The following is a 57671-nucleotide window of genomic DNA, read 5'->3' on the forward strand; positions in this document are numbered from 1 at the left end:
CACACACCGCGCTTTGAACGATGTTACTCAGCTGGTAGAAACCGGTAAGTTCAACGTGGTTGTCGCTAAGACCATGGAACTTGTCAACGCAACCCGCAAGACCATTGATTCTGGCGCAGGTGCTACTGACCCAGCAGTACGTGAAGCTGCAGAAGCAATCGCAATTTTGCTCTCCCTGTATGCGCCTTATGTAGCCGAGGACATGTGGCACAACCTTGGCCACGATGAGCCTGTACTCACCGCAGGATGGCCAGAGATTGATGCGTCTTTGTTGGTTGATGACACCGTAGTTGCAGTTGTACAGGTCAAGGGCAAAGTTAAGGATCGCCTTGATGTTGCCAAGGACATCTCAGAAGCTGACCTTGAGAGGCTTGCGCTTGAGTCCGAAGCTATACAGCGTGCACTCAACGGAGCTGAAATCCGTAAGGTGATTGTTCGAGCACCCAAATTGGTTAACATCGTCATCTAGTTTCGGCTAGAACATGAAAAATGCGGGGATACGTATTTCACGTATCCCCACATTTTTTATGGCTTGATTCGCGCACGCTAGTATAAGGGTGTGAAGAAGATTGCTATCGTTACTGATTCTGCCTGTGCTTTGGATGCAGGTGAGATTAAAAAGTTTGAAGAATCTGGGCGTTTTGCTGTCGTCACTCTCGGCGTTCGCATCAACGACACAGATATTACCTCTACCCCAGATGTTGAAGAACGAATAGCGTTAGCTCATATTCAAGGCGAAGTTGTTCAGACGTCCTCTCCTTCGCCCGGTGATTTTCAGCGGGTTTATCAACAATTTGAAGCTGAAGGATTCGATGCGATTTTCTCAGTCCATCTCTCCGGGCAGCTTTCAGGTACAGTCAACGCGGCTCACGCCGCATCCCACCAGCTTGATCTGCCAATCCATGTCATTGATACCAAAACTGTAGCGATGGCTCAGGGAACAGTGGTACGCGAACTCATGCGTCTGACTGAAACTTACGACAATCTGGCCGTTTTGGTTGATGCAGCATACGAAATTAGTGAACGCACACGTCTCATTTTTTATGTGCCTACTTTAGATGCGCTACGAAAAGGCGGCCGCATACATCCGGCATTAGCTCGAGTAGGTCAGATGTTCCAAATCATGCCGGTAGCAACGGTTGAAGATGGTCGTTTGGTGTACCTTGAACGCCCACGCACCGCGTCGAGGGCTAAAGAGCGTCTTAAAGAAATTATTACCACTGAATGCCGAGAGCGATATCAGGTAGCAGGCAGCCATGATGAAATGCTTTTGGCAACCCAAGGACGCGTTGTCGCAGTACATTACTGTGGGAATAGAGCCGAAGCAGTAGATTTTGCTCGAGACATCAACGGCGATCAGGCCACCGTTTTGACCGCATTGCCAGCAGTTTTGTCAGCTCATACTGGTCTTGGTATCTTAGCAGTTGCCGTTTACTAATGTGGACACCCGTCTTTTGTGGACACAGCTTGTGTGGATAAGTCACTAAAAACCGGGTTTTATCCACATTTTCATATTTTCCCCAACATCCTGAGTGGGACGCATTTACTCTTGAGGCATGTACGAACCACATTCTCCTGAAACAGACGCTGAACCGGATGCTGTGACTCGGCTACTAGCCAAGCGGAGAGGCCGTGATACAACTGAACCAGATCAGTTTCCACGAAGTGCCATCAACTATGCCTACGAATTTGATCACGAAGATCGGCCTCAGCCTGAGCCACTTAAACATTCCGTAGTTCGTTGGCAACCGCCTTCCTTAAAATCTATCGCTGGCTTATTTATTCTTTTTGCCACGGTCATAGCTCTTAGTTTCCTGCTTTCGCATCAAGGATCCCAGGATGCTACAGTCGTGGCTACAGCAGAAGATGCGAAAACTTCAAACGAAGCGTCGGAGAACCCAGCACAAATCCCCACTACCTCAGCTACAGCATCACAGGTGACTTCCAACGGCACGGTAGTTGTTCACGTTGTTGGGCAGGTACATCAACCCGGTGTCTTTCAGTTGCCCCAAGGTTCTCGCGTCAACGATGCGGTAGAAAAAGCTGGGGGAGTAACGGCAGAAGCAGATACCTCTAAGGTCAACCTTGCTGCATCAGCGACCGATGGCGCCCAAATATATATTCCTGCGGTGGGGGAGCAAGTTGTAGGGCTACCCGTTGCGGCGAGCACTGCCGGTGTAAATCCCTCCGCCAGCTCCGGCACAGTTATCAATCTCAATACCGCAACATCCGAGCAACTTCAAGAGCTACCTAAAGTCGGACCTGCCACCGCTGAAAAAATCATTTCGTGGAGAGAAACTAACGGTGGATTCAGTTCGGTTGCTGATTTAGATAACGTTCCCGGCATCGGACCTGCGATGCTCGAGATGCTGACACCGCTAGTGACGGTGTAAACATGAAGTCAATCAAGGTGCAGAGGATCTGGAAGTCATTAGCTGCTTCATATTCAAAAGATCTCGAGGCAAGCTACCGGAAGAGAGCGCACGCCAGCATCACCGATACGCGGATGCTATTACCGGCTCTTGGTATTTGGGGTGCAACGTCCGGCATTATCATCTCCCCGGATCAGTTTTTGGGTTACATCTATCTAGTGTCGGCAGTGCTGATCTGTGCTATTGCCGCAAGAATGTTTTACACACCCGCTGAACAATACACCGGTCTAATCGTCTTAGCTTCAGGTATAACTCTTGCGCAGAGTTTGTTGTTAACTGCTACCCATCAGGTAGAGGCGTTCAAGGCAGCTAATGAGTGGAACAATTCATTTGTTGAAATCACCGGAACTGTGAGAACTGCTGAAAAAGGCGAAAATTCTCAAAGAATCATTGTTCAAGGGACAAAAATGAAAGCGCGCAATTTTCAAAGTCCTTTTGATCTACCTGTTTCTTTCACCACCTACGATAGCGCTGAAATGAAAGTAGGCGATACCATCTCGGTGCGCGGAACCTTGCAAGCGACAGGTAGCCACTACCGCATTATGCGACCGACCGCGACTCTTCAGCACAGGGGACAAGAACCCGCGACGTTGGCTTTTAAAACGAGAATGCGTGAGTACACCGAATCAAACCTTGACCAAGACGAAGCGGCCCTCGTTCTAGGAATGACCTACGGTGACGATTCCGGAATGAGCGATGAGACAGCGAATGATTTTAGAACCACCGGTCTAACGCATCTCACCGCGGTTTCCGGTGCAAATATAAGCCTGGTCTTTGTGTTAGGTTTCAGGGTGCTTCAGTATTTTAGGTGCCACCGCACTCTCAATATCATGATTTCAACTGGGGCTATAGTACTCTACGTGTCATTAGTAGGTGCTGAACCGTCAGTTCTGCGAGCCCTATGCATGGGTGTTCTAGGAGCCCTTGCACTCATCTCAGGCACAGGACGCTTTAGCGCACCCATGCTCTGGGTCGCCGTTATTGCGCTTTTGATGATAGAACCGCGTTATGCCCTCGATTATGGTTTTGCCCTATCTGTTATCGCTACTGCAGCTCTCATTATCCTGGCGCCAGCACTGGTCATAGTTTTTTCAACTGTTATGCCGCGTCTGATTTCGGAAATACTAGCGATTCCTATCTCTGCCTCGCTGTGGTGCGCTCCTGTGATGATTCTGATGGTGCAGTCCTACCAAACGTACTCCGTTCCAGCTAATATCATGGCAACATTCATTGTTGCACCGGTGACCATAATCGGTTTGCTCGCTACAGTAGCTATTTTTCTGCATCTAAACTCAGTTCCCAGCTTGGATGCACTCGTGCAGTTGCTCATACAATTAGCTGGAATGTGCTGTCGAGCTCTCATGAATATTGCCCACTGGGTATCCGGTTTACCACTGAGTGTCGTGCCCCTTGAACCATCGTGGAGAACAATGTCTCTCGCCCTAATAGTTATCGTATTGGTGACTATCTGCGGACTGAAGCTTAGAGGGCATCTTGAACGAACTGCCTTCTACACTGATAGAGGTCACGATGTCCATTCGTGGTAACCATAGAAGGATGCGTCGTCAACAGACCTGGTTTTTTTGGCTGATAATCACCGTGTTAGCTGGGTTCACAATTGGTCATGAATTGGGGACGCAACGTGTAACCGCGGCTCCTAATCAGTGGCAGATTGTGACCTGCGATGTTGGGCAGGGGAGCGCGTCCTTGATACATATCGACCATGACAGTGCAGTCCTCGTGGACGCTGGGGACGAGCCCGATAAGCTCCTAGGCTGCTTGAATTGGGCAGGAATATCGAAATTGGAAGGAATATTTTTGACCCATGAACACGAGGACCATGTCAAAGCCCTAGAAAGCGTTGAAAAATTTCGTGGTACACCCGTATACGTCTCAACTGTTTTTGAGCAGAAGCAACTGCCGTCAGGGTACACAAATTTGCAAAGGCAGCTACAAGGTCAGTCGTTAGGATTCACCGGTGACCAATGTAGCGTTGAAGCAAAGACGTTGAGTCCAGACGGTTTAACAGCACATCTAGAAGCATCGTACAACAATGACTCGTTGACAGAGCTACTCAATATCTCTTGCATCGAGGATCGAAATCTGACATATCTAGCCACCGGCGATCTAGAAAAACCGGGTGTGCAGAAGTTGCTATCGCAAAATCCAGATGTTCACGCTGATGTATTGGCTGTCCCTCATCACGGTTCGAAAGGCGCAGGCACAGCTTTACTGGAGGCCACGCATCCACAACTTGCGCTGATTTCAGCAGGCAAGAATAACGAATACGGTCACCCACACCAAGAAATTACTCAATATCTTGCCCAACATCATGTACCCACCGCGAGCACCATCGAGTCAGGGCACATCGCTACGTATGTAGAACAAGGAAGACTTATGATGGTTAGCTCTCATGCGCGCGGTAGGAGTTAGCGCTAGCGGGTTCATTTCGTTATGCTCTAATCGGACTATAAGACAAAAATGAGGTGCTGTCGTGGCTCGTGCAACAAACAATTCAGAAACCTATGCGTGGAAAACAGTGGGCCCAGCACCCGTCATCATGCTCTACGGATCAGAAGAGTTCTTTGCAAGTCGAGCACGAGATCGAATTCGCGCTGAATTTCGAAAAGCCAACGATGATGTTGAAGTTATTCAGTTGAACGCTAAAGATTACAAAACTGGTCAACTAATCGCCGAAACAAGCCCTTCGTTGTTCGGTGGCGCAAAGATTGTTGAAGTAGAAAATCTAGCGTCAATGAGCGATGCTTTTCTTCCAGACGCTTTGCAGTACGTGCAAACACCAGATACTGACTCAGTTGTAGTGATGATTCACAGCGGCGGTAACAAAGGTAAAAAGCTGATTGATACCGTCAAAAAATCGTCGCATCCCTTTATTGAAATCAAGCCGCTTAAGAAGGATTCCGAAAAACAGAATTTTGTTCACTACATGGTGAAAGATATGGGACGGCACATTCAACCGGATGCGGTAGAGATGCTGGTCTCGGCTGCTGGCAACGATATTTCGGAGTTAGCCTCCGCCTGCCAGCAATTGGTTAAGGACTCTGAAGGAACAATCGATCTCAAACTGGTCGATAAATACTACGGTCATCGGGTTGAGGTTACTGCCTTCAAAGTTTCTGATGCGGCTGTTTCAGGAAATCCGCGGGTAGCTATGAAACTTCTTCGCAATGCTCTAGATACAGGAGTTGAGCCTATTCCATTGGTAGGTGCTCTTGCCGCCCGCATGCGAAATATTTCGAAAGTGCATGGCGGCCGTTCAGCCAATGGAATACCGGGTATGGCTCCCTGGCAAGCTCAACAGGCACTGCGCGAATCACGCAGGTTCTCATCCGACGATATCGCTCGAATATTCACTGTATTAGCTGAAGCTGATGCAGCTCTGAAGGGGGAGTCCTCAACTCCCGAGTACGTTGTAGAGAAGGCAGTGCTTGCCATTGCAACCGCTGGCAGGTAAAAACTTTAAATAAAAATGACCCCTCGTGATGAGGGGTCATTTTGCTTTTTAGAAGTTTCTAAAAAGCTACATAAGTAAAACTTATGCTGAAAGCTTGTTTACACGAGCTGCAAGACCTGACTTCTTATTAGCAGCGTTCTTCTTGTGCAGAACACCCTTTGAAACAGCCTTGTCAAGCTTGCGGCTTGCAGTGCGGAGCGCTTCGGTTGCTGCTTCAACGTTTGAAGCCTCTACAGCCTGGTTTACCTTACGGATGCTGGTCTTCAGATCAGACTTGATCGTGTTGTTACGCAGACGAGCCTTCTCGTTGGTAAGGATGCGCTTCTTCTGGGACTTGATGTTAGCCACTTGTATAACTTTCTGTTTGTCTAATTGGTCGGTGAGGGCGACGCTGGTCGATCATCGACTGAGCGGCGTGGGGATGCCTATGGCAATCAACCAGCTGTGTCCAATGACCATCGGACACACATCTATAGACTGTACCAGACTTTGCCAGCCAAACCTCTAAGATTTATGCCACAGAAACCGTGTTATTGCTGGTTCAGAGCGTAAATAATCTTATTGAAAAGGTTCTCTGCAATGACAGAGCCTTCACGGCGAACGTCCTGGGGGAGAACCCGTAGAACGCGATCGAGTTTAACTTCAGATGCACGCCCCTTTGAGTCCCATGAGCCGGTACCGATATCAAGGTATCGCGGGTCACGATCTAAAACGTTGGTGTTGTCTTTGCTGGTCAGCATCAGGGCCAGTAGGTACTGGTTGTCGTGTCCAATAATAAGCACGGGACGATCTTTACCTTGCGAGTAATCTTCCTGGTAAGGAACCCATGTCCATACCACTTCACCTGGGCCTGGTTGACCATCAGGTTGAGGGGAGTAGGCTGCGTGAACTGTGCCTGAGTAATCGCCGGGGTAGGGAGCTGACAATCGCGAGGCGGCTGTTCCATGCGTGGGAACGTTTTCGGGAGAGGTATAGCCAGCCGGGCGAGATTCCTGGCCGGAAGTGGGTTTTTGGAGTTTCTGAACTTTTTGATATTCGCGGTAGGCGCGTTGACCGAAACTGATGATCTTTCGGACGGTGGAGAGATTGAAATTCATGTTTTAACTTTACCGCTGTACCCACGCTACGCATTGAGTTTCAAGATGAGCTAGACAAAAACTTTGCCGGATAGCTACATCACCGTGCTATTTGCCACCCGGCAGATATCGGATTGGAATACGTTTTCTACGGTTGCCTTGTTAGAATTAACTTTTGAGTTTTCAACGGGCATTTTGTGTGCCTCATATCTACTGTTCTTCGCGTGAGCGCGCGTGTAGAAAGGACGATACCTACGTGTCACCCTTGGCCACTAACCCTCCGGTTCCTTCGGCAACAGATCCAGCCGTCATTCGCAATTTTTGCATTATTGCGCATATTGACCACGGTAAGTCGACCCTCGCTGACCGCATGCTGCAGGCTACCGGAGTTGTTACACCCCGTGAGATGAAGGCGCAGTATCTTGACCGTATGGATATCGAACGTGAACGCGGCATCACTATTAAGTCGCAGGCCGTTCGTATGCCGTGGGAAAAAGATGGCGTGAATTATGCGTTGAATATGATTGATACCCCCGGTCACGTTGACTTCACTTACGAGGTATCACGCTCGCTGGCTGCGTGTGAAGGTGCGCTTTTGTTGGTGGATGCGGCTCAGGGCATTGAGGCTCAGACCCTGGCGAATCTGTATCTGGCAATGGAAAATGATCTGACCATTATTCCTGTGCTTAATAAGATTGACCTTCCGGCAGCTCAGCCTGATAAGTATGCGGAGGAACTCGCTCATCTGATTGGTGTCGAGCCCGAGGATGTTTTGCGTGTTTCAGGTAAAACCGGTGAAGGCGTGACAGAACTTCTGGACCGTATTGTTGAGCTTCTCCCCGCGCCTGAGGGTAAGGCGGATGCTCCTGCCCGAGCTATGATTTTTGACTCAGTCTACGATTCCTACCGCGGTGTGGTTACTTATGTTCGCGTGGTGGATGGCCGTTTGGAGTCGCGTCAAAAAATTAAGATGATGTCTACTAGCGCCGAGCACGATCTACTTGAAATTGGTGTGATTTCGCCCGAACCCAACCCCACTAAGGGTCTTGGCGTTGGTGAAGTAGGCTACTTGATCACCGGTGTTAAGGACGTCCGCCAATCTCGTGTTGGCGATACCGTCACTAGCTCAGTGAATGGAGCATCAGATTCTTTGGGTGGATACGAAGATCCCAAGCCCATGGTGTTCTCGGGATTGTTCCCTATCGACGGCTCTGACTACCCGGTCCTGCGTGATGCGCTGGACAAACTCAAGCTGAACGACGCAGCTTTGATTTATGAGCCTGAGACCTCGGCAGCACTCGGCTTTGGTTTCCGCGTAGGCTTTTTGGGTCTTTTGCACCTTGAAATCGTACGCGAGCGCTTGGAACGCGAGTTCAACCTCGACTTAATTTCTACAGCACCCAACGTTATCTACGATGTAGTGGACGAATCAGGCGAGACTCGTCGTGTGACTAATCCCAGCGAATTCCCCGAGGGTAAAATCGCGGAGATTCGTGAACCAATGGTTGCGTGTACGATTATTGCGCCCAGTGAATTTATTGGTGCAATTATGGAGCTTTGCCAGTCCCGTCGCGGCATTATGGGGGGCATGGACTACCTGTCACAGGATCGTGTTGAACTTCGTTACCGGTTGCCGCTTGCTGAAATTGTCTTCGACTTCTTTGATCAGCTGAAATCACGTACCAAGGGTTATGCCTCATTGGATTGGAAACTCGATGGTGAAGAAGAAGCTGACCTCGTCAAGGTCGATATCCTCTTGCAGGGTGAGAAGGTTGATGCTTTCAGCGCGATTACTCACCGAGATAAAGCGTATTCGTATGGCGTGATGATGACCGGTAAGCTCCGTGAGCTTATTCCTCGCCAGCAATTTGAGGTGCCAATTCAGGCAGCCATTGGCTCACGCATCATTGCGCGTGAAAATATTCGCGCGATTCGCAAGGACGTTTTGTCGAAGTGCTATGGTGGCGATATTTCACGTAAGCGTAAGCTTCTTGAAAAGCAGAAGGAAGGTAAGAAGCGCATGAAGATGGTGGGCCGTGTGGAGGTTCCCCAAGAAGCCTTCATCGCTGCGCTTTCTTCTGGCGAAGAGTCAAAGGATAAGTCCAAGAAGTGACCCCAGCTCAACCTTTAGGTTTGCCTGCTCCGCTCGATGGTTCGATTCCGCAAGAATCCACCATCGGCGCGGAGCATCGCGCTTTTAGCCTGTATGTGCATGTACCGTTTTGTTCGATTCGGTGTGGTTACTGTGATTTCAATACGTACGCTGTTGATGATTTTGGCAATGGTGTAGGTCTTGATTCTTATGCGCAGGACGCCATCGCTGAGCTGGATTTTTCGGCTCGCGTCCTTCGGGATAATGGGGCACCTGCACGGAAGTTGCATACCGTATTTTTTGGTGGCGGGACGCCCACCAAATTGCCTGCTCGCGATCTGGTGCGCATCCTCCAACATGCTATTGATTTGTTCGGGCTGGAAGATAATGCAGAAGTAACCACCGAGGCAAATCCAGATTCTGTGACCGCGGAAGATTTGCAGGTGTTAGCTGATGGTGGTTTCACTAGAGTTTCTTTTGGAATGCAATCTGCTGTTCCGGAAGTTCTAGAGGTTCTGGATCGTACTCATACTCCAGCTAATGTGCCCAAGGTAGTTCAGTGGGCTAAGGATGCTGGTTTGCAGGTTTCGGTGGACCTTATTTATGGCACACCGGGTGAGACTTTGGAGCAGTGGGTACAGTCGATTAAATCTGCGATCAGCTACCGCCCTGACCATATCTCAGCGTATTCACTCATTGTTGAGGACGGTACCAAACTAGCGGTGCAGATTAAGCGTGGACAGTATGAGTTGCCCGATGATGATCTCATGGCAGATATGTACACCGAGGCGGAAAAACTATTGTCTTCGGCAGGTTACCGGTGGTACGAGGTCTCAAACTTTTCAACTAGTCCACAGACTCAAAGCACCCATAATTACGCGTACTGGAAGAACCAGGACTGGTGGGGCATTGGCCCCGGAGCGCATTCTCATATCAACGGCACTCGTTGGTGGAACGTCAAGCACCCCGTTGCCTACTCTGGGCGCATCCGAAACAACCAGTCTCCAGCAGCTGCACGCGAGATACTTGAGCCCTCCACCCGGGACTTTGAAAGTATCATGTTGATGCTGCGAACCGTAGAGGGCGTCTCAACTTCTTATCTCCAAGAGATCCACGGTGAGGCGTTAGAGCCAAAACTTCAATGGCTTGTTTTACAAGAACTAATTGACTCCACTGAACTAGCCAACGGTAGGGTTGTCCTGACCTTCAAGGGTCGTCTGCTGGGGGACGCAGTGACGCGGGAGCTTCTGCCAGAAACCGAATAAAGAGCGTTTAACTAAGCATCGGGGGTAGCAAAGCTTTGAAGCTTTGCTACCCCCGATGCGCTTAATAGATGTTATTTCTTGCGAGAAATCATATCGAACAAGCGAGTGTTCATGGGGTAGAGATAGGGGTTACCCTTATTGACTTTGATGCCACCGACCAAGGACATCACTGCAAGATAAGCCCAAATCAGAGCGGCAAGCATACCGAAAAATCCGCCAACGTCGGGAACGGTGCACAGAGCGAAAGAAACAACGAGAACAATCGTTGGCAACAAGGTGAAGTTCAGTGCTTCGCGCGATTCCTGCTGGGTGAAAGGGCCACGTCCCTTGTAAAGGTAGTAAATAACTGCTGAAGGTACGCAACCTAGAACACCGCTGAAATGAGCGAGTGTTGCGATATTGCGGTCTTCAGAAACGCTTAAATTACCAGCAGCAGCATGGGTTCCTTCGAATTGTGAGTCAGAAGGAATCTTAGTTGCAGTATTCAAGGGCAGCTCATTCTTATAGGGGTTTACAAGGGGGAAAGCATCGATAAACGCTTTACGTCATGTTTATTTTATGAAGAAACTAGGTGATTGCACAGGGAATCTAACTAATTTCATCAAGAGATTGCTCACAGAATTATTGGTCAACCGTCAAAAAGTCAATCAGTTGTTCGACAGGTCCAAGTATCTGCGGTTCCAAATCGGAATAAGAATCAACTTTGGATAACATTAATTTCCACGACTGAGCGATGCCGGCTTGCGTTGAATGTGGCATACCTAGTCTTTTGAGGATGCCTTCTTTCCATGATTCTGTGCGGGGCACTACCGGCCACTTAGAAAGACCCAGGGTTTTAGGCTTAATAGCTTGCCACACATCCACAAATGGGTGCCCCACCACGAGAACATTCCCTTTTGCCCCGGGCACGCGAAGAGCATCTTCAACAATTCTGCTCTCTTTGGTACCCGTTACGAGGTGGTCAACTAGAACCCCCAATTTTCGTTGTGGTGACGGGCCGAATGCTTGAATAGCGCCGGCCAAATCGTCGAGGCCGTGCAAAGGCTCAACAACGATGCCCTCAACCCTTAGATCATGTCCCCACACTTTTTCAATCAACTCAGCGTCGTGAGTTCCCTCAACCCAAATGCGTGACGCTCGAGCAACTCGTGCAGGAGCATTTTCAACCGCGATTGAACCTGATCGTGAAATTTTAGGTTGAGATGGCGCAGCCTTCTTTTTGGGCGCTACGACGATGACGGGCTCGCCCTCAAACAGAAATCCCGGCCCCAGAGGAAATTTTTTGACGCGTCGAGCAGCGTCCTCAAGTCCAAAAACCTGCATCCCGCCGATTGTCTCAAAAGAAACAACAATTCCTACCCAGCCTGATTGGACGTCCTCCAATAAAAGTCCTTTTTGGAGGTAAATGGATTTCGCCTTCGGTGTGTTGTGTTGCTGGGCGAGGACACTCAAATCCTGAGGCCCCCACGAAGTGGCGCCGCTCATGCTACCCCTTGCTCTCGTCATGAATGAATTCTTTTAATTGTGCAGTATCGGCAGCCGCTCTTGTGCCAACAGCGTACGGGTAGGCGCAAAACTCAGAAAAATATTAGAGTAAGAATTAGCACTCTGCTCTCTAAAGTGCCAGTGGACAACGTGTGGAAGGAGGATGCACTCAGGTGAACCGCGAGCGCCAGCTGAAAGTTTTACAGGCAATCGTTGAAGACTATGTTCATTCTCGAGAACCGGTGGGTTCTAAGGCTCTGATTGAGCGCCACAATATGAAGGTCTCGAGTGCCACTGTCAGAAATGATATGGCTTCATTAGAAAATGAAGGGGTGATTACTGCCCCTCACGCCAGTGCTGGCAGAATTCCAACCAACAAGGGCTATAGGCTATTTGTTGACCAGATTGCAGCGGTCAGACCCCTGTCTACAGCGCAAAAGGACGCAATCGAACGCTTTCTCGACTCTGCTGATGATGTAGATCAGATGATGGATCGAACGGTTCGTTTGTTGTCGCAACTCACTCACCAGGTCGCGGTCGCTCAGTACCCGATAATCTCTGAACCGCTTGTTCGCCATATAGATTTGGTTCCTCTTGGGGCGCATCAGTTACTGTTGATCGTTGTCTTAAGCAATGCCGAGGTGCTTCAGAAACAGCTGAAGCAGGTCAATATCTCTGATGCAGATATACCTGTGCTGTGCAGAACCGTCCGCGCATCCGTTTTGGAGAAGGATTCCGCTGTTACGCCATCCGTTTCCCACCGCCTGCGGGCCGCTTATGACACCGTTATGTCGGCCGTAGAGCAGCTGATGCGGCATCATCAAGTGTCCCGCCTAGCTATTGCCGGTACGTCCTATCTTGTTGAATCAACCGATGATTTCTCACACAGTATCGCTCCGATTCTCGACGCGCTTGAAGAACAAGTTGTGGTCTTGCGACTATTAGATGAGCTTCAGCAAGATCAGCGTGGATTTTTAGTACGCATTGGATCTGAAAATGAGAAAGAGCTACTGAACGATACAGCGGTGGTTGCCTCTGGATATGGCCAGGAAAACGTCTCTAAACTAGGGATTGTCGGGCCTACACGCATGGACTATTCAGCGAACCTAGCCGCTGTACGAGCTGTAGCTAAATATTTGTCGCGTTTAATGTAATCAATCTAATGCGATTCAAAGCTTTTAATTATTAACACAGAGTATGAAGAGGAAAGAGTATTCGTGAGCGATCACTACGAAACCCTGGGTGTCTCTAAAGACGCCAGCCCTGAAGAAATCAAGAAGGCATACCGTAAGAAAGCTCGCACTCTCCATCCCGATTTGAACCCGGGTGAAGAAGCGGCCAACGAATTCAAGCGAGTTTCGCATGCCTACGAAGTTCTCTCAGACCCCGAAAAGCGTAGCAATTATGATCGCACTGGCAACGAGAACGGCAATCCCTCTGGCTTCGGCGGCGGTGGCGGCTTCGGCGGTTTTGGAGGCTTTGAAGATATTTTCAATACTTTCTTCAGCCAGCAGCCGCAGGGGCCCGCTAGCCGTACTCGCCAGGGACAGGACGCGCTCATTCAAGTACGCGTTGACTTGGTAGATGCTGTCTTTGGCGTGAACAAAGAAATTACCGTAGATACTGCGGTGAGCTGTGACGTCTGTGAAGGCGAAGGCACAGAACCCGGTTATAGCCCAGAAACGTGTGATACCTGCGGCGGTCAGGGGTACATGCAGCGTCAGGTTCAGTCTATTCTCGGCACCGTTGTACAGCCCGTTCAGTGCCCCTCCTGTAACGGGTATGGCACTGTTATTAAGCATCCTTGCCACGAATGCTACGGCGAAGGACGCGTACGTGAGCGTAAGCCGCTGACCATCAAGATTCCTGCTGGCGTTGCTGATGGCACTCGCATCCGCCTTTCGGGTCAGGGCGAGGCTGGGGTTGCCGGTGGAGCTAACGGTGATTTGTATGTAGAGCTTCGGGTAAATCCGGATCCCACGTTTACCCGCGACGGCGATGATTTGCACGCAACGATTGTCATTTCAATGGCTGCTGCGGCTTTGGGCACTGCAATTACTCTGGATAGCTTTGACGGACCTCAGGAAATCTCCGTCAAGCCTGGCACCCAAACCGGTGATGTTGTAACGCTCAAGGATTTGGGCGCTACCCGTCTGCGCGGTGGTGGTAGGGGTAGCCTGCACGTTCATTTTGAGGTGCGCATCCCTGACGATCTCACCGATCACCAGCGCGATTTGTTGCGTCAATTCGCAGAATCACGCAACGAGGACTTGGGACGAAGCGAGGTCGTAGAGCAAAAGCATCACACCGGTTTCTTCTCACGATTCAAAGAACGTTTTCAGTAAATAAGGGTTAGGCACAGGCTAAGCTATGACGTCACCAGTTTTTTATGTTGAGCCTTCAGAATTATCAAAGGTTGAGGTTGGAAGTTTCATTGCCCTCAGCGGCGAAGAAGGTCATCATGCACGAAACGTGAAGCGACTTTCATCTGGGGAGTCTGTTGATGTTGCAGATGGCGAAGGAATGCGAGCTGTTGGCGTCGTAGAGTCTGTTCTGCCTGAAGGTTTGAGTATCCGCGTCATCGAAATGGCGCACGAGTCACGGTCTCCTCGGCTTTACCTTGTCCAGGCTTTAGCAAAGGGCGATCGTGACATCATGGCCATTGAGATGGCTACTGAAGTTGGTGTTGCCGGTGTTATTCCTTGGCAAGCTGACCGTTCAATCGTTCGGTGGAAGGGCGAACGTGCAAAGAAGGCTCATGCCAAATGGCAAAATGTTGTCTCTGCCGCAGCTAAACAATCTCGCCGGTCGCTGATTCCTACGGTGTATGACCTTCACACGTCAAAGCAGCTTACCCAAACGATTGCCGAGGTGACGGGCGAAAATGCAGCTGTATTCATACTTCACGAGCAAGGCAATCAGCAGCTCACCTCTGTTCTAGCTGATACTAATCTCTCAAGCACCGAAGAAATTTATGTAGTGGTGGGGCCTGAAGGCGGAATCTCCCCTGAAGAGCTGGATGCGTTTGTGCAAGCAGGTGCGCAGGTTACGCTCTTAGGACAAGAAGTTCTGCGAAGCTCAACAGCCGGTATTGCAGCGCTATCGGCTGTAAACATCGCGGTGAAGCACTGGTAAACATTGCCAGATGCTCGTTTTCTCGAGTCACACTTTCTATCTCGTTGACTCTAAAACTTGTACTGTAGTACTAACACTTACTTTTCAGGCTAGGAGCTCTGAGCAAGTCCCATAGGGGACGAATTCTTTTATGACTATTAATTCCACTTCATCATCACGTCCATTGTCTGTGGCTCGTACTTTTTCATTCAAAAATCGTACAGAGATGGTTTCCGTTCTAGGTCCGCATGATTCATCTCTGGCGCTCATTGAGCAGCAGTTCCCAGGTGTCTCTTTGCGCCCTAAAGATTTGGATATAGTGGTCACTGGCCCGTCAGAGACAGTTGCTACTACGGTGCGTTTGTTGGGCGAGCTACGCATATTAGCAAACAGCGGTTCAATCATTTCGCAAGAAGTTGTGACCCGTATGCTCAAAATGCTAGCTGTCGAGATGGCGGCTCCTGCTGAAGCTTTGAGCCAAAATATTCTAAGTTCGCGCGGCAAAAGCATCCGCCCCAAGACTATTAACCAAAAAACATACGTTGATGCTATTGATGATGCCACGGTTGTTTTCGGTATTGGTCCAGCTGGTACCGGTAAGACTTATCTCGCGATGGCTAAAGCAGTTCAGGCTTTGCAAGCTAAAGAAGTTAACCGCATCATTTTGACGCGTCCGGCTGTTGAGGCCGGGGAACGGCTAGGCTTTCTGCCGGGATCGCTCAACGATAAGATCGATCCTTACCTGCGCCCTTTGTACGATGCGTTGCACGACATGATGGATCCCGAAGCCATTCCACGACTGATGGAATCTGGAACCATCGAGGTTGCTCCGCTTGCTTATATGCGTGGACGCACCCTCAATGATGCTTTCATCATTCTTGATGAGGCTCAAAATACTACGGTGGAACAGATGAAAATGTTCCTCACCCGCTTGGGATTCGGCTCAAAAATGGTGATTACCGGCGACGTGACGCAGATCGATTTGCCCAACGGTCAGGCCTCGGGTCTAAAGCAGGTTCGCGAGATTCTGAAAAACGTTGAGGATATTCATTTTTCGATCTTGGAATCTGTGGACGTCGTTCGTCACTCGTTAGTGTCAGATATCGTGACTGCTTATGACCAATGGGATGAAGACAAAACAGCGATGGAAAGAAAGCGCAACCGCAAAGTAAAACGCGCGACAATCGAGGCTGCAGCAGAAAAACTTTTGGAGCGCTCAGGCGTTGATACTTCGAAGGGCGAGAAATAACCAATGGCCACAGAATTTGAGATTGAGGAAGTCCCAGCCACAGCTAACTCTTTTGTACAGCAGGCATTTTCTGAAGTAAGCACAGAAGAGCTGACTCGTTTGGTGGATTTTGCTTTCAACAAGTTATATCTGTCTCCTGCTACTGAACTTTCAATTAATATCGTGGGGGAGCAAGAGATGGAGCGAATTCACCTTGAATGGATGGATTTGCCTGGCTCAACAGATGTCATGTCATTCCCAATGGATGAGATGACCGAAGGCACAGCAGATGAACTGGCTGAAGGTATGCTTGGCGACATCGTGCTATGTCCACCCGTTGCCGCGCGCCAGGGCGCTGATGCTGGTCACTCCACCAGCGATGAGCTCTGTCTGCTGACAGTTCACGGAATTTTACATTGTTTGGGCTATGACCACGCCACCGCTGAAGAAGAGGCAGAGATGTTCGGGATTCAGCGCTCAATTCTTGAGGAGTTTTTAGGTCGACCAGCTCCCGTTGAAACGAGGCACTAACTGCAATGATGCTTTCACTAGGTTTATTTGCGGCAAGCGTCCTTTTAGCTTTTCTTTGCTATGTCCTAACTGCAACTGAAACAGCTTTTACCTATATCTCAGGTTCTGATTCTGACCGGCTGAGGGAATCTGCTCGTTCCAAGCGTTCCATGCGTCTGGTGGATGAGCCCGAACGCTTCATGTTCGCAACCAGAGTTTGGAAAGTTATCTTTGAGACGGCGTCCATCGTCTTGTTTTACGTGCTTGTGGATCGTTTTACAGATAACCGCCCCTGGGTAACGGCGATTATCACAGTGATTGTGATGAGCTTGGTGGGCTTTGTCTTGTTCGGTGCCCACCCCAAATACCGGGGTCGATCAAATCCGTATCGTGTGTTGCGCACCTTTGGTGGATTGACTTATCTTCTGGGGTCAATTCTTGGACCACTGCCCGATTTGGTATTGGCATGGGGCCGCAAGGTAAACCCGTCTGAGGCTGAAAACAAGGCCGGATTTTTTACTGAAGATGAGCTTCGCGAGTTTGTTGACCGCGCCAACACTACCGATGCAATCGAAGATGACGAGGCACAGATGGTTCACTCCATCTTTGAAATGGATGAGACTCTTATTCGTTCATTGATGGTTCCACGTACCGACATGGTGACGATCGGTATTGATGAGCCTTTGGACGATGGTATGAATCTCATGCTCCGTTCAGGTTATTCACGCGTTCCTGTCCTGGGTGAAAATGTGGATGACGTACGCGGACTGCTCTATCTGAAGGACGCGACCCAGGCTTTTGTTAAAGCGCGAGCTGGGGGAGTTCTGCCTTCCATTGCAGAAATTATGCGCGAACCTCGCTTTGAGCCGGAGTCTAAGCGCGCTCTTGAGCTCCTTCAAGAAATGCAGCGCGAATCCACTCACGTTGCAATTGTCATCGATGAATACGGTGGCACGTCCGGTTTGGTGACACTTGAGGATCTGATTGAGGAGCTGGTTGGTGAAATCGCTGACGAGTACGACAATGAAAAGCCTGAAGTGGTCATGCAAGAAGATGGCACTTTCAAGATTAGTTCTCGTTTGAGTGTCTTTGAACTGGGAGAGACGTTCGGTATCGATCTTGAAGACGATGATGTTGATACTGTTGGCGGTCTGCTTTCGAAGCATCTAGGACGCGTGCCAATAGTTGGAAGCGAAGTCACGGTGGAGGGCCTGCACATTCGTGCTATCGGCACCCAGGGACGTCGCAACCAGATTGCAACCTTGCTGGTGTGGGCTGAACCAGGACTTCACGAACCAGAAGACCACGTAGTAGCGCATCCATAATTTTGTTGTTCACAGGGGAGAAACGTATTGACGTTTCTCCCCATACTGGTTGAGATTCACACTGGCTAAAGCAAGAAAAAGCGTGTCACTTTCAATCGATAAGCTGTAGAGTTAGCCCTTAGTTATTTTGTTTTTATCGTTACGAAGGTGACAGTATGGATTTTGCTTCTTTCCCGGAGGACTTTACAGCAGGCTTTGCTGTGATGGTCGGACGTCCCAACGCAGGTAAGTCAACTCTGACTAACGCGTTAGTGGGACAGAAAGTTGCAATTACGTCCAACCGCCCTCAGACTACACGTCATACCATTCGCGGCATTGTGCACCGTGATAATTTTCAGCTAGTTCTGGTTGATACCCCCGGTCTTCATAGACCTCGAACTCTTCTCGGCGAGCGCCTCAACGACATGGTGGCTGAAACTCTGGCTGAGGTGGATGTTATCGGTTTCTGCATTTCTGCAAACGAGAAGATTGGCCCAGGCGATCGGTATATCGCTCAGCAGTTGGCGGCATCCGGCAACAAGCCAGTCGTTGCGATTGTCACTAAAGCCGACACTGTGAGCCAGGAGGAACTGGCTATTCAGCTACTTGAGGTTTCTCGTTTAGGCGAAGAAATTATGAGCGCAGAACGCGCTACTCGTGCTGAACGCAAGCGTCGTCAGCAGCCACGTAAAAAGGGCGATACCAATCTGGCTTTCCGTAAGGATTCTGGCCCGGCAGCTCAGCGTCGTAAATCTCAAGCAAGCTCTGATGCCCCGGTGAATGACGGAAAAGGCGGATGGGCCGATATTATACCCGTGTCGTCTGTCAAAGGTTTCCAGGTTGAGCAGGTTGCTGAACTTCTTGCCTCTCATATGCCTGTTTCTCCACCGCTTTACCCTGAGGGGGAGCTAACGGACGAGCCCGAGATGACACTTGTGGCGGAGCTCGTTCGCGAAGCAGCGTTGGAGGGGGTGCGTCATGAACTTCCCCACTCCGTTGCGGTGACTGTCGAAGAAATGGAACTTCGCGAGGGACGTCCGGAGGACAGCCCCTTGGTAGATATTCATGTCAATCTATACGTCGAACGTGATTCACAAAAAGCTATCATCATTGGCAAACGTGGGTCACGACTGCGTGAAATCGGTGCAACTGCCCGCCAGAATATCGAGGCATTGCTGGGTACTAAGGTGTATCTAGATATCCACGTTAAGGTAGCTAAGGACTGGCAGCGAGATCCCAAGGCGTTAGGACGTCTAGGGTTCTAAGCATTCTTTAGGCCTTCTTCAGGTAATACCGGGGTTATGCGGTTACCCTTGAATACTGCATCCGTTTGAAGTGAGTTAAGAAAGTTCGTTGATGGCATCTCATAAAACCTCTGACACAGGTCTGCTCAGCGCTGGTCGTCATATGCAAAACCAGGCGGTGCGTTCCCACCGATACCGCTGGTTAGCGCTTGCTGTAGCGTCGATGCTAGTTTTTGTAGTAGCGCTGTCCGGCTTTATTTTTATGCGCCTTCAGAACAACGTGCATACCGCAAGCCTAAATCTGGGAGAAGCTAGTTCTCAGCTTGAAAATGGAGCTCTTGACATTCTTTTGATCGGCTCCGACACTCGAGCTGGTTCTAATTCAAATTATGGGGATGCATCTGACCAAGCCTCCGGTGCTCGTTCAGATGTGATGATGCTGATTCAAATCAGTGCAGACCGTCAGAACATCACTTCTCTATCGTTCCCGCGCGATTTGATGGTAGATATTCCAAAGTGCACGGACCCTGAAACTGGAACTGTGTATCCCGCAACTGAGGCTACTCAAATTAATGAGTCGCTCACTCGAGGTGGCCCGGGCTGCACCGTAGCCACAATTTCACAGATCACCGGAGTGAATATTGATCACTTCATGCTGGTGGATTTCAACGCGGTAAAAGAGCTCAGCAAAGTTGTTGGTGGCGTCGAAGTATGTGTCAATGAGCCTATCGACGATTCATATTCCGGTCTGAAATTGCCGGCGGGTACCTCATCGGTTGAAGGTGAGCAGGCCTTAGCGTTTCTGCGTTCACGACACGGTTTTGGCGATGGTTCCGACACCGGTCGCATCAAGGCTCAGCAGGGGTTTCTAGCAGCTCTTCTGCGTAAGGTACAAGCCGAAGGAACCCTTACCAACCCGGGCGGGGTAGTCAACATTGCAGAGGCGATTACTCAGAATGTAACGGTTGACGAGGGTCTTACCAGCATCAAAACCCTTGCCGGTTTAGGAAGTATCTTTGGGCAGGTCGATCTCAGCAAAGTTGTATTTGCGACAGTTCCTACCGAGCCCTATGATCTCGATGCTAATAAGCTGCAGATTTCAGCCGATGCGGATACCGTTTTCAAACGTTTGCAAGACGACAAGAGCTTAGTTGAAGAACAGCCAGCGGAGCCCGCCGCAAGTTCCTCGTCTGCATCTGTGTCCACTCCTACTGAGGAGCAAATTCAATACTACACAACAGCGCATGTTACCGTTTTGAACGGTTCGGGCAAAGATAACCGCGATCAGGATATTTCAAAGATCGTGAAGGATTTGGGATATACCTCTGTATCTTCCACCCAGGCGGATAGCCAATACTCTGCCTCAGCTCTGTACTTCCAGCCCGGGTACGACAATGAAGCTCAGCAGATTGCTGACAAGCTGGGTATCAAGGAAGTAGCTGAATCGGCAGCAGTTACTGGCATTCAGGTTATTGTTGGTACTGACTTTACTGACGGTGAAAAGGTCGGCAATAATTCAACCGAGATTGCCGGCGGAGCCAGCGGCCAAACAGCAGATCAGCAAACCTGTCAGCAGGCATTTGCTTACTAAAATCCACAGAGGGTGAGGACATAAGTCCTCACCCTCTCTCTGTTCAAATATTGAGAATTCCGGAAGCTCATCTTTTGCCGGCCAGATTTTCTGATACGTTGAGAATGTGAACTCGGTTATACATTTGCTGTTGCTTATGAGCCGCAACGAGGTCTGAATACCAGGTCGTCTCTCGTTGCGGTGTTCGTCGTACACGACCACGTTCACACATTAAAGATTTTTAGGTGGAAGGAACATCATGACCAACGCACAAAAGCCTTCATCCATGCCTTTTCACAAGTATCGCTCGTTTCAAGAGCAAATTAAGGTTTCGCTGCCTGACCGCACCTGGCCAAATAACGTCATCACTAAAGCTCCGCAGTGGTGCGCAGTAGACCTTCGTGACGGCAATCAGGCGCTGATCGACCCCATGGATACTGACCGCAAACTGGCGATGTTCCATCTATTGGTCAAGATGGGTTATAAAGAAATTGAAGTAGGTTTTCCATCGGCATCACAGACTGACTTCAATTTTGTGCGTACGTTAATTGAAGAAAACCATATTCCTTCAGACGTCAAAATTCAGGTGCTGACTCAGGCGCGAGAACATCTGATTCAGCGAACTTTTGAAGCCATTGAAGGCGCTCCTCAGGCGATTGTTCATTTCTATAACTCAACTTCAATTTTGCAGCGGAAGGTTGTCTTCCGTCAGGACGAAGACGGTATCTTGGACATCGCGCTCTCCGGTGCTCGTTTGTGCATGAAGTACGAAGAGCAGATGGTATCTGACACAAAAATTACCTATGAGTACTCACCTGAATCTTTCACCGGCACAGAACTCGAATTTGCTGTTCGCGTGTGCAACGCTGTTACCGATGAGCTGAAGATTGGCGAAAACCGTAAGGTTATCATCAACCTTCCAGCCACCGTTGAGATGGCAACCCCCAACGTATATGCGGATTCAATTGAATGGATGAACCGTCACCTGACCAATCGTGAACATGTTATTCTGTCCCTGCATCCACATAATGACCGCGGCACGGGCGTTGCGGCTGCTGAATTAGGCTACATCGCAGGAGCCGACCGAATTGAAGGTTGCCTGTTTGGCAACGGCGAGCGCACCGGCAATGTTGACCTCGTAACTCTCGGCTTGAACCTCTACACTCAGGGTATCGACCCGGAAATCGATTTTTCTAACATCGATGAGATTCGTCGCACCGTCGAATACGCTAACCAACTGAAGGTTCATGAACGTTCGCCATACGGCGGCGATTTGGTGTTTACAGCTTTCTCAGGTTCGCATCAGGACGCTATTAAAAAGGGTTTTGAGGCGATGGAAGCTGAAGCGGCTCAAACCGGTAAAACCATTGATGAGTTGGCTTGGGCTGTTCCGTATTTGCCGATTGATCCTAAGGACTTGGGTCGTAACTATGAGGCTGTTATTCGTGTGAATTCTCAGTCAGGCAAGGGCGGCGTCGCGTACCTGCTCAAGCGCGATTATGGCCTGGATTTGCCGCGTCGTGCTCAGGTCGAGTTCTCACAGGTGGTTCAGGCACGCACCGATAGCGGCGGTGGAGAGATTAGCAGTGAAAACCTGTGGAAGGTCTTCACTGATGAGTATTTGCCATCCCAGGGTGACGATGGTCGCTGGGGTAAATACCGTCTCGATTCCATCAATATTGATTCAAAGGATAATGGCGATACCTTCTTGAAGGTCGGTCTCATTATCGATGGCAAGAGAGGTGAACGCACCGGACGCGGTAACGGACCTATCGATGCGATGCAGAACATTCTGTCTGCAGAGGGTATTGACGTTCGTTTGCTTGATTACTCAGAACATACGCTGGCAGCCAGCTCCAATGCGCAAGCTGCAAGCTTTATTGAAGCAGCTGTAGGTAGTCGTGTTCTGTGGGGTATCGGTATTGATAACTCGACAACACGAGCATCCCTCAAAGCAATGGTGAGTGCCGTTAATCGCGCGCTACGCGATTCTGAAATTGCATAATTTCATCACTGAGATAAGAGACCGGGAGCAGATGTGAAAATATTAGCTCCCGGTTTTCGCTTGTACCCAGTTGAGCTTTCTCGGTAAGGAATAATAATAAGTGTGAGTTCATCAGCACTTTCCACAAAGTCCCATAAGGATATTGCGATCGTTCTCAGAACCCAACCATTGGGGGAGGCCGATCGCATCATTATTTTGTTCACCCGTGAACGCGGTATTGTTCATGCCGTCGCTAAGGGGATAAGACGAAGCAGCTCGAAATTCGGTGCGCGCCTAGAGCCCTTCATGCTGATAGACGTTTCACTCGTAGCCGGTAAAAATTTAGAGACAGTTTCGCAAGTTCAAACTCGTCGTGCTTATACTTCGTCCATTATGGGTGATTATTCTGCCTACTTGACGGGTCTGGCACTGGTTGAAATCACTGAACAATTATCGGTGTATGACGCGGAAACTTACACAGAGAGCTTCAATTTACTGGCTGGTGCCCTGTCAGCTATCGCAAGAAATGTCCATCAGCCCATTGATGTACTCAATTCATTCATTTCGCGAATGATGCGCTTATCGGGCTGGGACATACAGGTGTATCAGTGCTCTGTGTGCGGACGCCAGGAAGATATCAATTACTTCTCAGCAAGTTCTAGTGGTATCTGCACTTCGTGCGCCTCAATGGTGGGCGAGAAGCTGTTGGCTTTTTCCGATGACGTAAAATCTTATATTGATGATGTTTCATCTGGGCGATGGGAACAGGTTGATTCTCAGATACAGCAGAGCATCAAGCTACGTTCGTTGGAGTTATTAACGCGGTATCTCCAATGGCACGTAGAAAAACCCATCAGATCGATTGAAGTAGCGCTGAAGGATTTTCATGCCAGTTAAACCCTATGCACACCCTAACGGAGCTGTCGCTCCGGCTATTCCCACTCAGTTTGTTCCACGACACGTGGCTGTTGTTATGGACGGTAATGGGCGCTGGGCTAATCAGCGTGGCTTGCCTCGCAACGAAGGCCACCGTGCGGGGGAGGCGGCATTACTCGATGTTGTTGCTGGCGCCATTGAAATGGGAATCGACTGTGTAAGCGCGTACGCATTTTCCACAGAGAACTGGAAGCGTTCCATTGACGAAGTCAGCTTCATTATGAAGTTTTCAGTGGATGTTTTAGACCGCCAGCTGGAGACGTTGAATAACTGGGGCGTGCGCATCCGTTGGGCAGGCCGACGTCCTAAACTATGGAAGTCTGTGATTAAACGCCTCGAAGAGTGCGAAGAAGCAACTAAGAACAACACAGTCTGCACACTGGTGATGTGTGTTAACTATGGTGGACGGGCGGAAATAGCTGACGCTGCAGCAGCGCTTGCTCAGGATGTTGCTGACGGCAAACTGAAGTCCACATCTATCAATGAGAAGGTATTTCAAAAATACCTTGATGAACCTGACCTACCCGATGTTGATTTGTTTCTACGCACCAGTGGAGAGCAACGATTCTCTAATTTCTTGCTCTGGCAAAGCGCATACGCAGAGATGGTATTCATGAATGTTCTATGGCCAGACGTTGATCGTACAACTTTGTGGAAAGCTGTAGAAGAATACGCGTTGCGTGACAGGCGCTACGGTGGCGCGGTCGATAAAATTAGTAAGTAGAAACCGCGTCAAGGTTTTGATATCGCACCCCATACCTTCGTGTTAGGCAACGTTATGCGCATTTACCCTACTCTTTTCAAACTGGTCTTTACGCCGATGGATCCCGAAAAAGCTCACCACGTGGGTTTCTGGGGTGTTAACACACTTCGCAAAACCGGTGTCAGCAATATTGGCCGCAAGGTTCTAGCGCCGCATCCCTCATTGAAGACCACTGTGATGGGTCTGGACTTTCCCTCGCCCTTTGGTCTTGCCGCTGGGTTTGATAAGACCGGAGCGGGCATCGCAGCATTAGCTAATCTTGGCTTTGGCCATATTGAGGTGGGTACCGTGACGGGGCAAGCTCAGCCGGGCAATCCTCAACCGCGTCTTTTCCGTTTGGTCGAAGATAAGGCTGTCATCAACCGTATGGGATTTAATAATGACGGTGCTGCTACGGTAGGCCCGCGAGTGGCAGCTGCTCGCGCTGATTTTGATCATGAATACGCAGGCAAGACGCGTCCTATCATCGGCGTCAACATTGGTAAGACTAAAGTTGTCGAGTTCGATCAGGCTATTGAGGATTATCTCGTTAGTACTCGCACTTTAGCGCCGCAGGCAGACTACCTTGCAGTCAATGTCAGCTCACCTAACACTCCGGGTCTTCGTGATCTACAGGCTGTTGAGACGCTTCGTCCCTTGCTAAAGGCAGTTCGCGAAGAGGCAGATCGTGTAGTGACCGATCGTAGGGTGCCTCTAACTGTAAAGATTGCCCCCGATTTGGCTGATGAGGATATTGTCGAAGTAGCCAAGATGGCTATAGAGCTTGGTCTTGACGGCATCATCGCTACCAATACGACCATCGCGCGTGAAGGCCTGGGCCTGACCTCAGATATGAATAAGGTTCATGAGATAGGTGCTGGCGGATTGTCAGGAGTACCGGTAGCACGCCGTTCCCTCGAAGTTCTCAAACTGCTCAAAAGCACTGTGGGGGACCAGCTCGCTCTTATCTCCGTAGGTGGTGTAACTACCGGACGCGACGTTCAAGAACGTTTGGATGCTGGAGCTGATTTAGTCCAGGGCTACACCGCTTTTCTCTATGAGGGACCGTTATGGGCACATCACATCAACCGGGAGCTTCTTAAAATACGTAAAGGTGCATAGCTAATACAACAAAAGGGTGAGTAAGCATTTGCTTACTCACCCTTAGCTTTTATCAAATCTATGCTGGGTACTGGCCGCGCTTAACCTGAGGCTTAGGAAGGCGCAGACGTCGAATCATGAGAACTCGGTTCATGGTGTACATTCCTGAACCGGGCTCAACCTCACCAAACTTAGCAATAAGGCGTTTTTTAATCTTCCGCCATACATACCAGGTATCGAGTACCCACAGCAGGATGATAATCCACATGATGGCAGTCGCAATCAACTGGTAGCGTGCAACGAAAAGAGTTACGAAGAAAACCGCAACCAATGCGATGAGCACAAAGTCACCGACATTGTAACGGGCATCCACAAAATCACGAATGAAACGACGCTGAGGACCGCGATCACGCAGAGGCAGATATCGCTCATCGCCGGTCTGCAGAGCTCGTTGTTCACGCGCACGATTTTCGCGTGCTATCTTACGTTCTTCTTCTTTAGCAGCCTTACGGTCTTCGGGCACCAAGGGCTGACGACGCGCAGCTTGCTGTTCCTTACGCGAGGGGGTAGGACGTCCCTTAGGTTGCGTAGTCTTTTTCGATTTAGTTTCCTTAGCAACCTTGGGGCTGGTCTTAACATCGTCCCTTGCCGGCGCTTTAACTAACTTTGAAGGTTCTTGCGAGGGAGCTTTCACAGAGCCACGGGTTGATGGCTGTCCCTGAGTCTTATCTTTATTACGTCCAAACACTATTCAAGAATATCGAAGATATGAGATTGATGTGTATCGAGAGTAGTCTAAAGATATGAATATCTCACCAGAATTTGATTTTTCGAACCCTCCGCAGTTGGCTCAGAAAGTAAGCGACAATTTGGATATCGCAATGAAGCGACTGTCTGATTTGGTAGCGATTCCCTCCATTGCGTGGGAAGCTTTTGACCGGACTCAGGTGCATAAAAGCGCAGAAAAAGTTAAAGAGCTGGCTTTGGAAGTCGGGTTTGAGAGCGCAGAAATCCTGACAGCTACTTATGGCCAAGACGCCAAAGAGGGCATGCCTGCGGTAGTAGCTCATAAGCCCGCTAAACCGGGGTATCCCACAGTTCTTCTGTATGCTCATCACGATGTTCAACCGGTCGGTGATGAAAACGAATGGGAAACTAAGCCGTTTGAAGCTACACAGGTAGGGGATAGGCTCTTCGGCCGCGGTGCGGCAGATGACAAGGCAGGTGTGGTTGCACATCTCACTGCATTTGAAACTGTCAAAGAAGCGATGGGAGCTGACTTTAATGCCGGCGTCACTCTTTTCATCGAAGGTGAAGAAGAAGCTGGTTCACCCAGTTTCGCGTCGTTCTTAGAAACCTACAGCGATAAGCTGCAGTCGGATGTCATCGTTGTAGCTGATTCTACAAACTGGCAGAAGGGTGTACCTGCGCTGACCACCAGTCTCCGAGGTGTCGCTAGCGGTGAAATTAGTGTTCGAGTTGCAGATCATGACGTTCATTCAGGGATGTTTGGTGGCCCGTTATTGGATGCGCACACTGTCATGGTTCGCGCTTTAGCGTCACTCCATGACTCTAAAGGTAAAGTTGCAGTTGAAGGTTTAGTGCGTGGATCTGAACCAGAAGTTGAATACACTGAAGAGAATTTCCGTACTGACTCTGGAATCCTCAACTCAATGCGCCTTGCAGGAGAAGGCTCGCTCTCATCACGCCTGTGGACGCAGCCAGCAATCTCAATTATCGGCATGAACATTGCTGATGTTGATAGGGCATCGAATACTATTGCGTCACGTTCGACTGCAAAAATTAGCGTTCGTCTCGCTCCAGGCAGTAATCCGCAAGAGGCTCACCAAGCTCTTGAGAAGCATTTCAAAAACCTCGATTTATGGGGTGCTGAAATCAGTTACAGCGCGGATGATTCCGGTCTTCCCTTTAGCACCGATACCTCTTCAACGGGCGCTCAGTTAGCTCTGCGTTCATTTGAAACAGCATGGGGTGTTACCCCCGTGAGCACCGGCCTAGGCGGCTCAATTCCCTTCATTGCCGACCTGAAGGAAGTCTTCCCCACTGCAGAAATCCTTATCACCGGAATTGAAGACCCCGATACTCGGGCACACAGTGCGAATGAATCCCTGTACGTTCCCGATTTTGAGAAAGCGATAGTTGCTGAAGCGTTGATGTTAAGCGCATTGAGCCGTAACAGCTAAATCACCCGCACGGGGCTATGCGGTAGCGGAATAAATCAAACCCGCATAAAGTTAACTCCGGTAGCAATATTAAATTTTTAGGTAGGCTCGTTGCTTACCTGCTGAGAGAAAGGAGCTACATATGACTGATGTAGCTACTGAACTTCCAACCCACGGCGTCAACCTCACCGATGTTGCAGCAACTAAAGTACGCACTTTACTGGAGCAAGAAGGACGCACTGACTTGCGTCTTCGCGTAGCGGTCCAGCCCGGTGGCTGCTCCGGTCTGATCTACCAGCTGTACTTTGATGAACGTGTACTTGATGGTGACGCAACACGCGATTTCGACGGCGTGGAAGTTATCGTCGATCGTATGAGCGTACCTTACCTCGAAGGCTCAACCATCGACTTTGAAGACACCATTGAAAAACAGGGTTTCTCAATTGATAACCCCAATGCGCAGGGATCATGCGCATGTGGTGATTCATTCCACTAAATCATCGCTTGATTAAAACGAACTTGTGGGGGAGCAACCTAGTTGCGACCCCACAAGTTCGTTAAAAATCAATATTTTTAAGAAATACTTTGAAATGACACGAGGTTTGCATGACAGAGTGTCACCACAATGAATGAAATACGGGTAAGCTCGTATTCGAAAGTATTTAAATCTTGTGCTAATACTGTCCACACGCAGTATTCCAAGAACACGCACACCGCAAAAGGAAGGGCCGTCTGTGAGTTCGCAGCATCGAACCAGCAGCCGCAAGCTGAAGGGTCTGAAGATTTCATCAGTTACCCTGGCTTCCGCATTGTTTCTGACTGGATGTTCAGATCAAGCAAAGGTGGGTTGGCTGCCCACCCATCGAGGTGTGACCGATAATGCTGACCTCATCATGGATCTTTGGATCGGTTCATGGGTCGCAGCATTGATCGTTGGTCTCATTACTTGGGGCCTCATGCTATGGTGCTTCATTGCATACCGTCGCCGTAAAAACGAAATCGGTTACCCTCGCCAGCTGGCATACCATGCACCGCTGGAAATTTTTTACACCATTGCTCCCATCATCTTGATTGTGAGCCTCTTCAGCTTCTCCGATACAGCTGAACGTGCGATTACCGCACCTAAGGCTGATCAGGCAGATGTAACTGTCGAGGTCTACGGCAAGCAGTGGGCATGGGATTTCAACTACCTCGATGAAAATGTTTATTCATCAGGTGTTCAGGCTCGTTTGGATAAGCAGGGCGACGAAGGTGTTGAAGAAACCCTTCCCACTCTGTACCTGCCTGTTAACTCGACTGTTGACCTGCAGCTCAAGACCCGCGACGTCATCCACTCATTCTGGGTTCCCGCGTTCCTTGAAAAGCGCGATACTATCCCCGGTCAGACCAACCACATGTACTTCACCACGCATGAAGAAGGCTTCTACGCTGGCAAATGTGCTGAGCTCTGCGGCGAGTACCACTCCGAGATGCTGTTCAATGTTGCAGTTGTATCTCAGGAAGAATACGACCAGCAGATGAAGGCTCTGGCTGATGAGGGTAACACGGGTCGTTTGGGCGAGGAATTCAACCGCAACCCGAACCTTAACGTTATGGACAAGTAAGGGGGAACACATGTCAACTTTTGAGTATTCAGCTGAGGGCACCAGCCCTGTAGTATCACGTGTGGTACCTAAGTCCAAGGGACGCATCATCGTCAACTGGCTTACCTCCACCGACCACAAGACCATCGGGTACATGTACCTGATTGCCGCTTTCATCTTCTTCTGCTTCGCAGGTGTTATGGCACTTGTGATGCGACTTGAGCTCTTTGAACCCGGTATGCAGGTTCTGCACACCAAAGAACAGTTCAACCAGCTCTTCACCATGCACGGCACCTTGATGTTGCTGATGTTCGGTACACCTTTGTTCACTGCATTTGCAAACATTCTTGTTCCTTTGCAGATCGGTGCACCTGACGTTGCATTCCCTCGCCTTAACGCTCTGGCGTTCTGGTTCTTCCTGTTCGGTTCATTTATTGCAATCGCAGGCTTCATTACCCCTCAGGGTGCTGCATCATTCGGCTGGTTCGCTTATGCGCCCCTGAACAGCACCACTTACTCACCTTCAGTAGGTGGCGATCTCTGGGTATTCGGCCTAGCTCTACAGGGCTTCGGCACCATCATGGGTGGCGTCAACTTCTTGACCACCATCCTTTGTATGCGTGCACCGGGTATGACCATGTGGCGTATGCCGGTCTTCACCTGGACCACTCTCATTACCTCAATCTTGATCATCATGATCTTCCCCCCGTTGGCATCTGCACTCTTCGCATTGGGTATGGATCGTCGTTTGGGTGGACATATCTTTGATCCTGAAAACGGTGGCGCAGTTCTGTGGCAGCACCTATTCTGGTTCTTTGGTCACCCCGAGGTTTATGTCTTGGCTTTGCCCTTCTTCGGCATCGTTTCTGAAATTATTCCTGTCTTCTCACGTAAGCCCATCTTTGGCTACAAGGGTCTTGTTTTTGCGACCATCGCAATTGCAGCTCTTTCAGTAACCGTTTGGGCTCACCACATGTACGTAACCGGCGCAGTTATGTTGCCGTTCTTCTCGTTCATGACCATGATGATTGGCGTTCCGACCGGTGTGAAGTTCTTCAACTGGATCGGTACCATGTGGCAGGGTTCAATCACTTTTGAGACTCCTCTCCTGTGGGTTATCGGCTTCTTGATTACCTTCCTCTTCGGCGGTATCACCGGTATCATCCTCGCGACTCCGCCGCTGGACTTCCACCTATCAGATTCCTACTTTGTGGTTGCTCACTTCCACTACGTAATCTTCGGTACCATCGTGTTCGGTATGTTCGCAGGTCTGTACTTCTGGTGGCCTAAATTCACCGGTAAGATGCTCAACGAGCGCATCGGCAAGATTCACTTCTGGTTGCTCTTCATTGGCTTCCATATGACCTTCTTGGTACAGCACTGGCTCGGTGTCGATGGTATGCCCCGTCGTTACGCGGACTACATGCCCGAAGATGGATTCACCTGGATGAACCAGCTCTCAACCGTAGGCTCAATGATTCTTGCAGTTTCAATGATTCCTTGGTTCTGGAACGTTTACACCACTAGCCGCAATGGCAAGAAGGTAGAAGTTGACGATCCTTGGGGCTTCGGCGGTTCGCTGGAGTGGGCAACCTCTTGCCCGCCTCCTCGCCACAACTTCACCGCTCTGCCTCGCATCCGTTCAGAGCGTCCGGCGTTGGACCTGCACCATCCTGAATTGTCAACCAACCATGACGTAGCTGCTGCAGCTCGTCGTGCAGTAGCAGACGTAAGGGCATAACCTCATGAAACTTCTTGCAAAGATTTTCGGTTTGATTGGTGTCTTCTTGATTCCCGTAGGCATTGTTTACGGTTTCATGACACACTTCAAGGAATGGGCTGGTTTCCCTGCAATTCTCGCAACTGCAGTAATGTGTCTCTTCCTCTGGTGGTTCCTTGGATTCACTGACAAGATGCATCCTGATCAGCCGTACGAAAACCTCGACGGTGAAATCTCAGATGCAGCAGGAGCATACGGTTTCTACTCACCGTGGTCATGGTGGCCGCTAGCACTTGGTACCGTTGCAGCTATCGCAGTTGTAGGTATCGCTATTGCACCATGGGTCACTCTGTTGGCCATTCCTGTTGCACTGGCTGCACTCGTTGGTTGGGTCTACGAATACAACCGTGGTAACCACGCTCACTAATTGAGTAAGCAGGCATAAGTCGTTCAGGCGGATACAGATTATTCTGTATCCGCCTGAATTTGTTTAAGCTGGCAGTTCCTTGCCCAATCTCCGTTAACAACAGCAATAGTAGGTGCCCGGCTGCAGCGTGTCTACAACACTACGAGCATATTTTGGGTCTCTATCAACACCGCGGCTTTTAGCAAAACAATCTTTATTCAGCGCAACAAAGCGTCCAGAATATACAGCGGTTTTGAACACGCTCAATGACTCTAAACTCTACTCAGCGATCCAAGATAGAACACTGAGCATTTGCGGTGCTGAGCAACAGAACAACAATGCCAATATCAATAAAAAGTCATTGGTGACCAGGGATATCACGAGAATTTTTATGGTGCGGCTGTGAGGGCTATGCCAAAGCCTTTTATTCCTGGTGCACGTGGGTTTGAGGGACACAAGCAAAACTAGCCTCGTCTGGCTAGATTGAGCAATAGTTGCAGCCTCTTGCAGGCAGATTGATGGTTGCGAGGTTGTCCTTACTACCGCCAAGTGGCTATAAAGCGATAGAGAGTATAAATTTTATGGCCCGATGCGACTGCTCTGCCTTAACGCATCATGGCGCAGGCCGAGTCTGTCTAAACGCACGAAAGTTACCAGTTTCCTTCTGCTATCTTTCAGAGGATCATATCGGCTTCGTAGGGGAGCACCCAGACGAGTAACAAAGTAATTTGGGTTCGGATCTGTTTTCCGTCAGCTTCAGGAAAACTGGCCGATCGAAATCACGCTGACTATAATCGTGTATTCATCTCAAGAATCTTGGTGCTGTATCTATTCTGATTTCTACTTTTAAGGCGTGCGCTGATATGAAGAGATACTTCACTAGGGCTGTATGAACAATCTCGCAGCCAATAGATCATCCCTATAGGTTCATGCGCTCAATCGATCTAGATTGCTAGGCCCCAAAACATTCTCACTCTTTAGACTAAATCTTCGTTCTAAGGGCCTAAATACCAGATATCAGTGGGGCAATCGAACTGATGATGTATTTACCTTCTGAAATGGCTTTGTACGGCTTTAACAGGCTATTAGTCCATACTGGGTGAGTCTAACCCGCCCGACCTCTGACAGAATAATCTGCTAAGACTGCAAATGTGTAAACGATCAGTTCGAGTTTCGTTGACCTGTTGCACCGATGATGACCATAGGAATAGCTCAAGGCTTGTCGACATCTTCGGACCATTTCACTACATTCAATCCATCTCACCAAACGACACCATCGTTTGTTGCTTAGAAGCAACAAAAAGGAGGACCCCTCGGCGAGGGATCCTCCTTTTAAGAACTATCTCTAACTTTAGATTTAGTTGTGTGAGTGGCCGCCAAGGGAGCCAGTAGGCTTGGGACCAGCTTCAACAGCTTCGGTACCGTGACCGTGATGGTGCGCAGCTTCGAGCTCAGCGGGGCTGACAGGAGCTACACGATCTTCAAAGAACCACTTTGAGATGCGAGCGCGGATCTTCTCAGCACCGGTAATTTTGCCCTTAGCATTAGGCTGTGCAGCCAAAGGCTCAGGTGATTCGAAAGAAACGAGCTTATAACGGTGGTACTCATCCAACGGCTTGTGAACTTCAATAAATTCGCCGTGGGGGAGCTGAACAACGTTACCGGTTTCGATACCGTGCAATACCAGTTCACGATCCTTGCGCTGCAGAGACAGGCAAATACGGCGAACGATAATGAACGCAATAATCGGACCGAAGAACCACAGGAAGCGCAATACGTAAGCCACATCGTTCAGCGAAACGTGGAAGTGAGTCGCAATCAAGTCAGAGCTTGCTGCAATCATCATCACTGAGTAGTAAACGATGCCTGCTGCGCCAGCTGCGGTACGGAACGGAGCGTTACGCGGACGATCAAGAATGTTGTGAACTCGATTGTCCTTGGTAACCCAACGTTCAATCCAGGGCCAAGTGAACATGAACAACACGAGGACGCCTGCGAGCATGAAGGGCAACAGAACTGCTAATACGAAGGTGTGGTTGAAAAGATCAATCTTCCATGACCAGGGGAATGAACCGGGCCACAGGCGCAAGGCGCCATCGCCGAAGCCTACGTACCAGTCAGGCTGAGTACCGGCCTGAACGGGTGAAGGATCGTAAGGACCGTAGTTCCAAATCGCATTGATGGTGAAAGTTGCACCAAGGAACGCAATAATACCGAACACGATGAAGAAGAAACCGCCAGCCTTAGCTGCATAGACGGGACCTACAGGGAAGCCCACAACGTTGTCCTCAGTGCGGCCGGGGCCAGGGTACTGAGTGTGCTTGTGAACAACCACCATGAACAGGTGAATAGCCATAAGCAACAGCAACAGTGCAGGAATCACCATGATGTGAATCGAGTACAAACGGCTGATCAACAGGGTACCGGGGAACTCGCCACCGAAGAAGAACATCGAGAGGTAAGTACCTACAAGAGGAATAGCCTTCATGATGCCGTCCACAATACGCAGACCGTTACCTGAAAGAACGTCATCGGGGAGTGAGTAACCGGTGAAGCCAGCAAAAATGCCGAGCAACCAGAGGCAGCAACCTACTACCCAGTTGAGTTCACGAGGACGACGGAATGCGCCGGTGAAGAATACGCGGAGCATGTGGATCGTCAGTGCAGTCATAAACAGCAACGCTGCCCAGTGGTGAATCTGGCGCAGCAACAAACCGCCACGAACATCAAATGAAATATCCAAAGCTGAGCTATAAGCTGCAGACATATGGACACCCTTGAGAGGCAAATAAGTACCATCGTAGGTTACTGATGCCATCGAGGGGTTGAACCACAGGGTCAAGAAAGTACCCGAGAGGATCAGAATGATGAGGCTGTACATTGCAACCTCACCGAACATAAAGGTCCAGTGATCGGGGAAAATCTTGCGTCCGAATTCACGAACGATACCTGACATACCTACGCGGGTATCAACGAAGTTAGTGATTTTACCGGTAGTAGTGCGTGCCTGGTAGTTATTTTCGGTCTCAATAACGTGGTGTGCCATTAGTTAGCCTCACCTGCCATTTCGTTAACGTGCTTAGCACGTTCCCAGTATGCAGGGCCGACGGGCTCATGGAAGTCGCTCTGAGCAACCAAGTAACCTTCTTCATCCACAGCAATGGGAAGCTGGGGCAAAGGATGCGCAGCAGGTCCGAAAATAACTTCGCACTCATTTGCAGCGTCAAAGGTTGACTGGTGGCAAGGGCACAACAGGTGGTGCGTACGCTGCTCGTAAAGAGCAATGGGGCAACCAACGTGAGTACATACCTTGGAGAACGCCAAGATGCCGTCAACGTTCCAGTCCTTGCGGTCCTCTGAGATGTTGAGTTCTGCAGGGTTAATACGCATCAGAAGAACTACAGCCTTAGCCTTTTCTTCAACGTAGCCGGTTTCGTGAGTCAGTGACTGCAGGTTTTCAGGTAGGACGTGGTATGCCGAACCGATGGTAACGTCTGCAGCCTTAATCGGGGTACCTGAGGGATCACGAACCAGTCGTACACCCTGATCCCACAAAGTGTGCTTCAGAAGTGAAGGATTAGCAGGACCCAAGTCGCGGAACAAGGTAACAAAAGTCAGCGGTGCAAGAATGATTGAACCGATCAAAGTGTTACGCAACAGCGGGCGACGCTTGATGCCCGACTCGTCAATAATGGTTTCCATGATGTCCTGTGCCTCTGCGCGGGACTCTTCAGAAGAAACCGGGTGACGCATTTCGACCATTTCATGGTCGGGCATCAACGCGCGTGCCCAGTGAACAATACCGATACCGATACCGAACATTGAAAGAGCAATGCCAAGACCCAAGAAAAGATTCTGCAAGCGAAGCAGGTGGTTATTCTCAGGGTTGGTTACATCGTAGAAGTTGCCCTCTACGCGAATGCCAAAGTAAGCAAACCAGAAAAGCAAAGCGCCAAGAATCGAAATCACGAAAAGAAGCGTGACGTGGCGTTCTGCCTTTTTGTTCTGCTTAGGATCCACGTCGGTTAGACGCGGGGAGTGCGGAGGCAGTCCCGGATCAGGGAACTTCTCCTTACTTGCCTCAAGAGAGGTAACTGCAACTGAAGAAACTTCTTCAGTGCTGTCACGATGGTTACCCATGTGATGCCTCAAATCTTCCTAGAACTAGTCAAATATTGTGTGTGCTTACCGAACTATGCTGAACGTGAGGTCAGCCAGATGGTGAAGGCGATTACGATGCCAAGACCCAAGGTCCAAATCAAAAGACCTTCAGAAACGGGGCCAAGTGATCCAAGCTTAAAACCACCGGGGGATTCATTAACTTCCTGAGCCTTCAGGTAAGTAATAACATCGCGCTTTTCTTCAGGGGTGATGTTCGCATCGTTGAAGACCGGCATGTTCTGAGGACCAGTCTCCATTGCCTCATAAATGTGCTTTTCTGAGACGCCCATGAGGGTAGGAGCCCACTTACCACGGGTAAGTGCACCACCAGCACCTGCTGCGTTGTGGCACATTGCGCAGTTAGCCAAGAAGACCTTGGCACCATTGGCTGCATCGCCCTTCGTAACATCAAGGTGCTCATCTTCAGGAACAGTAGGACCAGCGCCAAGAGATGCAACGTATGCAGCAAGCTGATGAGTCTGTTCATCGTTAAACTGTCGCGGCTTAACCTGAGCCTGGGTGCCCTGCATCTGCATAGGCATACGGCCGGTTCCTACCTGGAAGTCAACAGCAGCAGCGCCAACACCAACAAGTGAAGGACCGTCGACGGTGCCTTCAGCGTTGAGACCGTGGCAGGTCGCGCAGTTCGAAACGAACAGCTTCTGACCTTCTTCGATATCAGATGCAGTGTAAGTAGTGCTGGATGCTGCCTGTGCCTGGTTGCTTGCGGTTGCTACTGCATAAAGACCGCCAGTGAGGATCAGAGCAATAGCCAACAACACGACAGCTGCAAGCGGATGGCGCCGCTTTTGAGAAAGTGCCTTCACGTGTTTTCCTTAGTGTGTGCTTATAAAGCTGAATTTAAAGTTTCACTTCGAGGTTTACTTCAAGAAGTAAACGACGGCGAACAGAATAATCCAAACGACGTCAACGAAGTGCCAGTAGTAAGAAACAACGATTGCTGAAGTTGCTTCGTAGTGGCCAAATCGCTTAGCCAAGTAAGCGCGTCCAATAATGAACAAGAAAGCCACAAGACCACCGGTCACGTGAAGTGCGTGGAATCCGGTGGTGATATAGAAGGCTGAACCATATGCGCTAGAAGCGATGGTTACACCTTCTGAAACGAGGTTTGCGTATTCGAAAGCCTGAACTGAAACAAAGAACGCACCCATGATGAAGGTCAAAATAAACCATTCAACCATGCCCCACTCCTTGATATTGAAGAGTGAGCCGGTGCGGCGAGGCTTCAATTGCTCAGCCTTGAATACACCAAACTGGCAGGTAACCGAGCTCAAAACGAGCACGATGGTGTTACCGAGTGCCATCGGAACTTCAAGGTGGTGCACATTTTCTGCCCAAATATCTGGGCGTGCAGCACGAAGCGTAAAGTACATTGCGAATAGTCCGGCAAAGAACATGAGCTCTGACGCCAACCAAACAACGGTGCCTACTGATACAACGTTGGGTCGGTTCAAAGTCACGGGGGCGGACTTACTGGGTGTATGGGTTGCAGTTGTCACATAGACATTATGTCTATAAAACTTCGCATGAACCAATAGGTTGAGGGGTGTTGCAGGGGGTGTGTTGCATTAAACCCCGAATTATCGGTCTTTTTTGGACAAATTGTGACATTTCTTTTACACGTGAACATCACCTACTGTTCACATTGCGCCGCGAGTTAGATTGTCGGGGGAGCGGCGTCATACAATCAGCTACATGACTTCACATGAACCCTTGAGCTGGAAACTGTTACTTAATGATCTAGTGGCCCGCAAAGATCTCACCGATGAGCAGGTTGCTTGGGCCATGGACCAAATCATGTCAGGCGAGACATCAGAGGCTGTTACAGGCGCTTTTCTAGTGGCTCTCCATGTAAAAGGTGAGACCCCAGCAGAACTTAACGCTCTTGCTCAAGGAATGTTGGAGAAATCTGAAAATATTCAAATCACCCGTGACGCTGTGGATATCGTTGGCACTGGCGGGGATATGCAAAACACGGTCAACATATCGACCATGGCCTCACTCGTGATCGCTGGCGCTGGGGTTCCCGTTATCAAGCATGGAAATAGATCTTCAAGTTCATCTTCAGGTTCAGCTGATGTACTTGAAAAATTGGGTGTTAATCTCCAGACGCCCATTGTCGATGTCGCTGAATGCGTCAATAATTCAGGTATTACGTTTCTGTTTGCGCAAGTTTTTCACCCATCCATGAAACATGTAGCACCGGTACGCAAAGCACTGGGCGTTCCAACGGCATTTAACTACCTCGGGCCTATGACTAACCCTGCCCGCGTCCGAGCTTCGGCTATCGGTGTAGCGGACGGCGAAATGGCCGAGAAAATTGCCGAAGTTTTTGCCTCACGCGGTGACCATGCTTTGATTTTTAGAGGCAGCGACGGACTGGATGAAATCACCATAACGGGGGAGTCAACCGTGTGGGAGACTAATGATTTCGCCATTGAAAAATACACTGTTTCTCCGACAGATTTTGATATGCCGCTCGGGTCTATCGATGATTTACGCGGGGGAGACGCCACCCATAACGCTCAAGTAGTACTTGATACTCTCAATGGGCAACCAGGCTTCATTAGAAATGCTGTACTGCTCAATGCGGCAGCAGCTATTGTTGCTTTTGAAGATGCGACGACAGATCCATTCCAGCAGCGTTTCCAGAAAGCAATTGACCGAGCCAAGGACTCAATAGATTCCGGCAAGGCTCTAGCGACTCTCAACAGCTGGGTACAATTCAGCAACAAATCATAGACTAAAACCCTCATCCTTAAAGTAAAGGTTGAGGGTTTTTGTTTAATAAATGCTCTTTCTAAGAAGCAATCGCCAGATGCCACAGAATATCAGCAAGGCAATGGCGGTCACTATATAAAAAGAAACAGCAAAGCCGCCGCCAAAGGCAACACGCAAAATCATTCCCAGATTCAAGGTAAATAGCCACACAATCAGACCTTGCACCATGAGATTTCGAGTCAAATAACGACCAACGATAAAACCGATAAGAGTTGCCACTAAGAACGGCGCAGCGGTCGAAAGGACGCCTAACGCCGTCAAGCCGTGCTGATGAGACATCCGTCCGATGAGCGCAAAGATAGTCACCGCTATAAGGTCAAGGGCAAGGTAGGAAAAAGGAATTCTCTTCATATCTTTACTTTACAGAATTCCAACTCCGAAGAATCGTTGTCAGATCTATGGTGGGCATCAAAAACTCAGCACGCAGGAGAGTGTTTTTAGAACTACTTTACATAATATAGATTATCGGCGTTCTATAAATACCTACGAACGGAAGGTTTTTGCCGATGACTACAATGTTTTTCTAATTGTTTTGCAGACGGCAATCGTTCATCATCACACCTTTGATAGTTTCTAGAACCTGAGTAAAGCCTCGGCACAGTTATTCCACCACTGAGACTCGCTGGAGTATCTGCCAAATTCAAACTCAAGTCGTGCATTGTTTCAAGTAGCTCTTAGAGCTGCATCCACTACCGGCGGCACTGACATCGCCACAACTTCCGCCTTGTTAACACAAGTCACCCAACTAGACCCGCCAATCGCAGCTTTACCAACCGCCATGTCCGCCCGATATAGCTATAATGGTTGTTTAGCAATTCTTCAACCACTCGGAATAAATACGATTACGCTGTGGTTATAGCTTTCGAATCTAATCTTCTGTGGAAGGAAAATGCATGAGTGATCGCAGCCTGCGCGGTATGCGCCTTGGCTCACAGTCAATGGAAACTGAAGCCGGCGTTGAACCCGCACCTCGCCAGCGAATTGAGTACCGCACCGAGGACGGCGAACGCGTCTTTGTAACTTTTGCTCAAGAAGCTGAAGTCCCCACTACATGGACCGCTAAGTCCGGTAAAGAAGCACGCATCGTCAACGGTGACTCTCAGCAGGAAGAAGCTACCGATAAGCCTGCACGTACCCACTGGGATATGTTGATGGAGCGTCGCTCAATGGAAGAACTCGAAGAAACTTTGCAGAAGCGCCTCGAAATCTACCGCGAGCGTCATTCTCTCTAAACCTTGGTTTTACAACAAGAGGGGCCCTGAACTCTAAAGTTCAGGGCCCCTCTTGGCTTAACTCCCCCACTGGTGGGTCGGAGCTCGTGCTTATTTCTTAAATTTTGCTCGCAGGTTATTTGCACGACCGGTCAGACCCCAGCGAGTTACCTTGGTCATGGAGTCAAGGATGATGTTTCCGTCCATTTTTGAATCGCCAATTTCGCGTTCTACAAAGGTAATCGGTACTTCGGTAATTTTCAGTCCGGCCTGCTCTGAACGCCATGCCAAGTCAACCTGGAAAACGTAACCCTTAGAGTCGATCCCGTCCAAATTGAGCTTCTGAAGAGCTTCACGGCGGTATGCACGATATCCTGCGGTAATATCCTTGATTTTGGTACCCAAGATTAAGCGGGTGTAAAGGTTTGCACCGCGAGAAAGAATCTGACGGTGAGCTGGCCAGTTCTTGGTCTTACCACCGGGAACATACCGTGAACCAATAGCGAGTTCTGCGCCGTTCTCAATAGCTTCAATAAGTAAAGGAAGCTGTTCCGGCTGGTGAGAGCAGTCGGCGTCCATCTCAACCAACACATCGTAGTTATTAGTTAGACCCCAATCAAAGCCGGCCAAGTACGCTCCGCCGAGACCGTCTTTTACCTTGCGGTGCAACACGTGGATTGCAGAATCTTCAGCAGCCATTGAATCAGCAAGTTCACCTGTACCGTCGGGGCTACTGTCGTCCACAACTAGGATGTCGCTGTCTGGAACGGCTGCGCGTAGACGAGAAACTACCACTGGTAGATTGTCTTTCTCGTTATAGGTCGGGATAACCGTCAGAACACGCATATAAATCTCCTACTAGCAGCTTTTGAGCTACGCGTTTAAATATCAGAGTTCTAGTATAAAGCACTAGTTATCAATCGCTTGTTTAAAGATTGAATAACTAGGCATAATACTGATTATTTACGTACAAATATGGGGGTAGAGCTACGGTATGTTGTCGCACATTGCGGGTAGGTATCTCCGTCAAGTGTCGGCAACAACGGTGTGCGGGCACGTGGATCAGTGCTCCATGCGGCAACGCGTTCATCAGCGGTTTGAACCATCAAGGAATCGAAATACCACAGTGCGAAATCTGCGTTACCTCCGGGCACCAATTGTCCCTGGGTAGGCTCAGCAAAGCCAAGTCCGCGCCAGGCACCTCGCGTTTGCGAGTTGAAAGCTGCGCGAGCTGAAATATTGTCTGATGAGTTCTGGCGATGTACCGCTAACGTCGTCAGTTCCCAACCCCACAGTTTTTGGGTGGGTTGAGTTGAAGAGCCGATATAGGTGGCAACACCGGCTTTGATGGCCGATGCTAGTGATGCAGACGTTGTGTTAAGATCGTCTACAAACCCTATGCTGATATTGAGCTTTTCAATACGGTTCAGCTGCGCTTGGGTGACTTCAAGTACTCCATCGAGACGGACCCCTGCTCGTAACCTTTTCAACGGACTTTCTGCGTTTAGTGCCTCAATGATCGCCAGAGTAGACTCAATGAGGTCCTCTGAACTTGCATCGAATGCAACCTTGAGTCCCGCATCCACGGCCTTTGAGACCAATACGGAAGCTTCTGTCTGACCGGCATCTACTAAGACTCCGTATGCACCTAAATTTTTAAGATGCTCAACTTTGCTCTCACGTTGGATGCGAACATACGGATACAGGGAAAGTCCCGAAATTTTTGATGCCTCTTTGAGTAGGTCCTCTCCGATAAAAATCGTACCGGCGACATAGCCATGAGCTGGTAGCTGTTCCTCAAGATTCTGCAATTCCTGAAGGGAGTCGACCGTGACTCCCCCAACAACAAAACCCGGTGTTATCAGAAGACCGTTGAGATCCTGAGATTCCATAGAGTCATCCATAATTGATTCTGCACCGGCATCGGACCCAACCCATTCAACTTTTTCTCCGTTGGCTACCAACGAGGTCGCAAAGGGATCTGCAGGACTGTAGACAGAACCGTTGGAAAATACCTGTACCTTTGTCACGTTAATTCTCCTTTTCTAAAAACCTTGCACGCTACATCTGGTCAGCTACAACGCCGCGACGAATCTTTCCGATAGCAGCTTCACATGCGGTACGCATTTGCGCATCGTTGTGTGCAACATGTGAAATCTGGTCGAGCACATCGATGACTTGCTTGACCCAGCGTACGAAGTCGCCAGCCGCTAGGTCAGTGCCTTCAATTGACTTCGCAAGTGAATCTCCACGGGCCCATTTATAGATCGGCCACACCATACCTAAATCAGGAGTCGCAGTTTGAGGGAGCTTCATCTGTTCCTCAGCATCGGTTAGCTGGCTCCACAACGTAATCATTGTGGTAACTGACTTCCCAATTTCTGGGCGCGGATATTTGCTGAGAAAACCGTTTTCATCGCGTTTGCCTTGATATACCAAAGCTGAGACAACGGATGCCATTGAAGCTGAATCGAGACCGTCCAAGAATCTCTCTTCCAGGCAGAGAGATGTCAGCAAATCTTTTTCGCCGTAGACCCGCCTGAGGCTCTGTCCACGAGATGTTAAAACCAGCTTGCCCTCCGCCGTGGTCGATACGTAATCATAGCTACGAAGGAGCTCAGTAATCCGATCAAACACTTGAGAAATAGTATTAGTGCGACGTGAAATTTGCCGGCGCAATCCATCTGTCTCCCGCTCAAGTTTCCACCATCGTTCAGACCAGCGTGCGTGCTCTTCGCGTTCTGAACATCCGTGGCAGGGATGCGTACGCATAGCGTGGCGTAGCTCATCTAGCTTGGTTTCTATAGCGCTTTCTTTATGGTCAAACCACGTATTTTGCGCGCGCTCGCGGGGTGGGCGTCCCTGATAGATCGCCTCCCTCATACGTGAAGCCATGTCGCGGCGTTCTTTAGGCGTCTTTACGCTGTATTTCTTGGGAACCTTAATCTTTGAGACAGGAACAATGGGCCCCACTAAATCTCGTGTCTCTAGACGTCGAACATGGGCATCTATCGTCAGAATCGAGGGTCTAGGGTCATCGTTTGATTCCGCACGCGTCAACACGACTGCATAGCCTCGGTTTTTGCCTTTGGGGATATCAACGACGTCTCCGGGTACGAGCTGCTGCAATGATGCTACAGCTTGTGAGAGTGATAGCTTGCGGCGACTCTTCTGCACCTGTTTTTCAAGATCTTTAATTTCACGACGAATGCGGGCGTATTCGGTGAAATCACCAAGGTGACACTGCATAGCGTCAGCATAACCTTCGAGGGCGCGCTCATTTTTACGGACACGTTGGGCTACACCTACCACTGACTTATCGGCTTGGAACTGTGCAAACGATGATTCCAGGATTTTACGGGTACGCTCGGCTCCGAACTGAGCGATGAGGTTTGCACTCATGTTGTAGGTGGGACGGAATGATGAGTTCAGCGGGTAGGTGCGGCGTGATGCAAGACCGGCAACTTGTTCAGCTTGCATACCGTTACGCCATGTCACCACTGCATGGCCTTCAATATCGATGCCTCGACGCCCTGCACGTCCTGTCAGCTGCGTGTACTCCCCCGGTGTGATGTCCACGTGGTTTTCGCCATTGAACTTGGTAAGTTTTTCAAGCACCACTGAACGAGCAGGCATGTTGATTCCGAGGGCCAGCGTTTCGGTGGCAAAAACAACTTTGATAAGACCTTCGGAGAATAGGGTCTCAACAATTTCTTTGAAGATAGGCAGCAAACCAGCGTGGTGCGCTGCGATGCCACGGGTGAGCCCCTCACGCCATTCGTAGAAGCCGAGGACGTTCAGATCACGGACATCCAAGGATGCGGTAGCCTCTGCGATGTAGGCTCGGATAGTTTGCGCCTGGGCGTCGGTCGTCAGACGGATATCTGCGTCAATGCACTGCGATACAGCACCGTCGCAGCCTGCGCGTGAGAAGATGAAACAGATGGCGGGAAGCAACCCATTTTTATCAAGGGTCTCAATCATTGCCGGTCGGGAAATACGCGCTGGAAGTTGTGCAGAGCCCGAAAAACCGCTTGCTGTTGTTTTCAGCGCGGGAGTACGGCGGTCACGCGGTCCGCGTCCGTTGCGTCCACGATTATTTCGTCGCCCACCGGGACGGCGTCCTCCCCCACGAGAACCTCCGGTACGCATTTTAAGAAGCTCCGGGTTGACGGCGGGAGCCTCATTGTCAGCTGATGATAGTGCATCCGCTGCCTGAGAAACCGTAGTTTCTTCGGCGAAAAGATTCATCAGACGCTTACCCACCAGCACATGCTGCCACAGGGGAACCGGGCGATGCTCCGACACAATGATGTCGGTAGAGCCACGCACAGTATCGAGCCACGCACCGAATTCCTCAGCGTTAGAAATAGTGGCAGAGAGCGAAATTACTGAGATGTGCTCGGGTAAGTGAATAATCACTTCTTCCCACACAGCACCGCGAAATCTGTCGGCAAGATAGTGAACCTCATCCATGACGACATAGGCGAGATTAGTAAGAGTTGAGGACTCAGCGTACAGCATGTTCCGAAGCACCTCAGTTGTCATCACAACTACCGGTGCCTCTGAGTTTATCGACGTGTCGCCGGTCAAAAGACCAACTGAATCTTCACCATATTCTTTGACCAGATCGTTGTATTTCTGGTTACTCAAAGCCTTAATAGGCGTGGTGTAGAAAGCTTTTTTGCCCTGCGACAGCGCCAGAAAAATAGCAAATTCTCCGACGATGGTTTTACCTGCGCCGGTCGGTGCAGCAACGAGGACGCCGCGTCCTGCTTCTACGCTTTCACACGCTTGACGCTGGAAATCATCGAGATCAAAACCAACCCGATTTTCAAACACCCCGAGCTGAGTTTTGGCGTAAGCGGCTCGCTGCTTTGCTTGCTGATAACGTTCTGCGTAGGAAGACATAAAAACTATCCTACGTGAAAAGTCAAAGTCAGAATTTTAGTTTTGCTCTACGCGTCCAAGCTGATCTAGTTCTTCGGCTGAGGTTGCGCGGTTGAGCTCATCATCTGTCAGACCGGCCGCGAGTTTAGCGTTCTTTTTATCGCGGCGCTTATCGTTCATCATGCAAATACCGATGGCAATAAAGAAGAAGATAATCAGAGGAGCCGCCAAATAGAACATAGTCATCGGGTCGGTGCCCGGAGCAACGGCTGCCGCCAGGGTAGCAACAAGGACGATAACCCAGCGCCATGCCTTGAGAATGGTACGACCGCGAATAAGTCCCATCATATTGACGCCAACCAGTACAACAGGCAGAACGAAAGCTACACCGAAAACCACCATGAATTTGATGAAGAAAGCGATGTAGATATCAGCCCCCATAATGTTAGTGGTTCCCTGGGGATTGAACATGGTGAGTGCCTTGATGGCAGCAGGGATGCACCACCACGCCACTGCAAGACCGATAAAGAACATGGGCACTGCGGCGGCCACAAAACCAATCGCGTACAGCTTCTCTTTTTTGTACAGAGCAGGAGTAATAAAGGCCCAAAGCTGATACAGCCACACCGGAGATGCTAAAACCAAGCCAATGTACAGCGAAACAGTAACCATAAGGTTGAAGGACGCCGCCGGAGTTGCGTAGTTCAACACAGCCTCGCGTCCATCAATCGAGTTAATTTCAGCCAGAGGCCCAGAAATCGCATCGATAAATGGCTCATACAAAAAGAAACCCGCGATAGACGTCAGTACAGTTGCAACCGCAGATTTAATCAAGCGGTTACGGAACTCACGAAAATGTTCCCCCAACGCCATCTTCGCCTGGGGGTTATTCTTTCTGCTATTTGGATTAGCCATTACATCTCCGAGAAGTTCAGGTCTGTGCACAGCACAAACTAGGCGTCAACAGGACGATACCCGCATAACCTGCTACAACCAGATTATGCGGGTACTCGTGCACATCAAAAATTACAGCTTATCGGTCGAATCCGGGGCTGCTACTGAACCGTGATTGTTGTTATTCACAACTTCGCCCTCAACGGGATCTTTAGCAGAAGCCACCTTTGTGCTGTTGCCATCTTTCTTCATGCCATCTACCTCTGACTTGAAGATTCGCATGGACTGACCCAAGCTACGAGCCATACCGGGAAGCTTCGGAGCGCCAAACAGCAAAATGATAATCAAAAGAAGAATAAGGAGCATTACCGGGTTATCAAATAAACCACGAACCATTAGTCTGCACCTTCCTGTGCGTATATACGTAGATCATCTACGCGTTGAGGCTGACCGAGTGTCTCACGACGCTGGTAGCGTCGAACTGCACGATCGATTTTACGTTCTTGTTTGCCAGACTCATAGTGCGAAACTGCTTCACCTACAGGAGTAAAGATTGCAGGTTCACTGGGTGATTCTAGTTTGCGGTAGCTAACACTGTTCGCTTCAGCCAAACGCGATGAGAAATCGGCTTCCCACGCCTCAACTTCAGACAGTGCTTTCCAGCCTTTTTTGAGGGTTACAAAGAGCAGATAAGCAAGTAGCACAAGTGATGCTACTACAAGGCTTCCCCACAAAACAATCCAAAACCACCAAGGCATAAACTCAAGTATAGAGCGTTATCTTTGTGTTTTATACCGGTAAGTGTATGAGAACACTGGGAATTTTGTGAGAGATTAGCAAATACAGGCTTAACTGTTTGAACCGTATGCGCGGATGCGCTCGCGCACCTCCAGGGGAGCAATCACCTCTATGGTGCCGGCAGCATCCGTCACAAGAGAATCAAACCACGCATTGTTGAAAAGATCTATCTCAAAGATGGTTTGATCTTTGCTGTATCTCTCAGCAACCGATTCCAGCATCTGCTGTGCGCTCGCGTCCTGCCCTGTATAACGAATGATGACCTTCTGATGAGTCAGGCTATCACCTGTATGAGAAGAAGCCTTTTCAACAGCATCAATTATTTGCTCCTCGTCTAACACCTCGATATCAGCCATTTTAAATTTTCGTTGTGCCCGACGTAAGTGACACCATGCCACCAGATAATAGGAGTCATTGTCGAGAATAAGTTGCTGAGGCGTTATCGTTCGTTCGGAGCTGCCCCGAGAAGTACTGTAACGAATTCTCATGTTCTCACGTAACCGGATAGCGGACTCAAACCGGGCTAAAGAAACCGGTACAGCTGAATAAATAGCGCATCTATTGGTGAGCTGACGCAGCTGAGGGTAGCTTGCAAATATCTTGCCGAACACTTGGTCCACAACACCGGCTGAAGGAATGACGCGACGTAGCTGATCTATCGTCAAAGATAAATAGAGGGCTTCTTGCGCTGACAAAGGCGCGCCACTTACCAAGTAGTCTGCGCCACTGAGCGACTGAACCTTACCCTTATCAAGCTCCAAAGTCAGTGATTCCTCATCCACTGCAAGCCATAAAAGCTCTAGGTCTTGACGGATCTTGCCAGGCGTAGTTTGAAAATATACAGCGGTTTCTTTGAGCGACACCGGCGCATTATCTTTGACGAATTCAGCTATCCGTAGCACACGAGTGAGGTGATCCAGCGCTGTTTCTTTGCGCCTTTTACTACTTCTTTCAACCCACTTAATACTCGCAGGAGAGATACTAGGTTCCCCCTCATGCATTTCAGTAAGTTTCTTGGCCGCAACAGACAAAGTCTTTTTGACGCGCTGTTGCAAGTTTATGGAAGCTGAGTACTGATAAGGAACAGAATGCGGGGCAACATCAGCTACTCGGGCATGGTGGCGAATCATCCACCCAACAGCCTCATGCCAGTTATACAACGGCACACCAGAAACATTACCCACGTGAACCACTGCCGAGCTATCAGGGGCATCTTCGATAAAAGCAAGTGGAGTGTTTGCATCAGAAATCTTTTCTAAAGCCCGCTTCATCGAAAAACTCTGCGGAGGCAGATGAGTCTCAATGTTCACCAGCTTTAGCTGCCACATCCGATCACGTTTAAAAATCCGTTCATCACGAACAGCATGATCAAAACCGTACACATACCACTGACCAAAACGATGCCCCAGTCCCCACACAGTCACTGTACGGGATGAAACATCGCCCTGCGCATTGCGATACTCAAACGTCATTGCCTTAGATTCAGCAACCGCTTCAATAAGAGTATCGATTTCTTGAGGCGCAGTAATAAAGGCCGACGTCTCCGTCAGCCCATTAGCCAGACCGGCCAGACCAAGTTTAGTAAGGATACGAGAAACCGTCCGGCGTGCCGGGACGCTTCTCCCCCAAACGTTCGTCAACGCCGACAAAATCGCCACCTCCCCAGGCTCAAACTGAGGAAGAACCCTAGCTGAGCCATTGCGGATACGGTAGCGTGAATACAATCCCCCAGGTACCGGCTTAAGCGTCTCAAGGTGATAGCCCAGCGCCTTAAGCTGGTTTTTATCCCTTTCAAAAGCGCGCTCAAAAGCCGCCTCATTACTGTATTCCGCATAAGACGGAACGGAGGTTTTAATGCTTTCGCGCGTAATCCCTCGCTCAGAACGAGAGAGAACATCCAAAAGCGCAATCAGTCGCTCAACAGAACTTTTGCTCATCGATTAAAACAATAGCCTCTCACCGTGACGTGAGAGGCTATGTGCTGAAAATATTACTTACGAATATCCACGAGATCTACGACGAAGATCAATGACTCGTTAGGACCAATTGCGCTACCGGCACCGCGCTCGCCATAAGCCATTGCTGAAGGAATCTCAAGGCGACGACGTCCACCAACCTTCATACCAATTAGACCTTCATCCCAGCCCTGAATTACCTGACCAACACCAGCAGTGAAACCAAGAGGCTCACCACGGTTCCACGATGAGTCAAATTCTTCACCGGTGGAAAAAGCTACACCAACATAGTGGCACTGGATGTAATTGCAGGGTTCAACAGCAGGACCATTGCCCTCAATGAGGTCGGTAATCACCAATTCAGTGGGCTCACCGCCCTCAGGGAAATCAATTTCAGGCTTGGTGCGATCAAGTTTGCGCTCGCCAAATGACATAGTGTTCTCCTCTTCTTCGATGAGTGTTTTACTTAGATTCTTCAGGCTGAGGTGTTTCTGACTGAGCAGGAGCTGATGATGCCTCACCAGTCTCAGCAGGTGCAGACTGAGTTTCAGTCGCAGCGGGTGCATCTGAGCGTCCCAAGATATCCACCACGAAGACCAGCGGGCCTTCGGGCATCTGGTTTTCCTTAGCGTTCTCGCCGTATGCCTTATCAGTGGGGATAGTCACCATGACGCGTGAACCGACCTTCTTACCGGCAAGGCCTTCAACCCACCCCTCAACCAGGCTGTCTTTACTGAGCTGGAAAGCTGCGGGAGCCGCATCGTAATTCTGGTCGAAAACCTTACCGTCGTTCCAGGTCACACCGATGTAACGTGCGTAGACGGTATCGCCCTCATTGACGGTTTCGCCGTTACCGGTAATCAAATCGTCGGTCACAACTTCCTTGGGCTCGTCCCCCTTATTCTCAGGAAGAGTGAGGGTAGCTTTATTGCCTTCGAGAGTGAACTTAGGCTTATCAGCACCAAGATCTTTCTGCTCACCTTCTACAGAGGACGGAAGCTTCTGAGAAATGGTGTACACCTCTACGTTGGTGGCGGAGCCGGGGCTGCTGGTGGACTTAGTTCCATCTTGACCCATTGTGGTGTTGGTGGTGTACGAGAAGCTCGTGCCAACCTTAGCCTGAGAGACTACATCGTAGATTTCAGGGGCATTTTCTTTCAGCTGGTCATTGACCTCAATAATCAACGGCGATGAAGTGTAGGTTGAACCCTGCGATTTACCGTCAGCACCTGAGAATACAGATGCATTAAGTACAAGCGCGTCACCTTCATTCACCTGATCACCAGAACCATCTTCAATGATGTGAGTCTGGTTGCCGGTAGCCGCGAAGGGGGTCTCAAAACCGACAGAAGGCTCAGCAGTTGCGCCCTTCATATCGTAATCAACATCCTCAAGCTTCTGAGTACCTGAACCGCACGCGGTCAATGCCAAAACAACCACAGCGGAGGTAGCGGCCCACGTCAACTTCTTAGCTGCAAATTTCTTCTTCATCCATATTCTTTCGTCGAAGCTAAACTAAATTTTCGTAACTATCCTACAGTTGCTCGCTCACAATTTGCTGAGAGCAACCCTGAATTAGATAAATGGCGGTGCCCAAGAGGTGCTTGGCGCAATACCATCCAGCACTTTGATCAGAGCCTGAACGTCCTCAGATTCCGTGGCAAACGGATCCTTGCACATCACCGTATGCTGCGGGTACGCATTCAGTTTCATGTGCACCCAATCAACGGTGAACTGCTCACCAGCATTACGAGCCGCATTGATGAATGCACCACGCAATTTTGCGCGAGTTTCAGGCGGGTGGATAGCAGCGCGGGCAATTTCCTGCTCGCTGACAACGGTCTTAGCTTGCCCTCTTGACGCCAGTAGGTTGTAGACTCCGCGTCGGGGGTCGATGTCGTGATAAGCGAGATCCAACTGCGCAATTCGCGGATCGTCGTAACCGCTAGCACCTCGGGCGATGTAGGCGTCCAAGAGTTTTTTCTTAATCGCCCAATCGATCTCAGTGTCGATTGTAGAAAAATCATCGGCTTCAATCGCTTCTAACGTACGGGTCCAAAGATCCAGAACATACGCTACGTCTTGGTGATGTTCACCCTTGATTTCTACGAAAGCTCGAGCAGATTCAAGGTAGTGACGCTGCATTTCTAAAGCGCTGATTTCCCCACCGTCAGCTAGGGCAAAACGCGCCGTGCCGGTGAGATCATGAGAAATGGTACGCAAAGCCGTCGCGGTATCTTTAACGGCAAAATCCTTGAGCGGATAGCGCTCTTCGAGCATGCGTAGCACGAGGTCGGTCGCACCAATTTTTAGAAGCGTGGTGGTTTGCGACATGTTAGAGTCGCCGTTAATCACGTGGAGTCGGCGGTATAAAGACGCATCCGCATGCGGCTCATCGCGGGTATTGATGAGCGGACGCGAACGAGTGGTGGCTGTGGATGAGCCTTCCCAAATGTGGTCGGCTCGTTGAGAAAATGAATACGAAGGTTCTGCGCTGATACCCGGCTGTGTTCCCCACGCCGGAGGACCGGCAGGATGAGTTTTGCCAGCACCCACAATAATCTGGCGAGTAATCAGAAACGGAATCAGCGAAGCTACAAGCTTTGCGAATTCTACTTTGCGTTCAAGCATGTAGTTTTCGTGAGAGCCGTATGAGTTATCAGCAGAATCTACGTTGTTTTTGAAAAGGTAGATAGTGCCGGTCAAATTTTCATCTTCTAGTGAATCCTCAGCCTGATTGATGAGGTCATTGAAGAGATACTCCCCCGCTTTATCGTGGGTGATGAGGTCCCGAAGAGTCGCGGTTTCTGCCGTGGCGTATTCCGGGTGTGAACCAACGTCTAGATAAAGTCTGCCGCCGTTGGGTAAAAAGACATTGGTGGAACGCCATGTGTCTACAACGGGTTTGAAGAGTTTACGGGCAGTTTCTTCTGGTCCGAGGTGTCCTAGGCTTTTAGGGATATATCTAATGCCGTATTCGGTTTCAATGCCGTATATTCTGCGTTCCACGGGTGAATCTTTCTGGAGATAGGCGGTCAGGGTGAGGTCAGAGTATGGTTACTGACCGCCCTTTTGTACAAAACCCTTTACAAAGTCTTCTGCGTTTTCTTCGAGAACACCGTCAATTTCAGCGAGGATGTCATCGACGTTGGTGAGAAGCTCTTGGTTGGTCTCTGTGGTTTTTTGAGCAAGTTCTACGTGTTCCTGTTCCTGCGCGGTATGAGTAGTTTGCTGTGCCTGAATATTTTTGCGTTCCACAATGTTCTCCTGGTGATGGGCGTAGTCTGAGTGGCTAATGCCCGGTTTAATAGGTGTGAGAGTTTGCGCCAAGCGCTGTGAACAGCGGTTCGGCACTGGGATTTGTTAGGTAGGGCTCAATGGTTCGACGCGTGAGATCGGAGGGCTCGTTCATGGTCAGTCGATAGGTTGTTATATCGAGTGGGTTGCGAACAACGATTGTGTCCCAGTTGGCACTAATCACTTCATTTCCCCAAGTCGAGACAATTTTACCGCGGGCGTATGCTCGAGTGTCATCAGGTGGCTCACTTGCTGCCTTTTTGATGTGCTCTGCGCTGAAGAGAGTCTTTAGACGGCCGAGCCCCACCAGTTTGAAATATAAGCCTTTATCAGGTCTCAAATCTGAGTATTGGATATCGATGGCTTTGAGCTTAGGACTGTCCCAGTCAATACCTTGAGCCACATATGCTTTGAGCAACTGGTATTTTGCCGCCCAGTCGAGACGATCCGCAAGTGCATCGGGGGCGGTCGCCAGAAGGTGCAGTACCTCTTCCCACAGTTCGAGTACCTCGCGGGTTTGCTCATCTGGATTGGGATTATTATCAAGGGACGCTTCAAGATATGCCTGCTGCACCTCAAGGGCTGTGATGCTTCCGCCATTTGCAAGTGGGAGTTCTTGGGTGAAGGTGAGGTCACGGCTAACAGTGTGCATAGCAGTCACAGGATCCGTCAGCTGAATAACAGGAGCCTTGCCTTGCTCAATAAGTTCCAAAACTAAGGACATGGTACCGAACTTCAGCAAGTTAGAGTAGTGCGCTAAATTGGCGTCTCCGGTAATCACATGCAACCGGCGGTACTTTTCGCGGTCTGCATGGGGCTCATCACGAGTGTTAATGAGAGGCCGGCGGATAGTTGTTTCAAGCCCCACCAAGCGCTCAAAGAAATCAGCTCTCTGCGAGAGTTGGAAACCCGGTTCATCACCGTCAGTACCGAGCCCCACGCGTCCTGCGCCGGTATAGATAATGCGAGTAGCAAAGAAGGACGCGAGAACTTTAGTCAAGTAGTCGAAGTCAGTTTCACGGGAAATCAGGTAGTTTTCGTGAGAACCGTAAGACTGTCCTTTACCGTCGGTGTTGTTTTTATAGAGGTTGATGGGCTCGATACCGGTCTTTGCCGATGAATCGGCAAGAGTAGCAATAGTAACTGCGGCGATGTGATCGCCGGCAGCGTCCCAGAGAACGGCGTCTTGAGGGCTGGTGACCTCTGGTGATGAGTATTCGGGATGGGCGTGATCAACATAGAGGCGGGCTCCATTGGGCAAAATGGAGTTCATGGTAATTTTGTCCCAGTCAAGACGCTCAGCAAACATACCGGATTCTTTGAGGGCCTCGGCTGCGATATCTTCGCTGGTGAGCTCGTATGCTTCATCGGTGAGCTGGCTAGAGTGCGCCTCTTCACGTTTCATCGCAAAACCGCGAGCGTCCTGAAGAGGTTGCTCAGAATCGTATTCCCATGCCGTCTTTTGGTGCTTGGAGAACGCCAAGTTGTCGTAGGTATTGACGATGGTGGCTGAAAGGACGGTATGATTCGCGGCCGGGTTGGTCGGTGAGATGACACCAAATTCGGTTTCGGCTCCCATAATGCGCTGAACACCCATGGTTACTCCCCTCGTCCTGAGCGCGCTGGAGTGACGGTGTGGATGCGCGCCCTGATGTTGTATTGCGTGAGCACGTCTTCGATTTCAGCGGTTTGCGGAACTTCGACCTGATCCTCAAATTCTGCGCGGATAGCTTCTAAGACGTGCTGAGCAGTAATACCTTTTTCGCCACCGGTGAGTAGCGACTTAATGGCCTGTTTTTTGGCGGAGTCTACGATATTGCGGATCACCGCGCCCGTGAGAAAGTCTCCACGGTACAGGGTGAGAGTTTGCCCGTTGTCCAAGGTGAGAGTGAGGTAACGATTGTAGTCTTCGCGTGAGAACAGGGACTCTACTGCCCGATTAATCATCGCATCAATAGCGAGCTCTTTACTGCCGGCCGCATCGATAGCGTCCTGACTGATAGGGATGCGCGGCGTCAGGTAAAGCGCGAAAATTTCACGTGCGCCTTCAGCATTCGGGCGATTGATGCGAATCTTAATGTCGAGACGGCCCGGTCGCAGAACCGCGGGATCAATCATGTCTTCACGGTTAGTAGCACCGATGACAATGACGTTATCCAGGGATTCGACACCGTCGATTTCTGACAACAGCTGGGGAACAATAGTGGTTTCCACGTCGGAGGAACGACCTGTTCCGCGGGTACGGAAGAGCGACTCCATCTCATCGAAGAAAACAACAACGGGATTACCCTCTGCGGCCTTCTGACGGGCAGCAGAGAAGATATCGCGAATCTGCCGTTCTGTCTCGCCTACATATTTATCCAGTAGCTCCGGACCCTTGATATTGAGAAAGTAGCCGGTTGTAGACGAATCTTTAGAAATCTCAGCTGCGCGTTGCGCAAGAGAATTAGCCACGGCTTTTGCAATAAGAGTCTTACCGTTACCGGGAGGGCCGTAGAGCAGGATGCCTTTGGGCGGAGTCAACTGGTGTTCACGGTAAATCTCGGGGTGCAAGAAAGGTAGCTCAACCGCATCCTGGATCTGTTCAATCTGAGAAGAAAGACCACCAATGTTGGCGTAGGTGATGTTCGGAACCTCTTCAAGAACCAGCTCCTGCGCCTCAGTAGAAGGAACCTGCGCCAGAATCAGACCGGTCTTAGAGTCATAGGTAACGGTATCGCCCGTACTCAACGAAACCCCAGCAAGCGCTCCCGAAATACGCGCCACTGCTTTGTTCTGATTAGGGAGATCAATGATGATCTGCTTATCATCAATCTTCTCTCGGATAGTAACAACTTCACCGTAAGTGCTGTACCCCAGTGATAGGACAGCTTGATTATGCTCGTTGAGCAGAACTGTCATACCGGGTTCTACATCCTCGGGCGACAGGAGCGGTGAAAAGGGAATACGCACCAGCCTACCGCCGAGCTGAACGTCAAGGTAATCCTCAACCTCAGCCGGGGTCTTACCGGAAGCTAGCTGGTCGTAGGTCATCTTGCCGCGCCCTACCTCAAGAACCACAGCTGAATTGAGCGGTGGTTCTACCTCTTGCGCGACGGAGACTCGAATACGCTCGATTTCAGCTTTAGTAATTTCTAGCGCTTTGACAAGTTTTTGGTTCTTCTCCCCGGCAAGGCGCAGTTGGCGGTCCAGGTTCTTGCGGTTTTCGTTCGCAAGAGTGAGCTGGCGCAGTACGCGTTCGTAATCGGTGGTTGAAGGTCCGTTAGTGTCGGTCATCGTGTGCTCTTATCGATTCGCGTTGGGTGTTTAAGGTAGGACGCGGGTTAATTAGTTACTGGTATTGATATGTTCGCTAGCTCGCGCAGCATGCTGAGCAAGATTCTGTGCATCTCGAGCCGCACGTCGCAACTTGCGGTCAGTCACATTGCGCTCGCCCAGTGATGCTGGCGTCCAGGCATTCATATCTTCTTCAGAGAACTCGGTCTTGGACGCGCGTCGTTTGGGTGCAAGACGCACCGCTCCGTCGGCGAGACGGCGGGCAGTAATCAGGAAGCCGGTGTGCGCGACCATACGGTGGTCAGGTCGAACAGCGAGACCCTCAACATGCCAGCCTCGAACCATGGTTTCGTGCGACTCAGGTTCGGTGAAACGGCCGTCAGCGCGAAGTGCTTCTGCGGTACGAGAGAGCTGAGTGACGGTTGCAACGTAGCAAATAATCACACCACCAGGCGCCAGAGCAGTCGCCACAGCATCAAGGCATTCCCAAGGGGCAAGCATATCGAGTACCGCACGGTCTACGCTGCCAGGTTCTTCGACCTCCCCAAGAGTTTCAGCCAGATCCCCTAGAGTAATCTCCCACGCTGGATGCGGACCACCGAACATAGTTTCAACGTTGCCACGGGCAATATCCGCGAATTCCTCGCGACGTTCAAACGAACGCAGATGACCTTCATCGCCGATTGCACGCAACAAACCAATAGACAAAGCACCGGAACCTACGCCCGCTTCAATAACGCGTGCACCCGGGTAAATATCTGCCATGGTAACAATCTGACCGGCGTCCTTGGGATAAACCACAGCCGCACCGCGAGGCATCGACAGCACAAAGTCCTTGTAGAGAGGGCGAAGGGCCTGGAAAAGAAGACCCTCAGAATTCTCAATAACAGTGCCCTCATCGTGCCCGATGAGGTCGTTGTGATTGAGGAACCCTCGATGCGAGTGGTACTGGCCATCCTCTTGCAAGGTGATGGTAGTGATGCGTCCGCGCTCATCAGTAATTTGGACGCGCTCGCCGGGGCGGAATGGACCGCGGCGGTTGTTAGCGCCAGTGGGATTGTGTTGAGTCATAGATTTTTCTTTCGCCAAGATGTTAGTGACGGGTTGGTGCCGTCCTGCGGTAAGAGCGCTTGAGACGGTGCTGTAGTTCTATTGTCTCAAACCGAGTGAGATTTTTATATTTGGTGGTCGAGTCCGAGCATATGGTTTTCGCGGTTGATGATGTTGGTGGCGTCTTTGTGAGTGATAATGCCTATGGGCTGGTGGTGTGCATCGGTGACAGCCCAGGCCAGCACGATGGGGTTTTGTTGATATGAGACTGGCAGACGATGCCAGTGGGTACCGTTGAGGTATTCCATGACGTCATAACGCAGGGCGTTGTAGCTAATAGGCGGTTCTGCGAGTGGAACGGCTACCTGCATGATGGGAGTGCCGGGTTTGACCTGAAGTACGTGCCCATCTGCCCAGAGAAGCTGACCGGTATGAGGATGCGAGGTAATTGCAAGGAAGCCGTTGCCGATGGATTGTGCAACGATTTCAACAGGTGTGGTGGGGGCAAAAGAAATTGCCGGGCGCATCAGATTTTTAGCTTGAAGAGGATCGTAGCCAGCGCTTTGGTGTCTGAGAATTGATAGATGCGATGACGCGTTCTTCCACAAATAGGTGCACAGATAAATCAGGATAATAAGCGCAACGGGAGTGCGCATCATTCCGCCAAACGCAAAAAGAAGCACAGCAACCGGTATGAGTATGACCCCGACATATGAAGTTATTTTGACCGCGGTTGATTTTTTGGCGCCGCAGAGCATTGCGAAGGACTCGATGGCGTGACCGCCGTCAAGCGGGTAAGCAGGCAGAAGATTAAAAAATGCGATAGCGAGGTTAGCGTCCGACGCGAGACGAAGGCCAAAGGCAAAGGAACTTGGTTCCACAACTTGTAACAGCCCATACCCTGCAAGGGCGAAAAGTACGTTGACGGCAGGCCCTGCTAATGAGACAAGAAGCGAGCCAGCAGCGCTCCCCTGCGTTAGCTTGGTGAAACCGCCCCATAGAGTCATGGAAATAAAGTGCACTTTTTGTCCGCTGGTGTGCCCTACAGCGGCGTGAGCAAGTTCGTGCACAAAAACCGCAGCGGCAACTACCACGGCGACTGTAGTCGAGACAATGAAACCATCGCCCCAGCTCATACGCGGCGAACGTTGAATGTAGTAGGCGTAGCCGAGAATGACCACTGCCATGAAAACAAACCATGAGGTGCGCAGGTACACGGGTGCACCAAAAATGCGGGCTACTTGTACGCCGAGTGCGTCCTTATGCATATGCCCTACTCTCAGGTTGATGTGGCGGGGTGTTTTACCATCCTACTAAAGAGCTTGCAATAAAGAGCAGTCTGCTTTTCATCTGGTGGTCTGCGTGGCTGAGCTACGAGCGGTAAAGTAGATTCTAATGAGCGCAGAATACAACCCAGAGTTCCACACCGTTAAAGATTTATTGTCTCCCACCGGTGAAATGTACACCATCGTTCTGGCCGCTTTTGAAGGCTGGAACGATGCCGGCGGGGCAGCTAGCGAGGCCCTGCAATATTTAACTCGCCTGTGGGATTTTACCCCGCACTCCGGTATCGATGATGAGGATTATTTTCTCTACATGCACCAACGCCCCGTCATGATGTCGCAAGAAGAGGGCGGTGCTGAAATTTTATGGCCTGAAATATCAGTGCAACTGACTGAACTGCCGGAGCACAACGTGCGAATCGCCGTGGTGACCGGCCCGGAGCCCACCCACAAGTGGAAGGGTTTTGTCAGAGATTTTTATGAGCTCACTGAACAGCTCGGTGCTGGCGCAGTAATTTTGCTCGGTGGTCTTTTGGCAGAAACCCCGCATACGCGTCCTTTCCCAGTAGACGTCACAAGCGAGTCAATTTTGATGCGACAGCTC

53 protein-coding genes (2 of these 53 cut by a window edge) are annotated in these 57671 nt (G+C 50.0%); 28 read left to right on the forward strand and 25 right to left on the reverse strand.

The annotated features are described in order from the left end of the window. From leuS to holA, 6 genes are all read left to right on the forward strand, one after another. Window positions 1–469: the final stretch of a leucine--tRNA ligase gene (gene leuS / locus HF984_RS01410; RefSeq protein ID WP_168613902.1), read on the forward strand. The gene continues 2087 nt to the left of window position 1, outside the view; 469 of the gene's 2556 nt are visible here — the last part of the coding sequence; its start codon lies beyond the left edge, outside the window; it ends in the stop codon at window positions 467–469. A 90-nt stretch (window positions 470–559) separates the two neighbouring features. After that, entirely contained in the window at window positions 560–1438 is an 879-nt protein-coding gene (locus HF984_RS01415; protein ID WP_168613903.1) for a DegV family protein, read from the forward strand. A 412-nt stretch (window positions 1439–1850) separates the two neighbouring features. Beyond that, window positions 1851–2393 carry a helix-hairpin-helix domain-containing protein gene (locus HF984_RS11795; RefSeq protein WP_228008022.1) on the forward strand — a complete coding sequence of 181 codons (543 nt, stop codon included), beginning with the start codon at window positions 1851–1853 and terminating at the stop codon, window positions 2391–2393. Between the two features lie 2 nt (window positions 2394–2395). Then, window positions 2396–3979 carry a ComEC/Rec2 family competence protein gene (locus HF984_RS01425; RefSeq protein ID WP_168613905.1) on the forward strand — a complete coding sequence of 528 codons (1584 nt, stop codon included), beginning with the start codon at window positions 2396–2398 and terminating at the stop codon, window positions 3977–3979. Beyond that, a complete protein-coding gene (locus tag HF984_RS01430; protein WP_168613906.1) occupies window positions 3963–4865 on the forward strand; it encodes a ComEC/Rec2 family competence protein in 903 nt (300 codons plus the stop codon). The genes HF984_RS01425 and HF984_RS01430 overlap by 17 nt, the downstream gene beginning before the upstream one ends. A gap of 61 nt (window positions 4866–4926) precedes the next feature. Continuing rightward, window positions 4927–5907, forward strand: a complete 981-nt coding sequence (gene holA, locus HF984_RS01435) for a DNA polymerase III subunit delta (RefSeq protein WP_343947484.1) — start codon at window positions 4927–4929, stop codon at window positions 5905–5907. Window positions 5908–5988: 81 nt separating this feature from the next. On the opposite strand, the gene rpsT is transcribed toward holA, so the two are convergent. Then, window positions 5989–6255: a 30S ribosomal protein S20 gene (gene rpsT / locus HF984_RS01440; protein ID WP_168613907.1), complete on the reverse strand. Its 267-nt coding sequence runs from the start codon at window positions 6253–6255 to the stop codon at window positions 5989–5991. Between the two features lie 182 nt (window positions 6256–6437). Further along, window positions 6438–7004 (reverse strand): type II toxin-antitoxin system PemK/MazF family toxin, encoded by a 567-nt coding sequence (locus HF984_RS01445; protein ID WP_168613908.1) that lies wholly within the window; start codon window positions 7002–7004, stop codon window positions 6438–6440. Window positions 7005–7239: 235 nt separating this feature from the next. Between HF984_RS01445 and lepA the strand changes: the two genes are divergently transcribed. Together lepA and hemW are read left to right on the forward strand one after the other, a co-directional pair. Further along, complete coding sequence (gene lepA, locus HF984_RS01450) at window positions 7240–9096, forward strand: translation elongation factor 4 (protein ID WP_168613909.1); 1857 nt, start codon at window positions 7240–7242, stop codon at window positions 9094–9096. Beyond that, window positions 9093–10340, forward strand: a complete 1248-nt coding sequence (hemW, locus tag HF984_RS01455; RefSeq protein WP_168613910.1) for a radical SAM family heme chaperone HemW — start codon at window positions 9093–9095, stop codon at window positions 10338–10340. Before lepA ends, hemW begins: the two co-directional genes overlap by 4 nt. A 71-nt stretch (window positions 10341–10411) precedes the next feature. Here hemW and HF984_RS01460 read toward each other — a convergent pair whose 3' ends face one another. Both HF984_RS01460 and HF984_RS01465 read right to left on the reverse strand, forming a co-directional pair. Further along, the gene (locus HF984_RS01460) at window positions 10412–10828 is read right to left on the reverse strand and encodes a DUF4870 domain-containing protein (RefSeq protein ID WP_228008024.1); all 417 of its coding nucleotides are present in this window, start codon (window positions 10826–10828) and stop codon (window positions 10412–10414) included. A 133-nt stretch (window positions 10829–10961) separates the two neighbouring features. Further along, window positions 10962–11825 carry a DUF3097 family protein gene (locus HF984_RS01465; RefSeq protein ID WP_168613911.1) on the reverse strand — a complete coding sequence of 288 codons (864 nt, stop codon included), beginning with the start codon at window positions 11823–11825 and terminating at the stop codon, window positions 10962–10964. A gap of 173 nt (window positions 11826–11998) precedes the next feature. On the opposite strand from HF984_RS01465, the gene hrcA reads away from it, so the two are divergent. From hrcA to HF984_RS01525, 12 genes are all read left to right on the forward strand, one after another. Further along, window positions 11999–12979, forward strand: coding sequence for a heat-inducible transcriptional repressor HrcA (hrcA, locus tag HF984_RS01470; protein ID WP_168613912.1), 981 nt, complete (start codon window positions 11999–12001; stop codon window positions 12977–12979). A 63-nt stretch (window positions 12980–13042) separates the two neighbouring features. Then, complete coding sequence (dnaJ, locus tag HF984_RS01475) at window positions 13043–14170, forward strand: molecular chaperone DnaJ (RefSeq protein WP_168613913.1); 1128 nt, start codon at window positions 13043–13045, stop codon at window positions 14168–14170. Window positions 14171–14195: 25 nt separating this feature from the next. Further along, entirely contained in the window at window positions 14196–14960 is a 765-nt protein-coding gene (locus tag HF984_RS01480; RefSeq protein WP_168613914.1) for a 16S rRNA (uracil(1498)-N(3))-methyltransferase, read from the forward strand. 130 nt (window positions 14961–15090) lie between these two features. Continuing rightward, window positions 15091–16188: a PhoH family protein gene (locus tag HF984_RS01485; RefSeq protein WP_228008025.1), complete on the forward strand. Its 1098-nt coding sequence runs from the start codon at window positions 15091–15093 to the stop codon at window positions 16186–16188. A 3-nt stretch (window positions 16189–16191) separates the two neighbouring features. Further along, on the forward strand, window positions 16192–16698 hold the full coding sequence (ybeY, locus tag HF984_RS01490) for an rRNA maturation RNase YbeY (RefSeq protein WP_168613915.1): 507 nt from the start codon (window positions 16192–16194) through the stop codon (window positions 16696–16698). Window positions 16699–16703: 5 nt separating this feature from the next. Beyond that, the gene (locus tag HF984_RS01495) at window positions 16704–18002 is read left to right on the forward strand and encodes a hemolysin family protein (protein ID WP_247596397.1); all 1299 of its coding nucleotides are present in this window, start codon (window positions 16704–16706) and stop codon (window positions 18000–18002) included. A 155-nt stretch (window positions 18003–18157) separates the two neighbouring features. After that, window positions 18158–19246 carry a GTPase Era gene (locus tag HF984_RS01500; RefSeq protein ID WP_168613916.1) on the forward strand — a complete coding sequence of 363 codons (1089 nt, stop codon included), beginning with the start codon at window positions 18158–18160 and terminating at the stop codon, window positions 19244–19246. Between the two features lie 91 nt (window positions 19247–19337). After that, window positions 19338–20816, forward strand: a complete 1479-nt coding sequence (locus tag HF984_RS01505; RefSeq protein WP_168613917.1) for an LCP family protein — start codon at window positions 19338–19340, stop codon at window positions 20814–20816. Window positions 20817–21054: 238 nt separating this feature from the next. After that, the gene (gene leuA / locus HF984_RS01510) at window positions 21055–22800 is read left to right on the forward strand and encodes a 2-isopropylmalate synthase (protein ID WP_168613918.1); all 1746 of its coding nucleotides are present in this window, start codon (window positions 21055–21057) and stop codon (window positions 22798–22800) included. A gap of 102 nt (window positions 22801–22902) precedes the next feature. Beyond that, window positions 22903–23676 (forward strand): DNA repair protein RecO, encoded by a 774-nt coding sequence (gene recO, locus HF984_RS01515; protein ID WP_168613919.1) that lies wholly within the window; start codon window positions 22903–22905, stop codon window positions 23674–23676. After that, complete coding sequence (locus HF984_RS01520; RefSeq protein WP_168613920.1) at window positions 23666–24439, forward strand: isoprenyl transferase; 774 nt, start codon at window positions 23666–23668, stop codon at window positions 24437–24439. The genes recO and HF984_RS01520 overlap by 11 nt, the downstream gene beginning before the upstream one ends. Before the next feature lie 54 nt (window positions 24440–24493). After that, window positions 24494–25579 carry a quinone-dependent dihydroorotate dehydrogenase gene (locus tag HF984_RS01525; protein WP_168613921.1) on the forward strand — a complete coding sequence of 362 codons (1086 nt, stop codon included), beginning with the start codon at window positions 24494–24496 and terminating at the stop codon, window positions 25577–25579. Window positions 25580–25637: 58 nt separating this feature from the next. On the opposite strand, the gene HF984_RS01530 is transcribed toward HF984_RS01525, so the two are convergent. Continuing rightward, window positions 25638–26306 carry a DUF3043 domain-containing protein gene (locus HF984_RS01530; protein ID WP_228008027.1) on the reverse strand — a complete coding sequence of 223 codons (669 nt, stop codon included), beginning with the start codon at window positions 26304–26306 and terminating at the stop codon, window positions 25638–25640. Window positions 26307–26361: 55 nt separating this feature from the next. Between HF984_RS01530 and HF984_RS01535 the strand changes: the two genes are divergently transcribed. The 5 genes from HF984_RS01535 to HF984_RS01555 all read left to right on the forward strand — a co-directional run bounded on the left by HF984_RS01535 (window position 26362) and on the right by HF984_RS01555 (window position 31471). Further along, entirely contained in the window at window positions 26362–27762 is a 1401-nt protein-coding gene (locus HF984_RS01535) for a M20/M25/M40 family metallo-hydrolase (RefSeq protein WP_168613922.1), read from the forward strand. Window positions 27763–27883: 121 nt separating this feature from the next. After that, window positions 27884–28237 (forward strand): HesB/IscA family protein, encoded by a 354-nt coding sequence (locus HF984_RS01540; RefSeq protein WP_168613923.1) that lies wholly within the window; start codon window positions 27884–27886, stop codon window positions 28235–28237. Between the two features lie 238 nt (window positions 28238–28475). Then, entirely contained in the window at window positions 28476–29345 is an 870-nt protein-coding gene (gene ctaC, locus HF984_RS01545; protein WP_168613924.1) for an aa3-type cytochrome oxidase subunit II, read from the forward strand. A gap of 10 nt (window positions 29346–29355) precedes the next feature. Then, complete coding sequence (gene ctaD, locus HF984_RS01550; protein ID WP_168613925.1) at window positions 29356–31065, forward strand: aa3-type cytochrome oxidase subunit I; 1710 nt, start codon at window positions 29356–29358, stop codon at window positions 31063–31065. Window positions 31066–31069: 4 nt separating this feature from the next. Beyond that, entirely contained in the window at window positions 31070–31471 is a 402-nt protein-coding gene (locus HF984_RS01555) for a cytochrome c oxidase subunit 4 (RefSeq protein WP_168613926.1), read from the forward strand. A gap of 1336 nt (window positions 31472–32807) precedes the next feature. Here the strand turns inward: HF984_RS01555 and qcrB are convergent. The 4 genes from qcrB to ctaE are packed head-to-tail and all read right to left on the reverse strand — an operon-like array spanning window position 32808 to window position 37131. Further along, a complete protein-coding gene (qcrB, locus tag HF984_RS01560; protein WP_168613927.1) occupies window positions 32808–34496 on the reverse strand; it encodes a cytochrome bc1 complex cytochrome b subunit in 1689 nt (562 codons plus the stop codon). Next, on the reverse strand, window positions 34496–35590 hold the full coding sequence (gene qcrA / locus HF984_RS01565) for a cytochrome bc1 complex Rieske iron-sulfur subunit (RefSeq protein WP_168613928.1): 1095 nt from the start codon (window positions 35588–35590) through the stop codon (window positions 34496–34498). The genes qcrB and qcrA overlap by 1 nt, the downstream gene beginning before the upstream one ends. 53 nt (window positions 35591–35643) lie before the next feature. Further along, window positions 35644–36438, reverse strand: coding sequence for a cytochrome bc1 complex diheme cytochrome c subunit (qcrC, locus tag HF984_RS01570; protein ID WP_168613929.1), 795 nt, complete (start codon window positions 36436–36438; stop codon window positions 35644–35646). Between the two features lie 54 nt (window positions 36439–36492). Beyond that, on the reverse strand, window positions 36493–37131 hold the full coding sequence (ctaE, locus tag HF984_RS01575; RefSeq protein ID WP_168613930.1) for an aa3-type cytochrome oxidase subunit III: 639 nt from the start codon (window positions 37129–37131) through the stop codon (window positions 36493–36495). Between the two features lie 196 nt (window positions 37132–37327). Here ctaE and trpD point away from each other — a divergent pair, with 196 nt between their 5' ends. Next, window positions 37328–38374, forward strand: a complete 1047-nt coding sequence (trpD, locus tag HF984_RS01580; protein WP_168613931.1) for an anthranilate phosphoribosyltransferase — start codon at window positions 37328–37330, stop codon at window positions 38372–38374. Window positions 38375–38416: 42 nt separating this feature from the next. Here the strand turns inward: trpD and HF984_RS01585 are convergent, their stop codons facing one another. Then, entirely contained in the window at window positions 38417–38764 is a 348-nt protein-coding gene (locus tag HF984_RS01585; RefSeq protein WP_168613932.1) for a DUF3054 domain-containing protein, read from the reverse strand. 542 nt (window positions 38765–39306) lie between these two features. Here HF984_RS01585 and HF984_RS01590 point away from each other — a divergent pair. Next, window positions 39307–39645 (forward strand): RNA polymerase-binding protein RbpA, encoded by a 339-nt coding sequence (locus tag HF984_RS01590; protein WP_168613933.1) that lies wholly within the window; start codon window positions 39307–39309, stop codon window positions 39643–39645. 90 nt (window positions 39646–39735) lie between these two features. On the opposite strand, the gene HF984_RS01595 is transcribed toward HF984_RS01590, so the two are convergent. The 15 genes from HF984_RS01595 to HF984_RS01665 all read right to left on the reverse strand — a co-directional run bounded on the left by HF984_RS01595 (window position 39736) and on the right by HF984_RS01665 (window position 57052). Continuing rightward, window positions 39736–40470 carry a polyprenol monophosphomannose synthase gene (locus HF984_RS01595; protein ID WP_168613934.1) on the reverse strand — a complete coding sequence of 245 codons (735 nt, stop codon included), beginning with the start codon at window positions 40468–40470 and terminating at the stop codon, window positions 39736–39738. 113 nt (window positions 40471–40583) lie between these two features. Further along, window positions 40584–41654: an amidohydrolase family protein gene (locus HF984_RS01600; protein WP_168613935.1), complete on the reverse strand. Its 1071-nt coding sequence runs from the start codon at window positions 41652–41654 to the stop codon at window positions 40584–40586. Between the two features lie 31 nt (window positions 41655–41685). Continuing rightward, window positions 41686–44535, reverse strand: a complete 2850-nt coding sequence (locus HF984_RS01605) for a DEAD/DEAH box helicase (RefSeq protein WP_168613936.1) — start codon at window positions 44533–44535, stop codon at window positions 41686–41688. A 36-nt stretch (window positions 44536–44571) separates the two neighbouring features. Beyond that, window positions 44572–45429 (reverse strand): twin-arginine translocase subunit TatC, encoded by an 858-nt coding sequence (gene tatC / locus HF984_RS01610; RefSeq protein ID WP_168613937.1) that lies wholly within the window; start codon window positions 45427–45429, stop codon window positions 44572–44574. Window positions 45430–45540: 111 nt separating this feature from the next. Continuing rightward, window positions 45541–45804, reverse strand: coding sequence for a twin-arginine translocase TatA/TatE family subunit (locus HF984_RS01615; RefSeq protein WP_168613938.1), 264 nt, complete (start codon window positions 45802–45804; stop codon window positions 45541–45543). Further along, complete coding sequence (locus HF984_RS01620) at window positions 45804–46166, reverse strand: hypothetical protein (protein WP_168613939.1); 363 nt, start codon at window positions 46164–46166, stop codon at window positions 45804–45806. The genes HF984_RS01615 and HF984_RS01620 overlap by 1 nt, the downstream gene beginning before the upstream one ends. A 90-nt stretch (window positions 46167–46256) precedes the next feature. Continuing rightward, on the reverse strand, window positions 46257–48143 hold the full coding sequence (locus HF984_RS01625; RefSeq protein WP_168613940.1) for a helix-turn-helix transcriptional regulator: 1887 nt from the start codon (window positions 48141–48143) through the stop codon (window positions 46257–46259). 53 nt (window positions 48144–48196) lie between these two features. Next, window positions 48197–48595, reverse strand: a complete 399-nt coding sequence (locus tag HF984_RS01630; protein ID WP_168613941.1) for an FKBP-type peptidyl-prolyl cis-trans isomerase — start codon at window positions 48593–48595, stop codon at window positions 48197–48199. Window positions 48596–48623: 28 nt separating this feature from the next. Further along, entirely contained in the window at window positions 48624–49652 is a 1029-nt protein-coding gene (locus HF984_RS01635) for an FKBP-type peptidyl-prolyl cis-trans isomerase (protein ID WP_168613942.1), read from the reverse strand. An 84-nt stretch (window positions 49653–49736) separates the two neighbouring features. Continuing rightward, entirely contained in the window at window positions 49737–51170 is a 1434-nt protein-coding gene (gene pafA / locus HF984_RS01640; protein WP_168613943.1) for a Pup--protein ligase, read from the reverse strand. Window positions 51171–51218: 48 nt separating this feature from the next. After that, complete coding sequence (locus tag HF984_RS01645) at window positions 51219–51419, reverse strand: ubiquitin-like protein Pup (protein WP_168613944.1); 201 nt, start codon at window positions 51417–51419, stop codon at window positions 51219–51221. A 46-nt stretch (window positions 51420–51465) separates the two neighbouring features. After that, window positions 51466–53055 (reverse strand): depupylase/deamidase Dop, encoded by a 1590-nt coding sequence (gene dop / locus HF984_RS01650; protein WP_168613945.1) that lies wholly within the window; start codon window positions 53053–53055, stop codon window positions 51466–51468. Window positions 53056–53057: 2 nt separating this feature from the next. Then, window positions 53058–54734 (reverse strand): proteasome ATPase, encoded by a 1677-nt coding sequence (arc, locus tag HF984_RS01655; protein ID WP_168613946.1) that lies wholly within the window; start codon window positions 54732–54734, stop codon window positions 53058–53060. A gap of 51 nt (window positions 54735–54785) precedes the next feature. Then, entirely contained in the window at window positions 54786–55805 is a 1020-nt protein-coding gene (locus HF984_RS01660) for a tRNA (adenine-N1)-methyltransferase (protein WP_168613947.1), read from the reverse strand. 104 nt (window positions 55806–55909) lie between these two features. After that, complete coding sequence (locus HF984_RS01665; protein WP_168613948.1) at window positions 55910–57052, reverse strand: zinc metalloprotease; 1143 nt, start codon at window positions 57050–57052, stop codon at window positions 55910–55912. A 127-nt stretch (window positions 57053–57179) separates the two neighbouring features. On the opposite strand from HF984_RS01665, the gene HF984_RS01670 reads away from it, so the two are divergent. Further along, on the forward strand, window positions 57180–57671 hold the 5' portion of the coding sequence (locus HF984_RS01670; protein WP_168613949.1) for a PAC2 family protein. It continues 384 nt past the right edge of the window; 492 of the gene's 876 nt are visible here — the first part of the coding sequence; the start codon lies at window positions 57180–57182; its stop codon lies off the right edge, out of view.

The sequence above is a fragment of the Rothia terrae genome, assembly GCF_012396615.1.
In the GTDB taxonomy this organism is placed as follows: Bacteria; Actinomycetota; Actinomycetes; order Actinomycetales; family Micrococcaceae; genus Rothia; species Rothia terrae.

Coding starts and splice junctions, on each gene's coding strand:
- HF984_RS01425 (WP_168613905.1), top strand. CDS start 2,396: ATGAAGTCAATCAAGGTGCAGAGGATCTGGAAGTCATTAGCTGCTTCA.
- HF984_RS01430 (WP_168613906.1), top strand. CDS start 3,963: ATGTCCATTCGTGGTAACCATAGAAGGATGCGTCGTCAACAGACCTGG.
- HF984_RS01445 (WP_168613908.1), bottom strand. CDS start 7,004: ATGAATTTCAATCTCTCCACCGTCCGAAAGATCATCAGTTTCGGTCAA.
- HF984_RS01465 (WP_168613911.1), bottom strand. CDS start 11,825: ATGAGCGGCGCCACTTCGTGGGGGCCTCAGGATTTGAGTGTCCTCGCC.
- HF984_RS01480 (WP_168613914.1), top strand. CDS start 14,196: ATGACGTCACCAGTTTTTTATGTTGAGCCTTCAGAATTATCAAAGGTT.
- HF984_RS01485 (WP_228008025.1), top strand. CDS start 15,091: ATGACTATTAATTCCACTTCATCATCACGTCCATTGTCTGTGGCTCGT.
- ybeY (WP_168613915.1), top strand. CDS start 16,192: ATGGCCACAGAATTTGAGATTGAGGAAGTCCCAGCCACAGCTAACTCT.
- HF984_RS01495 (WP_247596397.1), top strand. CDS start 16,704: ATGATGCTTTCACTAGGTTTATTTGCGGCAAGCGTCCTTTTAGCTTTT.
- HF984_RS01500 (WP_168613916.1), top strand. CDS start 18,158: ATGGATTTTGCTTCTTTCCCGGAGGACTTTACAGCAGGCTTTGCTGTG.
- HF984_RS01505 (WP_168613917.1), top strand. CDS start 19,338: ATGGCATCTCATAAAACCTCTGACACAGGTCTGCTCAGCGCTGGTCGT.
- leuA (WP_168613918.1), top strand. CDS start 21,055: ATGACCAACGCACAAAAGCCTTCATCCATGCCTTTTCACAAGTATCGC.
- HF984_RS01520 (WP_168613920.1), top strand. CDS start 23,666: ATGCCAGTTAAACCCTATGCACACCCTAACGGAGCTGTCGCTCCGGCT.
- HF984_RS01525 (WP_168613921.1), top strand. CDS start 24,494: ATGCGCATTTACCCTACTCTTTTCAAACTGGTCTTTACGCCGATGGAT.
- HF984_RS01535 (WP_168613922.1), top strand. CDS start 26,362: ATGAATATCTCACCAGAATTTGATTTTTCGAACCCTCCGCAGTTGGCT.
- HF984_RS01540 (WP_168613923.1), top strand. CDS start 27,884: ATGACTGATGTAGCTACTGAACTTCCAACCCACGGCGTCAACCTCACC.
- ctaD (WP_168613925.1), top strand. CDS start 29,356: ATGTCAACTTTTGAGTATTCAGCTGAGGGCACCAGCCCTGTAGTATCA.
- HF984_RS01555 (WP_168613926.1), top strand. CDS start 31,070: ATGAAACTTCTTGCAAAGATTTTCGGTTTGATTGGTGTCTTCTTGATT.
- qcrB (WP_168613927.1), bottom strand. CDS start 34,496: ATGGCACACCACGTTATTGAGACCGAAAATAACTACCAGGCACGCACT.
- qcrA (WP_168613928.1), bottom strand. CDS start 35,590: ATGGGTAACCATCGTGACAGCACTGAAGAAGTTTCTTCAGTTGCAGTT.
- trpD (WP_168613931.1), top strand. CDS start 37,328: ATGACTTCACATGAACCCTTGAGCTGGAAACTGTTACTTAATGATCTA.
- HF984_RS01585 (WP_168613932.1), bottom strand. CDS start 38,764: ATGAAGAGAATTCCTTTTTCCTACCTTGCCCTTGACCTTATAGCGGTG.
- HF984_RS01590 (WP_168613933.1), top strand. CDS start 39,307: ATGAGTGATCGCAGCCTGCGCGGTATGCGCCTTGGCTCACAGTCAATG.
- HF984_RS01595 (WP_168613934.1), bottom strand. CDS start 40,470: ATGCGTGTTCTGACGGTTATCCCGACCTATAACGAGAAAGACAATCTA.
- HF984_RS01605 (WP_168613936.1), bottom strand. CDS start 44,535: ATGTCTTCCTACGCAGAACGTTATCAGCAAGCAAAGCAGCGAGCCGCT.
- tatC (WP_168613937.1), bottom strand. CDS start 45,429: ATGGCTAATCCAAATAGCAGAAAGAATAACCCCCAGGCGAAGATGGCG.
- HF984_RS01615 (WP_168613938.1), bottom strand. CDS start 45,804: ATGGTTCGTGGTTTATTTGATAACCCGGTAATGCTCCTTATTCTTCTT.
- HF984_RS01620 (WP_168613939.1), bottom strand. CDS start 46,166: ATGCCTTGGTGGTTTTGGATTGTTTTGTGGGGAAGCCTTGTAGTAGCA.
- HF984_RS01625 (WP_168613940.1), bottom strand. CDS start 48,143: ATGAGCAAAAGTTCTGTTGAGCGACTGATTGCGCTTTTGGATGTTCTC.
- HF984_RS01630 (WP_168613941.1), bottom strand. CDS start 48,595: ATGTCATTTGGCGAGCGCAAACTTGATCGCACCAAGCCTGAAATTGAT.
- HF984_RS01635 (WP_168613942.1), bottom strand. CDS start 49,652: ATGAAGAAGAAATTTGCAGCTAAGAAGTTGACGTGGGCCGCTACCTCC.
- dop (WP_168613945.1), bottom strand. CDS start 53,055: ATGGGTGTTCAGCGCATTATGGGAGCCGAAACCGAATTTGGTGTCATC.
- arc (WP_168613946.1), bottom strand. CDS start 54,734: ATGACCGACACTAACGGACCTTCAACCACCGATTACGAACGCGTACTG.
- HF984_RS01660 (WP_168613947.1), bottom strand. CDS start 55,805: ATGACTCAACACAATCCCACTGGCGCTAACAACCGCCGCGGTCCATTC.
- HF984_RS01665 (WP_168613948.1), bottom strand. CDS start 57,052: ATGCATAAGGACGCACTCGGCGTACAAGTAGCCCGCATTTTTGGTGCA.